The 57,671-nt window shown below is 69.7% G+C and carries 46 protein-coding genes and 1 pseudogene (2 of these 47 only partly in view); 10 read left to right on the forward strand and 37 right to left on the reverse strand.

Features of this window, described 5'->3' with window-relative positions:
- The 5 genes in view from AQI70_RS10265 to AQI70_RS10285 are tightly spaced (at most 45 nt apart) and all read right to left on the reverse strand, a layout consistent with a single transcriptional unit that may run on beyond the window.
- Positions 1–183 carry the start of an SDR family NAD(P)-dependent oxidoreductase gene (locus AQI70_RS10265; RefSeq protein WP_062146768.1) on the reverse strand. It extends 573 nt beyond the left edge of the window, so only the first 183 of its 756 coding nucleotides appear in the window; its start codon is at positions 181–183; the stop codon falls past the left edge of the window.
- A complete protein-coding gene (locus tag AQI70_RS10270) occupies positions 180–1,529 on the reverse strand; it encodes an L-fuconate dehydratase (protein ID WP_062146770.1) in 1,350 nt (449 codons plus the stop codon). Before AQI70_RS10270 ends, AQI70_RS10265 begins: the two co-directional genes overlap by 4 nt.
- A 45-nt stretch (positions 1,530–1,574) precedes the next feature.
- Positions 1,575–2,600 (reverse strand): ABC transporter permease, encoded by a 1,026-nt coding sequence (locus tag AQI70_RS10275; RefSeq protein ID WP_062146772.1) that lies wholly within the window; start codon positions 2,598–2,600, stop codon positions 1,575–1,577.
- Positions 2,593–4,095 carry a sugar ABC transporter ATP-binding protein gene (locus AQI70_RS10280; protein WP_062146774.1) on the reverse strand — a complete coding sequence of 501 codons (1,503 nt, stop codon included), beginning with the start codon at positions 4,093–4,095 and terminating at the stop codon, positions 2,593–2,595. Before AQI70_RS10280 ends, AQI70_RS10275 begins: the two co-directional genes overlap by 8 nt.
- Complete coding sequence (locus tag AQI70_RS10285; protein ID WP_062146776.1) at positions 4,092–5,165, reverse strand: sugar ABC transporter substrate-binding protein; 1,074 nt, start codon at positions 5,163–5,165, stop codon at positions 4,092–4,094. The genes AQI70_RS10280 and AQI70_RS10285 overlap by 4 nt, the downstream gene beginning before the upstream one ends.
- Positions 5,166–5,334: 169 nt before the next feature.
- Between AQI70_RS10285 and AQI70_RS10290 the strand changes: the two genes are divergently transcribed.
- On the forward strand, positions 5,335–6,036 hold the full coding sequence (locus AQI70_RS10290; RefSeq protein ID WP_062148232.1) for a FadR/GntR family transcriptional regulator: 702 nt from the start codon (positions 5,335–5,337) through the stop codon (positions 6,034–6,036).
- An 80-nt stretch (positions 6,037–6,116) separates the two neighbouring features.
- Here AQI70_RS10290 and AQI70_RS10295 read toward each other — a convergent pair whose 3' ends face one another.
- From AQI70_RS10295 to AQI70_RS10325, 7 genes are all read right to left on the reverse strand, one after another.
- On the reverse strand, positions 6,117–6,941 hold the full coding sequence (locus tag AQI70_RS10295) for an N-acetylmuramoyl-L-alanine amidase (RefSeq protein WP_062146778.1): 825 nt from the start codon (positions 6,939–6,941) through the stop codon (positions 6,117–6,119).
- Positions 6,942–7,050: 109 nt separating this feature from the next.
- Positions 7,051–10,077: an alpha-mannosidase gene (locus AQI70_RS10300; protein WP_062146779.1), complete on the reverse strand. Its 3,027-nt coding sequence runs from the start codon at positions 10,075–10,077 to the stop codon at positions 7,051–7,053.
- Between the two features lie 90 nt (positions 10,078–10,167).
- Positions 10,168–12,177, reverse strand: coding sequence for an endo-beta-N-acetylglucosaminidase (locus AQI70_RS10305; RefSeq protein WP_062146781.1), 2,010 nt, complete (start codon positions 12,175–12,177; stop codon positions 10,168–10,170).
- Complete coding sequence (locus tag AQI70_RS10310; RefSeq protein WP_107116954.1) at positions 12,174–13,442, reverse strand: glycoside hydrolase 5 family protein; 1,269 nt, start codon at positions 13,440–13,442, stop codon at positions 12,174–12,176. Before AQI70_RS10310 ends, AQI70_RS10305 begins: the two co-directional genes overlap by 4 nt.
- 38 nt (positions 13,443–13,480) lie before the next feature.
- Complete coding sequence (locus AQI70_RS10315) at positions 13,481–14,392, reverse strand: carbohydrate ABC transporter permease (protein ID WP_062146785.1); 912 nt, start codon at positions 14,390–14,392, stop codon at positions 13,481–13,483.
- Positions 14,389–15,282 (reverse strand): carbohydrate ABC transporter permease, encoded by an 894-nt coding sequence (locus tag AQI70_RS10320; RefSeq protein WP_062146787.1) that lies wholly within the window; start codon positions 15,280–15,282, stop codon positions 14,389–14,391. The genes AQI70_RS10315 and AQI70_RS10320 overlap by 4 nt, the downstream gene beginning before the upstream one ends.
- A gap of 6 nt (positions 15,283–15,288) precedes the next feature.
- On the reverse strand, positions 15,289–16,581 hold the full coding sequence (locus tag AQI70_RS10325) for an ABC transporter substrate-binding protein (RefSeq protein ID WP_062146789.1): 1,293 nt from the start codon (positions 16,579–16,581) through the stop codon (positions 15,289–15,291).
- Positions 16,582–16,766: 185 nt separating this feature from the next.
- Between AQI70_RS10325 and AQI70_RS10330 the strand changes: the two genes are divergently transcribed.
- The gene (locus tag AQI70_RS10330) at positions 16,767–17,813 is read left to right on the forward strand and encodes a LacI family DNA-binding transcriptional regulator (protein WP_062148235.1); all 1,047 of its coding nucleotides are present in this window, start codon (positions 16,767–16,769) and stop codon (positions 17,811–17,813) included.
- Positions 17,814–17,998: 185 nt separating this feature from the next.
- Here AQI70_RS10330 and AQI70_RS10335 read toward each other — a convergent pair whose 3' ends face one another.
- Complete coding sequence (locus tag AQI70_RS10335) at positions 17,999–19,561, reverse strand: alpha-L-fucosidase (RefSeq protein WP_062146790.1); 1,563 nt, start codon at positions 19,559–19,561, stop codon at positions 17,999–18,001.
- Positions 19,562–19,584: 23 nt separating this feature from the next.
- Complete coding sequence (locus tag AQI70_RS10340; protein WP_244181563.1) at positions 19,585–21,417, reverse strand: family 20 glycosylhydrolase; 1,833 nt, start codon at positions 21,415–21,417, stop codon at positions 19,585–19,587.
- A 250-nt stretch (positions 21,418–21,667) separates the two neighbouring features.
- Between AQI70_RS10340 and AQI70_RS10345 the strand changes: the two genes are divergently transcribed.
- Complete coding sequence (locus tag AQI70_RS10345; RefSeq protein ID WP_062146794.1) at positions 21,668–23,011, forward strand: amidase; 1,344 nt, start codon at positions 21,668–21,670, stop codon at positions 23,009–23,011.
- Between the two features lie 8 nt (positions 23,012–23,019).
- On the opposite strand, the gene AQI70_RS10350 is transcribed toward AQI70_RS10345, so the two are convergent.
- The 3 genes from AQI70_RS10350 to AQI70_RS38430 form a co-directional block, all read right to left on the reverse strand.
- Positions 23,020–24,201 carry a GDSL-type esterase/lipase family protein gene (locus AQI70_RS10350; protein WP_062146796.1) on the reverse strand — a complete coding sequence of 394 codons (1,182 nt, stop codon included), beginning with the start codon at positions 24,199–24,201 and terminating at the stop codon, positions 23,020–23,022.
- 16 nt (positions 24,202–24,217) lie between these two features.
- Positions 24,218–24,799 (reverse strand): TetR/AcrR family transcriptional regulator, encoded by a 582-nt coding sequence (locus tag AQI70_RS10355; RefSeq protein WP_062146798.1) that lies wholly within the window; start codon positions 24,797–24,799, stop codon positions 24,218–24,220.
- Between the two features lie 249 nt (positions 24,800–25,048).
- Entirely contained in the window at positions 25,049–25,222 is a 174-nt protein-coding gene (locus tag AQI70_RS38430; RefSeq protein WP_107116955.1) for a hypothetical protein, read from the reverse strand.
- 473 nt (positions 25,223–25,695) lie between these two features.
- On the opposite strand from AQI70_RS38430, the gene AQI70_RS10360 reads away from it, so the two are divergent.
- Both AQI70_RS10360 and AQI70_RS10365 read left to right on the forward strand, forming a co-directional pair.
- Positions 25,696–26,145 (forward strand): hypothetical protein, encoded by a 450-nt coding sequence (locus AQI70_RS10360; protein WP_062146799.1) that lies wholly within the window; start codon positions 25,696–25,698, stop codon positions 26,143–26,145.
- Between the two features lie 25 nt (positions 26,146–26,170).
- Positions 26,171–26,977, forward strand: a complete 807-nt coding sequence (locus AQI70_RS10365) for an SDR family oxidoreductase (protein ID WP_062146801.1) — start codon at positions 26,171–26,173, stop codon at positions 26,975–26,977.
- A 49-nt stretch (positions 26,978–27,026) separates the two neighbouring features.
- On the opposite strand, the gene AQI70_RS10370 is transcribed toward AQI70_RS10365, so the two are convergent.
- The 6 genes from AQI70_RS10370 to AQI70_RS10395 all read right to left on the reverse strand — a co-directional run bounded on the left by AQI70_RS10370 (position 27,027) and on the right by AQI70_RS10395 (position 34,051).
- Positions 27,027–28,547 carry an SDR family NAD(P)-dependent oxidoreductase gene (locus AQI70_RS10370; protein WP_062146803.1) on the reverse strand — a complete coding sequence of 507 codons (1,521 nt, stop codon included), beginning with the start codon at positions 28,545–28,547 and terminating at the stop codon, positions 27,027–27,029.
- A gap of 103 nt (positions 28,548–28,650) precedes the next feature.
- Positions 28,651–29,988 (reverse strand): wax ester/triacylglycerol synthase family O-acyltransferase, encoded by a 1,338-nt coding sequence (locus AQI70_RS10375; protein WP_062146805.1) that lies wholly within the window; start codon positions 29,986–29,988, stop codon positions 28,651–28,653.
- 313 nt (positions 29,989–30,301) lie between these two features.
- Positions 30,302–30,739: a hypothetical protein gene (locus AQI70_RS10380; protein WP_062148238.1), complete on the reverse strand. Its 438-nt coding sequence runs from the start codon at positions 30,737–30,739 to the stop codon at positions 30,302–30,304.
- Between the two features lie 82 nt (positions 30,740–30,821).
- Positions 30,822–32,042, reverse strand: a complete 1,221-nt coding sequence (glgC, locus tag AQI70_RS10385; RefSeq protein WP_062146807.1) for a glucose-1-phosphate adenylyltransferase — start codon at positions 32,040–32,042, stop codon at positions 30,822–30,824.
- 51 nt (positions 32,043–32,093) lie between these two features.
- Entirely contained in the window at positions 32,094–33,254 is a 1,161-nt protein-coding gene (gene glgA / locus AQI70_RS10390) for a glycogen synthase (RefSeq protein WP_062146809.1), read from the reverse strand.
- Positions 33,255–33,295: 41 nt separating this feature from the next.
- Positions 33,296–34,051 carry a (2Fe-2S)-binding protein gene (locus AQI70_RS10395; protein WP_062146810.1) on the reverse strand — a complete coding sequence of 252 codons (756 nt, stop codon included), beginning with the start codon at positions 34,049–34,051 and terminating at the stop codon, positions 33,296–33,298.
- A gap of 210 nt (positions 34,052–34,261) precedes the next feature.
- Here AQI70_RS10395 and AQI70_RS10400 point away from each other — a divergent pair, with 210 nt between their 5' ends.
- Complete coding sequence (locus tag AQI70_RS10400) at positions 34,262–35,407, forward strand: DMT family transporter (protein WP_062146812.1); 1,146 nt, start codon at positions 34,262–34,264, stop codon at positions 35,405–35,407.
- Here the strand turns inward: AQI70_RS10400 and AQI70_RS10405 are convergent.
- Entirely contained in the window at positions 35,397–36,620 is a 1,224-nt protein-coding gene (locus tag AQI70_RS10405) for a transglycosylase family protein (RefSeq protein ID WP_062148242.1), read from the reverse strand. The genes AQI70_RS10400 and AQI70_RS10405 overlap by 11 nt on opposite strands.
- Positions 36,621–36,925: 305 nt before the next feature.
- Between AQI70_RS10405 and gndA the strand changes: the two genes are divergently transcribed.
- Positions 36,926–38,365, forward strand: coding sequence for an NADP-dependent phosphogluconate dehydrogenase (gene gndA, locus AQI70_RS10410; RefSeq protein ID WP_062146813.1), 1,440 nt, complete (start codon positions 36,926–36,928; stop codon positions 38,363–38,365).
- Between the two features lie 466 nt (positions 38,366–38,831).
- Here the strand turns inward: gndA and AQI70_RS10415 are convergent, their stop codons facing one another.
- The 3 genes from AQI70_RS10415 to panD all read right to left on the reverse strand — a co-directional run bounded on the left by AQI70_RS10415 (position 38,832) and on the right by panD (position 40,423).
- Positions 38,832–39,506, reverse strand: coding sequence for an aspartate/glutamate racemase family protein (locus AQI70_RS10415; protein WP_062146815.1), 675 nt, complete (start codon positions 39,504–39,506; stop codon positions 38,832–38,834).
- A 96-nt stretch (positions 39,507–39,602) separates the two neighbouring features.
- Complete coding sequence (locus tag AQI70_RS10420) at positions 39,603–39,947, reverse strand: GNAT family N-acetyltransferase (protein ID WP_062146816.1); 345 nt, start codon at positions 39,945–39,947, stop codon at positions 39,603–39,605.
- Positions 39,948–40,000: 53 nt separating this feature from the next.
- Positions 40,001–40,423, reverse strand: a complete 423-nt coding sequence (gene panD, locus AQI70_RS10425) for an aspartate 1-decarboxylase (protein ID WP_062146818.1) — start codon at positions 40,421–40,423, stop codon at positions 40,001–40,003.
- A gap of 409 nt (positions 40,424–40,832) precedes the next feature.
- On the opposite strand from panD, the pseudogene AQI70_RS38435 reads away from it, so the two are divergent.
- Positions 40,833–41,651 (forward strand): annotated as a pseudogene (locus AQI70_RS38435) (IS5 family transposase); the annotation flags it as partial.
- Between the two features lie 92 nt (positions 41,652–41,743).
- Entirely contained in the window at positions 41,744–42,625 is an 882-nt protein-coding gene (locus AQI70_RS39590; RefSeq protein WP_167358895.1) for a hypothetical protein, read from the forward strand.
- Positions 42,626–43,549: 924 nt separating this feature from the next.
- On the opposite strand, the gene AQI70_RS10445 is transcribed toward AQI70_RS39590, so the two are convergent.
- From AQI70_RS10445 to dndB, 9 genes are all read right to left on the reverse strand, one after another.
- A complete protein-coding gene (locus AQI70_RS10445) occupies positions 43,550–44,014 on the reverse strand; it encodes a DNA phosphorothioation-associated protein 4 (RefSeq protein WP_062146826.1) in 465 nt (154 codons plus the stop codon).
- Positions 44,014–46,071, reverse strand: a complete 2,058-nt coding sequence (locus AQI70_RS10450; RefSeq protein WP_062146828.1) for an AAA family ATPase — start codon at positions 46,069–46,071, stop codon at positions 44,014–44,016. The genes AQI70_RS10445 and AQI70_RS10450 overlap by 1 nt, the downstream gene beginning before the upstream one ends.
- A complete protein-coding gene (locus tag AQI70_RS10455) occupies positions 46,068–46,253 on the reverse strand; it encodes a hypothetical protein (protein WP_062146829.1) in 186 nt (61 codons plus the stop codon). Before AQI70_RS10455 ends, AQI70_RS10450 begins: the two co-directional genes overlap by 4 nt.
- A gap of 47 nt (positions 46,254–46,300) precedes the next feature.
- Positions 46,301–48,451, reverse strand: coding sequence for a DEAD/DEAH box helicase family protein (locus AQI70_RS10460; RefSeq protein WP_062146831.1), 2,151 nt, complete (start codon positions 48,449–48,451; stop codon positions 46,301–46,303).
- Positions 48,451–50,286, reverse strand: coding sequence for a hypothetical protein (locus AQI70_RS10465; RefSeq protein WP_062146833.1), 1,836 nt, complete (start codon positions 50,284–50,286; stop codon positions 48,451–48,453). The genes AQI70_RS10460 and AQI70_RS10465 overlap by 1 nt, the downstream gene beginning before the upstream one ends.
- A gap of 595 nt (positions 50,287–50,881) precedes the next feature.
- On the reverse strand, positions 50,882–51,262 hold the full coding sequence (gene dndE, locus AQI70_RS10470; protein WP_062146835.1) for a DNA sulfur modification protein DndE: 381 nt from the start codon (positions 51,260–51,262) through the stop codon (positions 50,882–50,884).
- A complete protein-coding gene (gene dndD / locus AQI70_RS10475; protein ID WP_062146836.1) occupies positions 51,252–53,279 on the reverse strand; it encodes a DNA sulfur modification protein DndD in 2,028 nt (675 codons plus the stop codon). Before dndD ends, dndE begins: the two co-directional genes overlap by 11 nt.
- Positions 53,266–54,846, reverse strand: coding sequence for a DNA phosphorothioation system sulfurtransferase DndC (dndC, locus tag AQI70_RS10480; protein ID WP_062146837.1), 1,581 nt, complete (start codon positions 54,844–54,846; stop codon positions 53,266–53,268). Before dndC ends, dndD begins: the two co-directional genes overlap by 14 nt.
- Positions 54,843–55,982, reverse strand: coding sequence for a DNA sulfur modification protein DndB (dndB, locus tag AQI70_RS10485; RefSeq protein WP_062146838.1), 1,140 nt, complete (start codon positions 55,980–55,982; stop codon positions 54,843–54,845). Before dndB ends, dndC begins: the two co-directional genes overlap by 4 nt.
- Positions 55,983–56,269: 287 nt before the next feature.
- Between dndB and dndA the strand changes: the two genes are divergently transcribed.
- Complete coding sequence (gene dndA, locus AQI70_RS10490) at positions 56,270–57,415, forward strand: cysteine desulfurase DndA (protein WP_062146839.1); 1,146 nt, start codon at positions 56,270–56,272, stop codon at positions 57,413–57,415.
- On the opposite strand, the gene AQI70_RS10495 is transcribed toward dndA, so the two are convergent.
- A protein-coding gene (locus tag AQI70_RS10495) for a DNA phosphorothioation-associated putative methyltransferase (RefSeq protein ID WP_062148246.1) crosses the window boundary here: on the reverse strand, positions 57,416–57,671 show its 3' portion. 1,187 nt of this gene lie beyond the right edge of the window; the window shows 256 of its 1,443 coding nt (coding positions 1,188–1,443); its start codon lies off the right edge, out of view; it ends in the stop codon at positions 57,416–57,418.

Below are 57,671 nucleotides of genomic sequence, written 5' to 3' on the forward strand. Positions count from 1 at the left end.
GCGTACGGAGGCGTCGTCGCTGACGTCGGCGCGGAAGGCGAGCAGCGGCTTCTCGACGGACGACGGGTCCAGGTCCAGGACGGCGACCTGGGCACCGCGCGCGGCGAGGAGTTCGGCGGTGGCCCGGCCGATGCCGGAGGCGCCTCCCGTCACCAGCGCCCTGAGACCCTCGAAGTCGCTCATGCCGCGTGCTCCTTCCGCTGATCGAGATCGGCGGCCCAGAAGGCGCCGTCCGGGAACGTGTACCGCGCGATCGACTCGGGCCGCATGGCGGCCGAGAAGCCCGGCGCGGTGGGTGCCGTGTAGTGACCTTCCCTGATCACCACCGGGTTCAGGAAGTGGTCGTGCAGATGGTCGACGTACTCGATGACCCGGTCCTCGGTGGTGCCGGTGACCGCCACGTAGTCGTACATGGACAGGTGCTGGACGAGTTCGCACAGCCCGACGCCGCCCGCGTGCGGGCACACCGGCACGCCGAACTTGGCGGCGAGCAGCAGGATGGCCAGGTTCTCGTTGACGCCGCCGACGCGGGCCGCGTCGATCTGGACGACGTCCAGGGCGCCGGCCTGGAGCAGCTGCTTGAAGACGACCCTGTTCTGGACGTGTTCGCCGGTGGCCACCTTCACCGGGGCGACGGCCCTGCGGACGGCCGCGTGGCCGAGGACGTCGTCGGGGCTGGTGGGCTCCTCGATCCAGTACGGGTCGAACTCGGCGAGGGCCTTGGTCCAGCGGATCGCCTCGTCGACGTCCCAGCGCTGGTTGGCGTCGATCGCCACGCGGATGTCCGGCCCGACCACCGAGCGGGCGACGCGGCAGCGCCGTACGTCGTCCTCCAGGTCGGCGCCGACCTTCAGCTTGATCTGCCGGAAGCCGTCGGCGACGGCCTCGGCGGCGAGGCGGGTGAGCTTGTCGTCGTCGTAGCCGAGCCAGCCCGCGGAGGTGGTGTAGGCGGGGTAGCCGCGCTCCAGGAGCCGGGCGGTGCGCTCCCCCGTCCCCTCACGGCCGCGGCGCAGGATGGTCAGCGCCTCCTCGGGCGTGAGCGCGTCGGTGAGGTAGCGGAAGTCGATCTGACGCACGATCCACTCCGGGTCGGCGTCGGCGAGCAGGCGCCACAGCGGCTTGGCGGCGCGCTTGGCGGCCAGGTCCCACACGGCGTTCATGACCGCGCCGATCGCCATGTGCATCACGCCCTTCTCGGGGCCGAGCCAGCGCAGCTGGCTGTCGCCGATCAGGTCGCGGTTCAGGGTTCCCGGGTCGGCGCACAGCTCCTCGACGGACCGGCCGACGACATGCCCGCGCAGTGCCTCGATCGCGGCGACCTGGACCTCGTTGCCCCGCCCGATGGTGAAGGTGAACCCGTGCCCCTCCGGCCCGTCGGCCGCGTCGGTACGCAGCACGACGTAGGCGGCCGAGTAGTCCGGGTCCGGGTTCATCGCGTCGGAGCCGTCGAGCTCGCGCGAGGTGGGGAAGCGGATGTCGTAGGTGTCGACCGCCGTGATGCGGGCGGGGGTGCCGGGGGTCGGGGACACAGAGGGCCTTTCGGTCGGTGACGTCGATGGTGGGGAGGGCGCGCGTCAGTCCTGGGCCCGGCCCGTCGTCACGCGGGCGATCATGAGGGCGACCAGGATGATCCCGCCGTAGATGGCCTGGATCCAGAACGACGGCACCTGGGCGAGGGTGAGCAGGTTCTGCACGACGCCGAGGAGGAGTACGCCGGTCAGGGCGCCGAACATGGTGCCCTTTCCGCCGTCCAGGCTGATGCCGCCGATCACCGCGGCCGCGAACACGGTGAAGATCATGTTGTTGCCCTGGTTGGCGCTGATCGCGCCGACATAGCCGGTCTGGATGATCCCGCCGACGGCCGCGAGGGTGCCCGCGACGACGAACACGCCGAGCATCACCCGCTCGACCCGGATGCCGGCCGCGCGGGCGGCGTCCGGGTTGCCGCCGATGGCGTACAGGGCGCGTCCGATGCGGTGGTACTTGAGCACGAACCCGGCGATCGCGAAGGCCGCCGCCGCGAGCCACACCGACATCGGGACGGTGAGGAAGGTGGTGGTGGCGAGGGAGTAGAAGCTGTCGGGCATCCCGAACAGCGTCTTGCCCTTCGTCGCGCCGACCAGCAGTCCGCGCAGGACGATCAGCATCGCGAGCGTCACGATGAACGCGTTGAGCTTGAACTTCACGACCAGGATGCCGTTGAAGGCACCGACGGCGGCCCCGACCACGAGGATCGCCAACAGGGCGAGGGCGGCGGGCAGTTCGGTGCCCCAGCCGGACTGGGCGGCGGGCAGCACGAGGAGCGCTCCCACGGCGGGCGCGATGCCGACGACCGATTCGAGGGACAGGTCGAACTTGCCGGTGATCAGGACGAGCGACTCGGCCAGCACGACCATCGCCAGGGCGGCGGAGGCGCCGAGGATGGAGATCAGGTTGCGCTCGGTGAGGAACGAGTCGTTGACCACGGCGCCGAGCACCAGCAGGAGCAACAGGGCGGGGACCAGGGCCAGTTCACGGGCGCGGCGGAGCAGGACCGTCCTGGCGGCACGGGCGTCCGGCACCTTCACGGGCAGGGCCGGTGGGGCCTTGGTGTCAGCCATGGTTGTCCACTCCTTCGATGGAGGCGATCAGCTCGTGGTCGCGCCAGCCCGCCGGGTGCTCGGCGACGACACGGCCGTGGAAGAGGACGAGGACGCGGTCGCAGCGGCGCAGGTCGTCGAGTTCGTCGGAGACGACGAGTACGGCGATGCCGTCCTCGCGGGCGCTGTCGACGCGGGCGAGCAGGGACTCCTTGGACTTCACGTCGACGCCGGCGGTCGGGTTGATCAGCACGAGCAGGCGGGGGTCGGAGGCGAGGGCGCGGGCCATGACGACCTTCTGCGCGTTGCCGCCGGACAGGTCGGAGACGGGCTGGTCGGGGCCCTCGGTGTGGATGTCGAGGCGTTCGATGAGGGCGGTGGCGACGTCACGCTTGCGTTCGGTGCCGACGAAGCCGAAGCGGCCGAGCCGGTCCAGGACGCTCATGGTGGCGTTGTCGCCGATGGTCATGCCGGCGACGAGGCCCTGGTCGTGCCGGTCCCGGGGCACGCAGGCGACGCCCGCTTCGAGGGCCGCCCGCACATCGCCGAACGGGAGCCGCGCACCGTCCAGTCGAGCGGTCCCGCTCGTCGGGGTGTGCAGCCCCGCGAGGGACTCGGCGAGCTGCACCTTGCCGCTGCCGCTGATCCCGGCGAGCCCGACGACCTCGCCGCGGCGGACGGTGAGGTCGACGTTCTCGTACGCCGGTGAGGTCAGCCCGCGCGCTTCGAGGAGGACGGGGGCGTCATGGTCGACGTCCCCGGGGTCCACCGCCTGTTCGGCGATGACCTCGATGGACTCCCCGGCCATGGCCTCCACCAGGGCGCGGCGCGGAAGTTCGGCGACCGGGGCGGTGGTGATCCAGCGGGCGTCACGCAGGACCGTGACGGTCTGGCAGACCTCGTACACCTCCTGGAGGTGGTGCGAGATGAACAGGAAGGTCACGCCGGAAGCCTGCAGCGCCCGCATCCGGGTGAACAGCCGCTCGATCTCGCGCTTGTCCAGCTGGGCGGTGGGCTCGTCGAGGATGATGAAGCGGGCGCCGAAGCTGAGCGCCCGGGCGATCTCCACCATTTGGCGGTCCTCGACCTTGAGGTCGGCGGTGCGGGCCTCGGGGTCGACGTGCACGTCCCAGGTGGCGAGGAGGTCGGCGGCCCGCGACCGCAGCCTGCGCCAGCTGATGAACCCGCGGTTGAGCGGCTGCCGGTTGATGAACAGGTTCTCGGCGACCGTCAGCTCCGGGACCACCGTGGGCTTCTGGTAGACGCAGGCCACCTTGCGGCGCCAGGCGTCACGGTCGGCGAGCGGGGGCGCGGGCTCGCCGTCGAAGCGGACCTCGCCCTGGTCGGCGGCCTGGAGTCCGGTGAGGATGGTCACCAGGGTCGACTTGCCGGCGCCGTTGCGGCCGACGAGGGCGTGGGACTCGCCGGGCAGGACGGTGAGCCGGCCGTCGGCGAGGGCGGTGGTGGGGCCGTAGCGCTTGACGATGCCCCGCGCATCGACGAGTGGCGTCGTCATTTGACCGTGTTGCCCCAGAGCTTGGGGTCGTCGACGTTGTCCTTGGTGACCAGCGGGGCGGGCAGCTGGTCCTCCAGGATGCCGCTGGGCAGCTTGACGATGGTGGAGTCGTGGTCGGTGGGGCCGGGCTTGAAGGTCTTCCCCTCCATCGCGGCCTTGATGTAGTACATGCCGTACTTGGCGTACAGGTCGGCGGGCTGGGAGACGGTCGCGTCGATCTCGCCCTTGCGGATGGCGTCGTACTCCTGCGGGATGCCGTCGTTGGAGACGATCGTGATGTGCCCTGGCTGCCCGGCCTTCTTCAGCATGCCCTTCGACTTCAGGGTCTGGAGGGTCGGCGCGAGGTAGACGCCGCCCGCCTGCAGGTAGATGCCCTTGATGTCGGGGTTGGCGTTGAGGAGGGTGTCCAGTTTGGAGGCCGCGGTGTCGGACTCCCACTTGGCAGGTATCTCCAGGACCTTCAGCTTGGGGAAGTTCTTCTTCACGCAGGCACGGAACGCCTCGGAGCGGTCGCGGCCGTTGACGGAGGCGAGGTCGCCCATGATCTGCACGACCTTGCCGGAGGGGATCTGCTCGCCCAGGTACTGGCAGGCCTTCTCGCCGTAGGCCACGTTGTTGGCGCGCACCACCATGGCGACCTTGCCCTTGTCCGGGGCCACGTCGACCGCGACCACCGGCACACCCTTGCGCTCGGCCTGGTCCAGGCCGGCCTCGATGGCGGCGCTGTCCAGGGGGGCCACGACGAGGCCCTTCACGCCCTGGTTGAGCTGGTTGTTGATGTCGGTGATCTGCTGCGAGGGGTCGCTGTTGGAGTTGACCGTCTTGAGCGTGTCGACGCCTTCGGACTCGGCCATCTTCGGCACGTAGTCGTTGTACGACTGCCAGAACGGCGAGGTCAGCAGGGGCAGGATCACCCCGACTTTCCCGCTGCCGCCACCGCCTTCGGCACTGGTGGCGCCGGTGTCCTTGGTGCTGCCGCACGCGGCGAGCACGAGCGAGGCGCCGACGGCCAGGGCCATCGCGCCGACGTTCCGTGACCTGTTCTGCTTCCGCGCTGTTCTGCCGGGCATCTGGCGGCTCCTCGTTGAGCGTGTTCGAGCAGATGCCCGCATATTTATCAGACCACTTCCGTGGAACAACACCCTCCAGCGGCAGGTTTTCCCGCATCGCGACTGTATTGGTCGGACCACCTCGCTGGTTAGACTGCGCCGCACCGGTGACAGGAGGAATGGCGTGAACGTGGACGAGACAGCCCCGCAGAAGGGCACCGTGACGCAGCGCGCCATCGAGCGGATCAAGGCGATGATCGCCGAGGGGCGGCTGGAGCCGGGGCAGCGGCTGCCGACCGAGCGCGATCTGGCGGCCCAGCTCGGCATCTCCCGCAGCTCGATGCGCGAGGCGATCCGGGCGCTGACGGTGCTGGGGGTGCTGGAGGCCCGGCACGGTTCGGGCATCTACGTCACACAGCTGGAGGCCGGCGATCTGCTGGAGACGTTCGGCGTGGTCGCCGACCTCTCCCGGGGCCCGCGACTGGTGGAGCTGCTGGAGGTGCGGCGCATCCTGGAGTCGACGGCGACGGCCATGGCGGCGGCGCGCATCACACCGGACCAGCTGGCGGAGGTCGAGAAGCACCTGACGGCGATGAACGCCACGGACGACCCCGAGGAGATCCTCGCCCACGACCTGGCCTTCCACCGCGAGATCGTGGCCGCCGCCGGCAACGAGACCATGGCGGCGATCCTGGAGGGCCTGTCCTCCCGCACGTTCCGCGCGCGCGTCTGGCGCGGCTACCAGGAGGAGGGCGCCTTCACCCGCACCCGCCGCGAACACGCCGCGATCCACCGCGCCCTGGTCGCCCGCGATCCGGAGGCGGCCCGGGCCGCGGCGGCCGCGCATGTGGGCGAGGTGGAGGAGTGGCTGCGGACCCAGCTCGGCGGCTGACCCGCGCCTTTGGCGTCGGAGGGGGCCGGTCCCCTCTCCTCCCGTACGAGGGGAACGGCCCCGCCCGACGCGCAGGGGTCCTACGGCTTCACGTCGAAGCCGTGACGCCGGCCGAGCCGGTCCAGGGACGCCTGGCCGGGGATGCCGTTGGCGTCCGCGCCGGAGAAGCCGCACCGGTGCTGCCAGGCGGCGTACGCCTTGACGGTCGCCCCACCGAAGTGGCCGTCCACGTACTTCGCTTCGAGCAGGCCCTCCGCGACGAGCGCCTTCTCCACGGTCTTCACTCCCGCGTACGACACCGGCGTGCCCGGCTTGGCCGGGTCGTGCAGGGCCGCGGCGACCACCTTCGACAGATCGACCACCGGACGTGCGGGGCCGGGACCGGTGCCGCCCGAGCCGCCGCCGGGCCGCGGAGCTCCGTCCTGCACCCACGCGTACAGGTGCTTTCCGGGGCATGCGGTGGCGAAGCCGTCCTTGTGCCCCTTGATCTCATTTCCGGCCCCGTGGCGGCGCAGCAGCTCGATGCCGTCGCGGATCGCGCCCAGCATCGCGTCCGTGGGCTTGGTGAGCCCCTCCGAGCCGACCAGCCCGACGATCGCGTAGTGGGCGCGGTTGAGGTCCTGGTTGCCGTTGGCCCCGGTGCGCTTGCGCAGGCCGCGCCCCTCCAGGAGATGACCGTGCGGGCAGGCGCCGTAGTTGTAGGCGATGTCCGAGTAGTTCTCCTTCGGATTGGCCAGATGGGCTGCGCGGATCGACTTCCACCTGGCGATGCAGAGGTCGTGGTCGTCGAGGAGTTTCGTGCTGACGGGCGCGCCTTCGTAGTGGACCTTCACACCCTTGGCCGAGGTCTGGGCCGGTGCGGCGGATGCGGGCCAGCCGAGCTGGGCCCGTGTGACGAGCTTCATGAGTGCCTCCAGGGCGCCGAAGTTCCGGACATCACGGATGTCACACCAACTGCCCTGAGTGTGACGTCAGTTGGCGCCCTGTATCACGACGGCACGCCGTCGTTCGGTTTCACTGCGCCCGGACCCGGCGCAGCCGCAGCGTCACCAGCTCGAAGGGCCGCAGGCGCAGCGCGACGCGCCGGCCGTCGTACGGCGGCGTCTCGGGCAGCGGGCGCTCCAGCAGGTCCGTCGCCGTCACGTCCGCGAACTCGAAGTCTGCCGTCAGGGTGGCCCGTACCCGGCCGCCGTGGGCCTCGTGCAGGCGCACCACCACGTCTCCGCTGCCGTCGTCGGCCAGCTTGAGGGCCGTCACGACCACCGCGTCCCGGTCGACGGCGACCAGGGGAGCGACCTCGGCGACGCCGCCGGTCACCCGCCGGGCGGGCAGGTTGACGCGCCAGCCCTCGCGCACCGCGTCACCGATGTCCGCGCCCGGCACCAGGGCGTGCCGGAAACGGTGGACGCCCTGGTCGGTCTCGGGGTCGGGAAAGCGCGGGGCGCGCAGCAGGGACACCCGGACCGTGGTGGTCGTGCCGCGGTCGCCGTCGGTGCGGACCGTGCGGGTCACGTCATGGCCGTACGTCGAGTCGTTGACGACGGCGACACCCCAGCCGGGCTCCTCCACATGCACGAAACGGTGGTTGCAGGCCTCGAACTTGGCCGCCTCCCAGCTGGTGTTGGTGTGGGTGGGGCGGTGGAAGTGCCCGAACTGGGTCTCCGACGCGTACCGTTCGGCGTGCACGTCGAGCGGGAAGGCCAGCTTCAGGAACTTCTCCCTCTCGTGCCAGTCGACCTCCGTGTCGATCAGCAGCCGCCGCTCCCCCGGTGCGAGCGACAGCCGCTGGGTGACGCGCGAGGCGCCGAAGGACCGGACGATCCGCACCGACGCCCCGTCGTCGGCGGGCGCGATCTCGTCCGCCTCGGTCAGGTCGGTGACCGTGTGACGGTAGAACTCGTCGACGTCCCAGGCATCCCACATGTTCGGGAAGTCGGGGTGGAGCTGGAGGAGGTTCGCGGCCCGGCCCGGGGCGATCGTCTCGCGGTCGGCCCCGATGTCGTACGCGGACACGACCAGGCCCTGCGGGTCGATCTCGATGCGCAGCAGGCCGTTGTCGAGGACGAAGCCGCCGCCCGGGCGCGCCGTGAGAGCGGTGCGGCCCTCGCTCACCCGGGGGCGCGCACCGCCCGCCGGTACGCCCTCGCGGCTGTGCGGGGCGGCGTTGAAGACGAGCTCGGTCTCTCCCTCGCCCGCCAGGGCGCGCTGGGCCGACTCGATGATCGCGGTCAGCTCACCCGCGAGACGCTCGTACGTCGCGCGTGCCTCACGGTGCACCCACGCGATGGACGAGCCGGGCAGGATGTCGTGGAACTGATGCAGCAGCACCGTCTTCCAGATGCGGTCCAGCTCCTCGTACGGGTAGGGGAATCCGGTGCGTACGGCGGCCGTCGCGGCCCACAGTTCGGCCTCCCTCAGGAGGTGTTCGCTGCGGCGGTTGCCCTGTTTGGTCCTGGCCTGGCTGGTGAGTGTGGCGCGGTGCAGTTCGAGGTAGAGCTCGCCGACCCAGACGGGCGGGTCGGGGTGTTCGGCCTCGGCCTTCCGGAAGAAGGCCTCCGGCGTCTCCCACACGACGGTCGCCGAGCCCTCCAGGTCCCGCAGCCGCGCCGCCTTCGCGACCATCTCGCGGGTCGTGCCGCCGCCTCCGTCGCCCCAGCCGGTGGGCGCGAGGGAGTGCCGGGCCACTCCCTTGTCCTTGAAGTTGCGGGCCGCGTGGGCGATCTCGCTGCCCTTCATCGAGCAGTTGTAGGTGTCGACGGGCGGGAAGTGGGTGAAGATCCGGGTGCCGTCGATGCCCTCCCACCAGAAGGTGTGGTGCGGGAACTTGTTCGTCCGGGACCAGGAGATCTTCTGGGTCAGCAGCCACTTGGAGCCCGCCGCCCTGATGATCTGGGGCAGTCCGGCGGCGAAGCCGAAGGTGTCGGGCAGCCATGCCTCGTCGTTCTCGATGCCGAACTCGTCGAGGAAGAACCGCTTGCCGTGCACGAACTGCCGGGCCATCGCCTCCGAGCCCGGCATGTTGGTGTCCGACTCCACCCACATCCCGCCGGCCGGCACGAACCGCCCCTCCGCCACCGCCTTCTTCACCCGCGCCCACACCTCGGGCCGGTGCTCCTTCACCCAAGCCCACTGCTGGGCCTGCGACATGGCGAAGACGAAGTCGGGCTCGTCCTCGATGAGCGCGGTCATGTTGGCGGTCGTACGGGCCACCTTGCGCACGGTCTCGCGCAGCGGCCACAGCCACGCCGAGTCGATGTGCGCGTGCCCGACGGCGCTGATGCGGTGGGCGGACGGCACGGCGGGGGCGGCGAGCACGTCGGTGAGCCGTGAGCGGGCGCGGCTCGCCGTGCCGTTGACGTCCTGCAGGTCGATCGCGTCGAGCGCCTTGTCCACCGCTCGCAGAATCTCCCAGCGCCGCGCCGACTCCACCGGCAGCTCGGCCATCAGCTCGCCGAGCACCTCCAGGTCGATGACCAGCTGCCAGACGTTCTCGTCGAAGACGGCGAGGTCCATGCGGGTGAGCGTGTACTGCGGCTCGCTGCCGGCGGTCTCCTTGTCGCCGAGCTGCGTGGGCAGGAAGGGGTGGTAGTCGAGGATGACGGGGTTGGAGGCGGCCTCGATGTGCAGCCGCACCCGCTCGCCGCCCTCGACGGGCGCGCCGATACGCACCCACTGGTTGCGCGGGTTGAGGCCTTTCACGGGGGTGCCGTCGGGCCGGTGGACCAGGCCCTCGCACTGGAAGCCGGGCATGTTCTCGTCGAACCCCAGGTCGAGGAGGGCCTCGACGGTCCGGCCGGCCCACGCCTCGGGCACGGTCCCGGTGACCCGGAACCAGCTGGTGCCCCAAGGGGCACCCCAGCGTGCGCCCACCTGGATCGGCTCGGGCTCGGCGGCGAGTCCCTCGGCGACGGGCACCGGCTCGCCGGGCGCATGCCACACCGCCACCTCCAGCGGCACTGACTCCGGGTACACGGCGGGGCGGACGCGTTCGTCGAGGACGCGCTTGAGACGGGCTTCGACCAGGCTGCGGTCGTCATGCATGCGGGGTGCTCCGTGGGTCGTCCGAGGGAGAGTGATGGTGGTGAGCGGTGGTGGTGAGCGGTGTGCTGAGTGGTCGTGTGGGGCGGGTGGTCACCAGCGGTGGGTGACGGTCGCGGGGGCCGATGTGGTGTAGAGCTCCCCTACGGCGCGCAGTTCGAACCGTGCCGCGCGCTCGCCCTGTTCGGGCTCCTGGCCGGCGACGAAGTAGGCCCGTTGGCAGGTGCCGCCGAGGAAGCGGCGGGTGCCGTCGGGCAGGAGGCGGTGCAGGGTGTAGTGGCGAACGTCGCCGGGGGCCGGGTTCCAGGCGAAGCGCAGGTCGCCTCCGGAGGCGGCCGTGACGCGCAGCCCTGACGGGGCGGCCGGGGTCCGGGACGCGGTGCGGACGGCGAGGCCGCCGAGGCGCCAGCGCACGGGACCGCCGTCGGGCGGCGCGGTGAGCCGGACGCCGATCGCGTGCACGGTGCCGGTCAGGCCTGTGAGCCGTACGGTCGAGGTCTGCCAGCTGTTGACCGAGTTCACAGGCAGATACGTGTACGGCGGTGTCGCACCCGGCCCTCTCGGTTCAGCCGTGGCCACCGCCAGCTCGGCGTTCACACGGCCGGCGTCGGTCCGGCAGGTCAGCTCGACAACCGTGTCAACACCCACCGGCAGCCGTGTCGCATACACATCCACGATCACCGGCTCGTCCAGTTCACCCTCGACGAGGACACTGCTCCCGCCACGCCAGGCGTCCGCGAAGTCGAAGTTCACACAGGGGCGCTGCCCGTCGGTGTGCACGGCCCAGCGCCGCGACGGCAGCCGGTCCTGCAGACCCAGATGGTTCCACGGTGCGTCCGACGTCACCTCCCCGTCCTCGTACCACCGCAGCCCGTGCCCGGTGTTGAACACGCTCGCGAACGGCACCGACGTGACCGTCGACCGGTCGGCGACCGACACGGCCGGCGCCCGCCAGCCGTCGGTGCCGTCCGGCCGCGACGGATCCAGTGACCGCCCGGTCCAGAACCGGTCGTCGGCGGCATGGAAGTCCTCCGGGGCCCGCTCGTCCGCGGGCAGGTGATTGCGGGTCCACTCGGGCCGGTAGAAGCCGACCGACACGACGTGCGGCCGGTCGCGCGGCACGATCGCGTCCCAGTTCACGGCGGAGTTCCAACCGTTCGCCTCGACGTCGACGCCCGCCCACAGCGCGTATCGGCTGCGGCCTAGCTGCTCGGCCCGCTGCCCGGACGCGGACAGGCTGCCCGCCGTCCACCGGAAGTCGACGAACATGTCGTCGGCGGCCTGGAAGAACGCCTCGTTCTGGGCGTTGAGCGCCCCCTGCCAGCTCACGGTTCCCTGCACGGTCATCGAGTCGTACCAGGTCACCCGTTGCCCCCTGCCCCGGGCGAGCGCCCTGAGCTCCCGCATGAAGCCCAGCATGTCCGCGCCCAGCGAGGCGTCCCCGCCACCGGTCTCGGCGTTGACGAACCACCCGTCGAAGCCGTATGCCTCCGCCACCGCGACCAGCCGCGCGGCGAGCGGGTGACGCCCGTGCGCGTCCTTCTGCACCAGGTCACGCGTCCACCGCAGCTGCCCGCCGTAGGCGACGGGCGGCAGGAAGATGTTGCCGAGGACCGGCACACCGTGCCGGTGGGCGGCGTCCACGACGGGCGCGTTCGGCGCGAGGATCAGCCCCTCCCCCGACGAGCCGCCCCAGAACACCAGCTCGTCGATGTACGCCCAGTGGGTGAGGGCGTAGTAGTCGGCGGTGGCCGAGCCCTGGGAGGGGTTGCCGGACGTGGGCCCGAAGGACACCAGGGACTGGACCCGGGCCTGATGTGTGCGAGCGGTCGTGTTGGCCGGAGTCGGGGTGAAGCGCGGTGCCAGCGGTACGGTCGCCGCGTTGAAGGCGAGGTCCGGGTCGTCGGCCGGACGCCAGGACTTCAGGCTGCGCCAGGTGACGCCGGTGTCCGGGGTGCCGGAGGGCAGGGAGTCCGGATACCAGTAGGCGGCGTACGGCTGGAGGGTGGCGGTCTCGGGCTTCGGTGCGGCCGCCGCGGGCAGCGAGGGCGACAGGGCGGCCGCGGCGCCGGCGAGCAGGACCGTGCGTCTGGTGGGGTTCACGAGCGGGTGCCTCCTGGGTGTCCTGGTGGGGCGGGGAGTACCTGATCGGGAGTGACGACCTCGGTGATGCCCCGCGCGGCCAGGTGTCCCTGGTCGTCCGTCCGGGTGTCGAGGACGGTGGTGGGGCGGGCGCCGTCGGCGGTGAGCCGGAAGTAGGCGTCGAAGACGGGGCCGCCCGGGGCGCAGGCCGAGCGCATGGCCGGGTCGGCGGGGACGACCAGCGCAGTGGTCCGGGTCGCGGGCTTGTACGCGTGCCGTTCCCGTGCCGCCCGCGCCAGCACACCGGCCGTGTCCTTGGGCCTGCGGTCGTTGGTCAGCAGGCCCAGGCCGTACTCGAGTCCGGGGAAGTCGGCCAGCGCACGGGACACGTCGTGCGAGCACCACCAGGTGATGCCCCACAGGCCGGGGCAGTCCACAGCGTTCGCGACGGTCGCCTCGGTGAAGGCGGCGGCATGCTCGGGCGGGATGAGCGGTGCGGGCGCGCCGACCTCCTGGAGCCAGACGGGCCGGTGCGGGTCGTCGGCCCAGGCCTTGCTCAGTTCGACGAGATACGCGGCGTGGTGCTCGGCCGGGACGGAAGTACGGCCGTGGCGCTGGGCGGTGCCGTTGAAGACCCAGGAGTGCACGGCCGTGACGGCGCCGTGCCGGGCGGCCTGGGCCGGGGTGAACGGCTGGTCGTCCTGGTACCAGGTGGCGTCGTACTCGGCGTGCAGGTGCAGCCTGCCGGGGGCGCCCTCCTCGCAGGCGGCCAGCATGCGCGCCAGCCAGCGGTCGATCTCGTCCTCGGTCGCCCGGTCGGGGTCGGGATGCGGGCCGGCCGAGAACTGGTTGACCTCGTTGCCGAGTGTCATGCCGAGGAAGCCCGGGCGGTCGGCGAGCGCGGCGGCGAGGGTGCGCAGGTAGGCGGCCTGGCCGTCGAGCACGTCCGGGTCGGTGAAGAGGTTGCGCCGGTGCCAGGTCCGCGTCCAGGCCGGGAGGAAGTCGAAGCTGCTCAGGTGGCCCTGCAGGCCGTCCACGTTGACGTCGAGGCCGCGTTCGGCGGCGGCGTCGACGAGCTGTACCAGCTGCTCGACGGCGCGATGGCGGATCAGGGTGCGGTTCGGCTGGAAGTACGGCCACAGCGCGAAGACCCGGATGTGGTCCAGGCCCAGCGCCGCGATGGAGTCGAGGTCGGCGCGTACGGAGTCGAGGTCGAAGTCGAGCCAGTGGTGGAACCACCCTTCGCTCGGGGTGTAGTTGACGCCGAAGCGCACGGCAGCAGGCATGCGTGTCCTTGTGAGGGGGGTACGGGAGGTCAGGGAGGTCAGCCCTTGACGGCGCCCTCGCCCACGCCGCGGAAGAAGTACCGCTGGAGACAGGCGAAGAGGGCGATCAGCGGCGCCACGGCGATGATCGTGCCCGCGGCGACGAGGCGTTCGTCGCCCGCGAAGGTGCCGTGCAGATAGTTGAGGCCGATGGTCAGCGTGAACCTGGAGGGGTCGCTCAGCACGATGAGGGGCCACAGGAAGTCGTCCCAGGCGCCCATGAAGGCGAAGATCGCGACGACGGCGATCGTTCCCTTCACGGACGGCAGGGCGATGCGCAGGAACCGCTGCCAGACGTTGGCGCCGTCGACGTAGGCCGCCTCCTCGATCTCGTACGGCAGGTTGAGGAAGGCGTTGCGCATCAGCAGCACGTTCAGGGCGCTGATGCAGCCCGGCAGGACGACACCGACGAGGGTGTTGTTGAGGCCGAGCTCCCGCATGGTCGTGAACTGGGCGATGATGATGCCCTCCACCGGCACGAGCATCGCGAGGATGAAGACGAGGGTGGCCACGCGTCGGCCCCGGTAGCGCAGCCGGGCGAGGGCGTAGCCGGCGAGTGCCGAGCCGACGCAGTTGGTGACGACGTTGGCGGTGGCGACCTTCAGCGAGTTGAGGGCGTAGTCCCAGACGGGGATGGTGTCGGCGACCCGCTCGTAGTTGTGCAGGGTGGGGTCGCCGGGCAGGAACTTCGGCGGGGAGCTGAAGATGTCCTCGGTGGGGCCCTTGAGCGAGGTCGACAGCTGCCAGAGGAACGGGCCGACGGTGAGGGCGAGTACGGCGAGCAGCAGCAGGTAGCGCAGGACGAGCTCCCACACTCGTATGCGGCGGCCGTGCTCGTCGGTGACGCGGGGGGCACGGGCGAGGGCCGGCGGCCTCGCAGCGGCGGGCCGTACCTTCTCCAGCGCGCTCATGACTCGTCCCTCCGGTCGGCGCGCAGCACGAGCAGCATCAGGGCGACGGTGACGACGAAGACGACGACCGAGATGGCCGAGGCATAGCCGACGCGGCCGGTCAGGCCGGTGCCGGTGCGCTGGACGAGCATGACGAGGGTGGTGTCCTCGCCCGCCGGTCCGCCGCTCGGGCCGGCCATCAGGTACACCTCGGAGAAGACCTTGAAGGCGGCGACCGAGGAGAGCGCTCCGACCAGGACCATGGTGGAACGCACGGCGGGCACGGTGACCGTGAGGAAGCGGCGGACCGCGCCGGCTCCGTCCACGGCCGCCGCCTCGTGCAGTTCGCGGGGGACGTTGGCGAGCGCGGCCAGATAAATGATCATGTAGTAGCCGAGCCCCTTCCAGACCATGACGGTCATCGCGCTCAGCAGGAGCAGCCACTGGTCGCTGAGAAAGCCGACCCGGCCGACCCCGACCGTCTCCAGCAGGGAGTTCACCAGGCCGCGTTCGTCGAGCAGCCACACCCAGATCAGCCCGACCACGACGATCGAGGCGACGACCGGGGTGTAGAAGGCGGACCGGAAGAAGGTGATGCCGGGGATGTTCTTCTGCACGAGCAGCGCGAGCAGCAGGGGCAGTACGACGAGGGCGGGGACGACTCCGACGACGTACAGCGTGCTGTTGCGCAGGCCGATCCAGAACATCTCGTCGTTCAGCAGCTCGCGGAAGTTAGCGAGGCCGACGAACCGCCCCGGGACCAGGGTGCGCCGGTCCGTGAAAGCGTTGACCAGGGTGGAGACGAACGGGTAGAGGATGAAGGCGCCGGTGATCAGCAGCCCCGGCGCGGCGAACAGCCACGGGCTGACGGGCAGTTGGCGCCGCACCCGGGAGACGGTCGACATGGCCATCGCGCGCTACCCCTGCTGCTGAAGCAGCGTGTTGCAGGCCTTGACAGCGTTGTCGAGGGCTTCCTCGGGGCTCTCCTTGCCCTGCAACGCCTTCGCGACCTCGTTGCGCAGCGCGGTCTTCATCTGCTCGCTGAACAGCACCGGCGTGTAATTGACGGCGTTCTTCAGCGACTTGGCGGCGGCGACGCGCACCCGCGTCTCGTCCGTCCCGTCCTGCTTGGTGAAGTACGGGTCGTCGAGGGAACCGGCGGTGCTCGGGAAGATGGCCACCTTCTTCGCGAACGACATCTGGTGCTCGGCGTCGGTGACGTAGTGGGCGAAGGCGACCGCGGCGGGCGTGCGCTTGGTCTGCGCGTTCACCATCACCCCCATCACATACATGTTGACGTGCCCGGTGCTGGTGATCTGGTCGGTGATGCCGATGTTCTTGTAGAGGTTCGGCGCCTGCTTCTTGAAGTTGCCGAGGTCCAGGGCGCTGCCGGGGTTCATGGCGACGGCCCCGGTGAGGAACTTCTTGCCGGACGACTCGGGGGTGGCGGTCAGCGCCTGCGGGTCGAGCGCCCTGGCGTCGTACAGCTCCTTGTACCTGGTGAGGAGTTCGACTCCCTTGGCGTCGTTGAAGGAGAAGGCGGTGCCTTCCTTGTTCATGAGCTGGACGCCGTAGCGGCCGAAGTCCTCGATGGTGGGCACGTTGGCGAGCGTGGCGACCTTTCCGTCGGTCTTCTTCGCCATCTGCAGGGCCGCGGCGAAGACCTCGTCGTACGTCTTCGGGGGCCGGTCGGGGTCGAGTCCGGCCTCCTCGAAGAGGGACTTGTTGTAGAAGAGCGGGCCGGTGTTGAGGTACCAGGGGAAGGCGTACGTCCCCTTCATGCCCGGTATCCGATGGCTGGCCCAGGCTCCTTTCAGATACTCCTTCTCGTACCGCCCGGCCGCCTTGTCGAGGTCGAGCGCGAGGCCGGCCTTGGCCAGCGGGGCCACCAGGTCCGGTGAGACGTTGACGACGTCGGGCAGGGTGCCGCCCGCCGCATCCGCGCTGATCTTGTCGGCGTAGCCCTCGGCGGGCTGGTCGATCCACTTCACCCGGGTGCCGGGGTACTTCTTCTCGAAGTCGGCGATCAGGCCCTCGAAGTAGTCCTTGAAGTTGGCGCGCAGGTTCCAGGTCTGGAAGGTGATGTCGCCCTCGATCTTGCCGGAGGCGTCGGCCGTGCCGCCGTCGCCGCCCGACGAGCCGCAGGCGCTGAGCGGCAGGACGACACAGACGGCGAATGCGGCAGCGAGGGCTCTACGGGAAATGGGCACAGTGAACCGGCCTCCTTTGCGGGCGAGTTGGCCAATGAGGCAGACCCTGCACGCCGCTCCACGGGCCCGTCAATGGCTCTCACGGAGCTAATTTCATTAGTGACTAATACGCATTAGGGCAACTGAGCTGAACCGCATTAGTGCATACTGCTCCGGGAATGCGTCGCCGGAATGGGGGAATGGCCATGTCGGGCAAGCGGTCACCGGCCCGTCGGCCGACGATGAAGGACATAGCGCGGCACGCCGGGGTCTCCCAGAGCGCGGTCTCCTTCGCCCTGAACGGCCGGCCCGGGGTGTCGGAGGAGACCCGTGACCGGGTGCGGCGGGTCGCCGAGGAACTGGGGTGGCGGCCCAGCACGGCGGCACGCGCACTGTCCGGGGAGGGCGCGGCGACGGTCGGCTTCGTGCTGGCGCGTCCGGCCGACACACTCGGAGTGGACTCCTTCTTCCTGCAACTCGTCTCGGGCATCCAGGAGGTGCTGGCGGAGCGTCATCTCGGCCTGCTGTTCCAGGTGGTCGAGGACATCGGCGACGAGTGCGCGGTGTACCGGCGCTGGTGGGCCGAGCACCGCGTGGACGGCGTCCTTGTGGTCGACCCGCGCACCGACGATCCCCGCCCCGACCTGCTCGACGAACTCGGTCTGCCCGCCGTGGTGATCGGCGGCGCGCCCGACGAACGCCACCCCGGCCTCTCGACCGTCTGGGCCGACGACGCGGGCGCGATGGCGTCGGTCGTGGACGGCCTGTACGCCCTCGGCCACCGGCGGATCGTGCACATCGCCGGGCTGCCGGGGCTCGCCCACACCGAACGCCGAGTCCGCACACTGCGCGCCGAGGCCGGGCGGCGCGGTCTGTCCGAGGTGGAGTCGGTCAGCACCGACTACTCCGACGCCGAGGGCGCGGCTGTCACCTGCCGGGTGCTGAAGAGGCCCGCTCCCCCGACGGCCCTGATCTACGACAACGACGTGATGGCCGTCGCCGGGGCCGCCACCGCCGCCGAACTGGGCTTCTCGGTACCGGCGGACGTCTCGGTGGTGTCCTGGGAGGACTCGGCGCTGTGCCGCATGGTCAAGCCCTGGCTGTCCGCGCTGTCCCGGGACAGCGTGGCGTTCGGACGCACGGCGGCCCGTGAACTGACGGCTCTCCTCGACGGAGGCTCGGCACGGGCGGTGCGGGTGCCGGTGCCGCGGTTGGTCGAGCGGGGCAGTACGGGGGTGGCCCGGGACGCGTGACGGCCTCGCGCCCTCTCCATCGGGACGCCCGCATCGCGTCACCACCCCCGGGCGGGCAGCACGGCGCCGCCGTCATCCGGCAGACAGCATCGCGGCCAGGGCGTTCGGCACGGCGGTGAACAGGTCGTCGTAGGAGCCCTGAATCTCGCCCATGCGCCCTGTCCAGCCCGCGCCGCCCGCCTCGGTCATCCGATGGGGACCGCCTGCGACCGGTACAGGCGGAACTCCGCGAGCCGCGCCGCGGCGCGCGAACCGGTCACCCGTACCCGCCACCGCCGGGCCCGCACCGGCGCCGCCAGCAACAGGATCCGGCTCGCGCCGATCGTCCCGGCCCGGGTCACCTCCGTCCAGGCACCCTCGCGGTGCGCCTCGACGACGAAGCTCTCCACCTGCTGCCCGTACCCGATGTCCTCCGCCAGCCGGATCCGGTCCACCTCCCGCTCCCTGCCCAGGTCGACGGTGACACGGCCCGGCGAGACGGTGGTCCGGGCGCCGCGCGCCAGGTCCTCCGGGAGTTCCCGGTCCACGCGTTCGCGGAACTCCCGCAACCGCGCCACGTCGGCGGCGGGCAGCAGGCCGTGCGTGTCCGGCGGGATGTTGAGCAGGAGCACCGAGTTGCGGCCCACCGACCGGAAGTAGATGTCCCTCAACTGGTCGACGCTCTTCGGGTGTTGGTCGGCGTGGTAGAACCAGCCGTCCCGGATGGACACGTCGCACTCGGCCGGCCACCACTGGAGGTGGTCGGCCACGGGCCGGGCCTTCACGAGGGCGTCCCTGCTGCCCATGTCCGGGGCGTCGTAGGACAGCGCGTAGTCCGTCCGGCCGTAGTCCTTCTCCCGCACCGGCACGACGCTCCACTCGTCCTCCCGGGCCAGCCCGCCCTCGTCGCCGACCCAGCGCACGTCGGGGCCGGACACGGCGATCACGGCACCGGGCGCGAGCGAGCGGACGAGGGTGTACCAGCTGTCCCAGTCGTACTTCTCCACCTTGTCCGGCGGGATGCGCCCCTGCGCGCCGTCGAACCACACCTCGTCGACCGGGCCGTACTCGGTGAGGACCTCGTAGAGCTGGTTGAGCATGTGGGCGCCGTAGTCGGTGGCCGGGAGGGTGTACGACCGTGCCGGCGTGCGGTCGTCCCCTTCGACCGGGGCGGGGATCGTGCGGTCGGCGCGGGCGCTGCCGTTGGCGTACACGCCGTGGAGGTACTGGTTCTCGTCGGCGGGCGAGATGTAGACGCCGACCTTGATGCCGTGCCGCCTCATGGAGTCGGCGAAGGAACGCAGGACATCGCCCCGGCCTTCGCGCCAACTGCTCGACGCCACCGAGTGGTTGGTGTAGCGGGACGGGTAGAGCACGAAGCCGTCGTGGTGCTTGACGGTGAGGATGGCGAGCCGGAAGCCGCCGTCGCGCAGGGCTCGGGCCCACTGGTCGGTGTCGAGGCCGACCGGCTGGAACACGTCCGGGTCCTCGTCGCCGGTGCCCCATTCCAGGCCGGTGAAGGTGTTCACGCCGAAGTGCAGGAAGGCGGTGCGTTCCAGGCGCTGCCAGGCGATCTGCCGTGCGGTGGGCCGGACTTGGGAGGCCTTGCGGACCAGGTCGGCCTCGGTGTCGTCGGGGCTGACGGGGATGCGGTAACGGGGGTCTTCCGTGGCGGCGGGTGCCCGGTGTGCCGCCAGGGCGGGTCCGGTGGCGCCGGTCGCGGCGAGGACGGCGGCTGTGGCGATGAAGACACGTCGGGAAACGGCCATGGGACGGCTCCTCGGGTCGGGGCTCAGCTCAGGTGCCATACGGCGGGCGTGCGCCGGTCCGGCGGGTACTGCACGAACCGGCCGTCGTCCGACACGCTCACCGCCATCCGGGTGATGGCGTTGACGAGGCGGTGGCCGCCGGCCGCGGGCTCCAACTGCCAGCGCTGGAGGGTGTTCGCGGGGTCGCACGTCCGCGGCGCAGCCTCGACGCCCGGCTGCAACGGCACGTTGAGCGTGAGCTTTCCGCCGCGCACTTCGAGGCAGCCGTCCGCCGTCCGCACGGTCACGTAACCGTCGGCCGTGCGCGCGACCTCGGCGGTGAAGGAGCGGCCGCCCGTCTGGAAGGTGTACGACCCGTCCGCCACCGGCACCCGGGTCAGGTCCCGCCACCCGGGCGCGTGCCCGACAGCGGTGCCCCGCGCCACGAAGGCGCCGTACGTGTCGTCGGGGTGCGGATCGCCCCAGGTCGCCTGCGCGATGTGCCGCAGCGCGGGCCACAGGGCGACGGCGACCTCGTTCTCGGTCTCGCCCCGGCCGTTGTCGGGCCACAGGCTGATCTTCGCGCCGGTGATGCCCTCGCGGGAGGCCAGCTTCTCGCCCTCGAAGCTGCGCGGGTCCCAGCGCTGGTCGTACAGGCCCTCGGTGTCGCTGTGGAAGCCGCCGCGGACCAGGTACAGGGCGTATGCGGCGTTCATCAACGGATGGCCCTGGGCGAGGAGCCGGCTCGGCTTCGTCGCCACGTTCAGCCAGTGCTCGACCGTCGTCCCCGCGGCCACCTGGACGGTGTTGGCGCCGGTGAGCCCGTCGTTCCAGATGCGCAGCCTCTTGCCCTTGCCCGCCGTGTAGGCGTGGACGCGGTTGACGAAGTCGATGAACGCGTCCTGGGGTGTGGCGTCGGGGCCATAGGTGTCCCGCGCGTACTTCAGGATCTGCGGGTACTTGGCGAAGTCGGAGCCGAGCATGTACTCGTCGGCTCCCATGTGCCAGGACGTGGCGGTGAAGACCTGCGCGTACTCGTCGATCAGGCTGGTGTAGTAGGTGAAGGACTCCGGCCGGGTGATGTCGAGGCGCGAGGGCTGCCTGTTGCCGTCGGAGTCGGTGAGTTGCAGGTCCGGGCGGTTCTCCAGCCATGGGTCCATGTGGCCCGGCGAGTTGATCTCGGGGATGATCTCGACGTGGTACCTCTCGCCGAGGGCGACCAGACGGCGTATCTCGTCCTTGGTGTAGTAGCCCCAGGTGTTGGCCTCGGGATGGGTGTCGCTCTTCACCTTCAGTTCGAGGAGCAGCTGGTTGAGCCTGTGGTACGCCATCTCGCGGACCAGGTTCTCCAGCCAGGGCATCGAGACGTGGATGTAGCAGGCGCAGACCCCGACACCTCGCTCCTTGTAGCGCGGTACGTCGACCGTGCGGCCGGCGGGGACACGGTCGCCCTGGGCGAGGAGCTGCAGAAGGGTGCGGGTGCCGTAGAAGGCGCCGGTGTCGGTCGCCGCGGTCACGGACAGGCGCTTGCCGGCGCGGAGTTCGTAGCCCTCGGCGCCGAGGGAGGTCCGGGAGGGCTGGACGTCGATAACGATGTCACCGGCTCGGGCACCGCCCGGGACGACCGGCACCCGGCCGTGCCCCGCCGCGCGAAGATCGTCGGCGAGGGTGCCGGCGACCCGGCGTTCGGTGGCGCCGTCGGCCACGAGCCGGGTCCGCGTGCCGTAGTGGTAACTGCCCGACGCGGGCGTCCAGTCGGCGAGGGCGGGCACCGTGACCGGCGCCGCCGGCTCCTCCGCCGCGACCGCCGGTGCCGGTGCCGCCAGGGACAGCGCCAGCACGGCCAGGGCACCGACCAGCCTTGAGTGTCTCCTCATGAGCGACCCCTCATTCATCGGATGTCTGATGATTGGACTGGCCCCATAGGCTGTCAATGGGGCCTGGAGGGAGCCCAGTTGGCTCATTGATCGGATGATGCGCAGGTCAGCAGGGCGGCGCCGAGGAGGGGAGGTGCGAAAAGTCCAAGAAGACCCTCCCGAATATCCAAGCCCGGCGCCCTCTCGACGCCGGGCCCGCCGCCCGGCAGAGTTCTCCTACATACTCGCGAGTAAGCACTGAGGAGCGCCCGTGACCAGCTGGATCGGCCGGACCGCCGCCGAGATCGCCGCCGCCGTACGCGAGAAGCGGGCCACCCCGCGTGAGGTGGTGGCCGAGCACCTGGCCCGCATCGAGCGGCTCGACGGCCACGTCGGCGCCTTCCGCGCGGTCCGGGCCGAGGCCGCGCTCGCCGAGGCCGACGAGGTCGGCTCACGTGCCGACCTGGCCGAACTGCCCCTGGCGGGTGTGCCGGTGGCCGTCAAGGACAACCTCGCGGTGCGCGGCGAGTCCAACCGCGTCGGCTCCGCGGCGACGCCGGACACCCCGGCCGACCACGACCACGTCACCGTGGCCCGGCTGCGGGCCGCCGGCGCGGTGGTCGTGGGGCTGACGAACGTACCGGAGCTGTGTGTCTTCGGCACCACGGAGGGCGTGCACGGCACCGCCCGCAACCCGTGGGACACCTCGCGCACGGCGGGCGGCTCGTCCGGCGGCAGCGCGGCCGCGGTCGCCGCGGGCATGGTGCCGATCGCCCTGGGCAACGACGGCATGGGCTCCCTGCGCATCCCGGCCGCCAACTGTGGCCTGGTCACCATCAAGCCCGGCACCGGGGTGGTCCCGGCCGGCGTCAGCGACGGCGACTGGTTCGGCATGTCGGAGAACGGCCCGCTGGCCACGACGGTCGAGGACACCCGCCTGATGCTGTCGGTCCTCGCGGGCACCGAGGTCGTAAACCCGAACGCGCCCGCCACGCACCGGATCGCGGTGTCCCTGCGCAGCCCGCTGGCCGGGATCGCCATCGGCAAGCCGTACGCGAGCGCCGCCCGCGAGGCCGCGGGGCTGCTCATCAAGGCCGGTCACCAGGTACGGCGCGCCGACCCGCCGTACCCGATGTCGCTGGGCGTCACCGCGCTGACCCACTGGACGGCGGGTACGGCCGTGGACGCCGAAGGCCTGGACCCGCGCCGCCTCACCCGCCGCACCCGGGTTCACGCCGCCGTCGGGAAGCGCTTCGTCGAGCGGGTGCGGGGCGGTGAGAGCCGGGCACGGCTGCGCCGCCGCCTCGAACCGTTCTTCGCCGAGTACGACGTGCTCCTCACCCCGGCTCTCGCCCGCCGCTCCCCCAGGTCGGCGCCCTGGCACGAGCGCGGCTGGCTGCGCAACATCATCGCCAACAGCGCCTACTCACCGCTGACCCCGCCGTGGAACCTCACCGGCTGGCCCGCGATGTCGATCCCGGTCGGCACACTGCCGTCCGGCGCCCCCTGCGCCGTCCAGCTGGTGGGCCGTCCCGGCGCGGAGGCGGAGCTGCTGGCGCTGGCGGAGCAGATCGAGAAACTGCGCCCGTGGCGACGGACGGCGCCGCTGGACTAGGACAGGCCCTAGGACGGGGGCGCGAAGGGCCCGTCGGCGGTGAACGCCAGGCGTGCGAAGCGTTCGCCGATGCGGCGGTGGGTGGCCGCGTCGGGGTGGAGCTGGTCGGGCAGCGGCAGTTCGTCGGCGTCGGCCTCGCCGTAGAGGTCACGGCCGTCGAGATAGTGCAGGTTCGGGTCGTCGGCCGCCCGCTGCTTGACGATGCGGGACAGCTCGTCCCGGATGACGCCCAACGTCAGCTTCCCGCTCGCGCGTTCCGCCGGGTCGCCCATGGCCACGAACCGCAGGCGGCCGCCGCTGAGGCCGCTGAAGTCCGGGGCGCAGGGGCCGGGCGTGTCCTCGTGCATCGGGCACAGGATGGGCGACACGACCAGCAGCGGTGTCGTCGGGTGACCTTCCCGGATGGTGTCGAGGAAGCCGTGGACCGCGGGGCCGAAGGCGCGCAGCCGCATCAGGTCCAGGTTGACGAGGTTGATGCCGATCTTGACGCTGATGAGGTCGGCGGGGGTGTCGCGCAGGGCACGCGCGGTGAACGGGTCGAGCAGGGCGCTCCCGGCCAGGCCCAGGTTGATCAGCTCCACGCCGCCGAGGGAGGCGGCGAGCACGGGCCAGATGCCGGTGGGGCTCGCGGCGTCGGAGCCGTGGCTGATCGAACTGCCGTGGTGCAGCCACACCCTGCGGCCCGGGTCCCGCGGGGGCTCGACGGGGGCGTCGGTGCGCAGGGCGATCAGTTCGGTGGTCTCGTTGTGCGGCAGCCAGATCTCGACGTCCTTGTCCCCGTCGGGCAGCCCGGTGAAGCGCACGGTGCCGGGGCGGCCCGGCCGGTGCTCGGCGGTCCCGGCGATCATGTCGACGACCACGACGTTGCCGTCGGTCACGCTGCCCTGACCCGCGAGGCGCCCGTCGACTATCAGGTCGTACACGCCGTGCGGGCGGGGCGGGGCGCCCACATAGGCGCGCTTGGTGGGCAGCGTGTCGAGTTCGACGGCGGTGGCCCGGGTGCGGAAGGCCAGCCGGACGCCGGAGGCCTGTGACTCGGCCATGGCCAGCTGTCCGTCGGTGTTCTGGGCGCGGGCCCGGGCGGGCAGCCGATGCGGCAGGACGCCGTGGTCGGTGTGCTCGACGTCGAGGGCGCCGCGCAGGAGGCCGGCTGTGACGGGCGTGGTGATCCAGTCGTACTCGGTGTCCATGTCCTCAGCCTGTCGGTCAGGGAGTGGTGGGCTCGGTCGGCCAGTTGCGCAGCAGGGCGTCGAGGGCGTCCAGGATCCGGACCCAGGTCTCCTCCGAGTCGGGGGCACTGTGGCTGAAGCCGCCCGCCGTCTCCAGGCCGGCGTAGCCGTGGAAGACGCTGCCCAGCAGCCGTACGGCGTGCGTGGCGTCCGGCTCCGTCAGGTCGTAGCCGCGCAGGATCGCCCGCGTCATCTGCGCGTGCCGGACGCCCGCACTCGCGGCCGCCGTCTCGGGGTCGAGCCTCAGCCGTGCGGCGGCGGCGCGGCCGGGGTGCTCACGGCCGTAGTCGCGGTAGACGTTGGCGAAGGCGACCAGGGCGTCCTTGCCGGCCCGCCCGGCCAGGGCGTCGGCGGCCCGGTCGGCCAGCTCCTCCAGGGCGAACAGGGCGATGCGGGTCTTCAGGTCCTGGGAGTTCCTCACATGCGAGTACAGGCTCGCGACCTTGACGTCGAACCGCCGGGCGAGCTCCGAGACCGTCACCTGGTCGAAGCCGACCTCGTCGGCCAGTTCGGCTCCCGCCCGGGTCAGCAGGTGCGGAGTGAGTCCTGCGCGTACCATGCCCTCTCCCTCCCTCGGCATGGTTGATTATGTATTTACCTAAAGTCTTTAGGCAAATACAAAAACCCCTCCCCGCACTGCCTGTACATGATGGGCCGCCAAGCCGATGCGCAGGTCTCATCGACGGCGACGATCCGGCCCCAGAAAGGCCGAATCCGCGGCCGGTGAATCGGCCGCGGCTTCTCTGATCAGCATGGGCGTGAGTCTCACACGCCCATGCGGTCGGCGATCGCGAAGGGCTCTGCCCGCTCAGTCGACGCTGGGCAGGATGTGGGGCTCAGCCAGGTCGTCCTCGTAGCCCGCCAGTCGAATGGGGGCGGACCTGGCCCACACATCGAGACTGCCGATCTCCTTCGGCCGGCGGCCCGAGCGCTCCGTGCGTTCCTTGGGGCGCTGTTCGCGATTCGTCTTCTCAGGTGTCACCGCGCACTCCTTCTGTGTCGGATCACCCTCGGGGCGGGGCCGGCCCAGTCTGCGGTCCGGTACCTGACGCCCGCTCGGGTCTTACTCAAAGTCGGTTCGGACGCGGTGGCGCCGGTAACTGGTGTGCAAGCAGGCCGTTGTGCACCGGCTTGTCCCGGGACGGACCATGGGTGTGGGTTGGGACCCTGTAGTGATGTCCGTCCGCTACAGATTAACCAAATGAGCGGGTACCCGCTCGATGGGGCTGCAAACAAGCTGTAACTTTCCGAAGTCGACCGGCATACAACCAGCCGCTATTCGCCGTTCTGTCCCGGAACGCCCCAGGAACAAGTCACCCGTTCGGGTCAGCCTGTTCCTTGCCGCCGGTGCGGGGGCCCAGCACGCCGCGCAGTTCAAGTCCCGTTGGCCGATTCGCAAGGCGGCCATGATCTGCTGGCGGACGGCAACGGCTTGCCCGGCGGGAGGACTGACGCATGGAGCTGCGCAGCGTCGAAGAGCTGATGGATCTGCTGTACGCCTGCCGGGGCGCCAGGGACGCCCCCGGCCCCGGCACCACCCGAGTCGATCTGCACCAACACGCGCTGCGGACGGCCGCGCTGCTGCGCCGCGCCCGCCCCGCCGACAAGGAACTCCAAGTCGCTGGGCTCGTTCAGGCCATCGGCCCGCTGCTGCGCCCGGGCGACGCGACCGCTCACGCCGCCTGCGCGGCGGACGCGGTGCGGCCCCTCCTCGGCGCGCGCGTCTCCCGCCTCGTCCGTGACCACCGCCGCGCCCGCGACGGCGCCGACGAGGACCTGCTGCGCCTGCGCCAGGCGGACGAGGAGGGCCGCGACACCGAGTTCGACGCCGGGGTCCTGGAGGACTGGCGCACGGTGCTGGAGCTGGTGGCGGCGCGGAACTCGCCGCTCCGGGCTGTTGACTGACGACCCGTCATGAGATCGTACGGCGATGACGTCCTCGTACGGACTCCAGGGCAGGGCCGCCCTCGTCACCGGCGCCACGCGCGGCATCGGGCTCGCCGTCGCCCGGCAGCTGGCCGCCGCCGGGGCGCTGGTGTGCGTGACCGCGCGGGACGCCGAGGACGTGCGGCGGACGGCTGCCGAACTGGGCGGCGTCGGGGCAGCCGGCAGCGTGGCCGACGCAGAGCATCTGCGGGCGCTCGTGGAGCTCACCGTGCGCGAGTTCGGCCGGCTCGACGTGGTCGTCAACAACGCCGCGACGAACCAGCCGTACGGGCCGCTCATGGACGTGGATCCGCAGGCCTGGCGCGAGGCCTTCACCATCAATGTGGAGGCGCCCCTGCGACTGGTGCAGTCGGCCTGGCGGGCCTGGATGCGGCAGCACGGCGGCGCGGTGGTCAACGTCTGCACCGAGGGCGCGGCGCATGTCGGGCCCCACGTCGGCGCGTACGGCACCAGCAAGGCTGCCCTTCTCCACCTCACCCGGCAACTCGCGGGCGAACTGGCGCCCAAGGTGCGGGTCAACTCCGTCTCCCCCGGGCTGGTCCGCACCGAGATGGCGCGGTTCGTCTGGGAGCCGGGCGAGGAACAGGTGGCCGCCGGGCTGCCGCTCGGGCGGATCGGGGAGCCGGAGGACGTGGCGCGGGCGGTGGTGTGGCTGGCGTCGGACGCGGCCGAGTGGGTGACCGGGGCCGATCTGCTGGTGGACGGGGGGACGCGGGTGCGGGCCGCGCACGACTCAGGGACGTACGCGATCCACGACCGCTTGCGCACCGGGTTCCTCCGACGCGGTTGAGAGGCAGTGCTCGATCACTCAGGGCGCGTACGCCGGCCAGGTCCGCCGGCTACCACTTGCCCGGCTCGTAGTCCTTCAGGAAGACGCCGTACACATCCTCGCCCGCCTCACCGCGGACGACCGGGTCGTAGACGCGGGCCGCGCCGTCGACCAGGTCGAGGGGGGCGTGGAAGCCGGCCTCGGCGAGGCGCAGCTTGTCGAAGTGGGGGCGCTCGTCGGTGATCCAGCCGGTGTCGACGGAGGTCATGAGGATGCCGTCGGTCTGGAACATCTCCTGGGCGCTGGTCCGCGTGACCATGTTCATCGCGGCCTTGGCGGCGTTGGTGTTCGGGTGGCCCGCACCCTTGTAGCCGCGGCCGAACACGCCTTCCATCGCCGAGACGTTCACGACGTACGCCCGTCCGCTCGTCGCCTTCCGCGCGGCGTCGGCCATGACCGGGCGGAGCTTGCTGATCAGGATGAACGGCGCCGTGTAGTTGCACAGCTGGGTCTCCAGCAGCTCCACCGGGGAGATCTGCTCGATGGTCTGCACCCAGGTGTTGGTGTCGACGACGTCGGGGACGAGGCCGCCCGCGTCGATGGCGGTGCCGTCGAGGTGCCGGGCGACGCTGGCGTTGCCCGCGACCAGGGCGAGGTCGGCGACCTTCTGCGCGTCGAGGCCGCTGGTGCCGACGGGCAGGGCCGCCAGACCGTCGACCGCGCCGGAGTTGAAGGCGCCGATGACATGGTGGGCGGGGAGCTCGCCGGCGGGCAGCGGGGCGCTCTCGCCCTCGACCAGGGCGGCGTACGCGGAGGGCAGGCGGCGTACGGTCTGCGTCGCGTTGTTGATCAGGATGTCGAGGGGGCCCGCCTCGGCGACCTGGTCGGCGAGGGCCACGGCCTGGGCCGGGTCGCGCAGGTCGATGCCGACGACCTCCAGGCGGTGCAGCCAGTCCGCCGAGTCGTCCATGGCCTTGAAGCGGCGGATGGCGTCCTTGGGGAAGCGCGTGGTGATCGTCGTGTGCGCGCCGTCGCGCAGCAGCCTGAGCGCGATGTACATGCCGATCTTGGCGCGGCCGCCGGTGAGCAGGGCGCGCTTGCCGGTGAGGTCGGCGCGGGCGTCGCGCTTGGCGCGGTTCAGGCGGGCGCAGTCGGGACAGAGCTGGTGGTAGAAGTAGTCGACTTCCACGTACCGGGTCTTGCAGGTGTAGCAGGAGCGCGGGCGCTGGAGTATCCCCGCGATCTTGCCCTCCGCCGTGGCCGACGAGGGCAGGAGGCCCTCGGTCTCGTCGTCGATGCGCTGGGCGGAGCCGGTCGCCGTGGCCTCCGTGACCGCCTTGTCGTGGGCGGTCTTGGCGGCCCGGCGCTCCTGGCGGCGGCGCTGCTTCACGGTGCGGTAGAGGCCCGCGGTGGCCCGGCGCACAGTGATGGCGTCCGGGTGGTCGATCTCCAGCTTGTCGAGCTCCTCGAGCACGCTGAGGCAGACGGCGAGCCGCTCGGGGTCGATGCCGGGGCCGTACACGACCTCGTCACCGGGCTTGTGCACGACCTCGTCCGTGGTCGTCGCCGAGCCGTCGTCTGTCACCGTCATCGCCGCTGCCGTTCCCTGATCACCCGCGGCGCTCCGACCGCGCCCCGCTTTCGAACGGGGAATTCTACGGAGCGCCGGGCCGGTCCGCCAAAATCCGCCGGGGTCAAGGACCGCAGGCCGTGATGAGGGTCTCCACCTCCTCGGACACGGCCTTGGCGAGCACATCGAGGTCCGGTACGGCCTTGGCGTCGGCGACGAGGCCGTAGTGGACGCGTCCGCGGTAGGTCGAGACGGCGATCGCGAGGGACTGGCCGCGGGCGAGCGGGGCGAAGGGGTAGACCTCGGTGACGGGGTGGCCGCCGAGCTTCAGGGCGATGCCGGGCAGCGGCACGCTGGTGACCAGGATGTCGAACCAGAGCCGGGCGGCCCCGCCGACCAGCGGCCCGCCGAGCCGGTGGCCGAGCGCGGGGACGTGGTCGGCGAGCAGGGCGACGGCGCCCGCGCCCCGGTTGGGGCCGGCGTCCTTGTTGCGGTCCATGGCGGTGCGGACCGTGGCGAGGCGGCGCAGCGGGTCGGGGTCGTCGACCGGAAGCCGTATCAAGTAGCCGGAGAGCCGGTTGCCCTGCGGGTGGGCGGTGCGCGGCCGGCGCTTGGAGACGGGGATCAGGGCGCGGGGCGCGACGCCCTCGCTGCCGTCGCCGCGTTCGTCGAGCCAGCGGCGCAGGGCGCCCGCGACGACCGCGATGAGGACGTCGTTGACGGTGCCGCCGACGGCCTTGCGGATCACGTGCACGTCGTCGATGTCGACGACGACCCCGGCGGTACGGCGGGTGCCGCTGGGCTCGGCGGACAGCGCGGCCGACGAGCGCGTTGCCAGGGTCGACACGGCGACGGAGGCGCCGATGTCCAGGGCCCGGCCCACCTCGGACAGGGTGCCGCGCAGCAGGTCCGGCAGCTTGCGCACATCCGGGAGGCGAGCGGCCCGGGGCTCCTCGGGGCGCGGCTTGCGGGCGGGCATGTCCATGGGGTCCAGGACGGCGGCGGCGAGGGTCAGCGCCCGCAGCCCGTCGGCGAGGGCGTGGTGGAACTTGAACAGCACCGCGAACGACACGCCGTCCTCGCCCGGCAGCACATGCGCCTCCCACGGCGGCCGGCCGCGCTCCAGCGGGCGCTCCATGAGCCGGCCCGCCACCGCCTGGAAGTCGGCGGTCGGGGCGTGCAGCCGCACATGGTCGAGGGGGTCGAAGTCGGGTGCGGGCTCGCGGGCGGCGCCGCCGAAGGAGAACGGCCGCAGCAGGCCCCGCGGCTGCCATGCGTCGCGGATGCGCATCCTCAGCCCCGGCACGGCGGCGGCGCGGGCGGCGAGCAGGTCGGCCGCGTGGGCGCCCGCGGTGGGCGAGTGCGCCGAGAAGACGCCCAGCGCTCCCAGGTGCATGGGGTGTTCGGCGGACTCGATGTTCCAGAACGCCAGGTCGAGAGGTGCGAGCAGGTCAGAAGTCAATGGCTTGCCTCGCGTCGACGACGGGTGGATCAGCAGTCAATCGCCCTTGAGTGATTACGGTCAAGTACGATCAAGCTACGCACAGTTAACAGCAGATTAAGTCGCGCCCCAAGCGAAAGGGGCGGGACTCATGGTGCATACGAGGTCACTTCAACACGGGTTGCGGCGCCGGGCATCCCGTCCGTGTCACCCGGGAGGCGTCACGAATCAGCGCCCTCGGCGCAGGCCACCGGCTCGCGGCCCCAGTGGCGGGTCTGCGCCACACAGGCGCCCTGCAGCTGCTGACTGCCCCGGGCCCGTACCACAGCGACCTCTACGCCATCCAGCAGTACAGGCGGTGATCCGGCCCGTCGGCGCCGCGCACCAGTTCGGCCAGATCGCTGAGGATGCCGGTCGCGATCCTGGGGTCGAACGACTCTCCGTCGGCCGCGCGCTGCCGAACCCACCGCCGGCTCACTTCGAGGAGCCGGGTCCGGTCGGCGGCGGCGAGCGCGGCCTGCAGGGCTCGGGAGGCGGCGAAGACCACGGGGCCTTCCCCGCCGTCGGGGCCGGCGACGGATTCGGGTTCATCGGCGGCGACGAGTTCGTCGAAGCCGCGGCCGGTGAAGAGGCCGTCCCACTCGAGCAGCGCTTCCTCGGCGTCGAAGTTGCCGCACGCCGACGACTCGAAGGCCCGGTCGGGACCGCCGTCCACGACCGCGGCCGCGGCTTCGTGGCTCGGCGCCACGAAGAACCTGATGATGATGCTCACCGAGGCATGGTGCCCGCCCGGCCGCCCCCGGTCCATCCGCCGTCGATCCGCGGACCGCGGACCGCGGACCGCGAGCTGCCGGCTAGGAGACCTGCTGGCCCTTGCCCAGCGCGATGACCCCGCCCTTGGAGACGGTGTACAGATCGGCGTCCCGCTCCGGGTTGACGCCGATCGTCGCGCCCGGGGGCACCTCGACGTTCTTGTCGAGCACGGCACCGCGCACCACCGCACCCCGCCCTATGCGCACGTTGTCGTGCAGCACCGCCCCCTGCACCACGGCGCCCGGGTCGACCACCACCCCGGGTGAGAGCACCGACCGCGTGACCTGCCCCCGGATCAGGCAGCCGGCGCTGATGATGGACTCGCCGGCCATACCGCCCGCGTTGAAGCGGGCCGGGGAGAGCTGGCCCGAGTGGGTGTAGATGGGCCAGCTGCGGTTGTAGAGGTTGAAGGCGGGGCGCTCGGCGATCAGGTCCATGTGGGCGTCGTAGTACGCGTCCAGGGTGCCGACGTCCCGCCAGTAGCCACGGTCGCGGTTGGTCTCGCCGGGGACATGGTTGGCGCTGAAGTCGTACAGCTGGGCCTCGCCCCGGTCGGTGAGCTGGGGCAGGATCGAACCGCCCATGTCGTGCACGGAGTTCTCGTCCTCGGCGTCCCGCTGGAGCGCCTCGATCAGGGCCTTGGTGGTGAAGATGTAGTTGCCCATCGAGGCGAAGACCATCTCCGGGTCGTCGGGCAGCCCGGGCGGGTCGGTGGGCTTCTCCAGGAAGCGCTCCACGGTCAGGCCGTCCGAGCCCGGACTGATGACACCGAAGGAGGAGGACTCGATGCGCGGGACGCGGATGCCCGCCACCGTGACGCCCGCGCCGCTCTCGATGTGCTGGGCGAGCATCTGGCGCGGGTCCATGCGGTACACGTGGTCGGCGCCGAACACCGCGACGTACTCGGGGCGGTCGTCGTAGATGAGGTTCAGGGACTGCAGGATCGCGTCCGCGCTGCCCAGGTACCAGCGCGGACCGAGGCGCTGCTGGGCCGGGACCGGGGTGACGTAGTTGCCGAGCAGGCTGGACATGCGCCAGGTGGTGGTGATGTGCCGGTCCAGCGAGTGCGACTTGTACTGCGTGAGGACGCAGATGCGCAGGATGTCGGCGTTGACGAGGTTGGAGAGGACGAAGTCGACCAGGCGATACGTTCCGCCGAAGGTGACCGCGGGTTTCGCGCGGTCCGCGGTGAGCGGCATCAGGCGTTTGCCTTCTCCGCCCGCCAGTACGATTCCGAGCACCGAAGGTCCGCCACGACGCATGGCCGCTCCCCTCACCCTGGTTGATCCCAGCCTGCCCCTGAGTAGCGCGCGCTAAGCCTGTTTGAGGATCTCCCCGTAGAGCCCGGCCGTCCGGCGCGCGACGGCGTCCCAGCCGAACTCCCCCACCGCGCGCTCCCGCCCGGCCTCACCCATCCGCCGTGCGGTCTCCGGGTCGCCGATGACCGAGTCCAGCGCCCGCGCGAGTCCCGCCTCGAAGGCCTCGACGTCGTCGTCCAGCGGCACGAGCAGGCCCGTCCTGCCGTCGTCGACGACCTCGGGGATGCCGCCGACCCGCGAGGCGACCACCGGAGTACCGCAGGCCATCGCCTCCAGGTTGACGATGCCGAGGGGTTCGTACACCGAAGGGCAGACGAACACGGCGGCGTGCGTGAGGAGTTGGATCACCTCCGGGCGCGGCAGCATCTGCGGGATCCAGTGCACGCCTTCGCGGACGCGGCTCAGCTGCTGGTAGAGGTCGCGGAACTCCTGATCGATCTCGGGGGTGTCGGGAGCGCCCGCGCACAGGACGACCTGCGCGGCCGGGTCGATGTCCCGCACGGCGCGCAGCAGATGGGGGACGCCCTTCTGCCGGGTGATGCGGCCGACGAACAGCACGTACGGGCGGTCGGGATCGAGGCCGAACCGGCGCAGGACGTCGGTGCCGTGGTCGGGCCGGTAGAGGGTGGTGTCGATGCCGTTGTGCACGACGTGGACGCGGTCCGGGTCGAGCGCCGGATAGCAGCCGAGGATGTCCTCGCGCATGGCCCCGGAGACGGCGATCACCGCGTCGGCGGCCTCGACCGCGGTGCGCTCCGCCCAGCTGGACAGGGCGTATCCGCCGCCGAGTTGCTCGGCCTTCCAGGGGCGCAGGGGCTCCAGGGAGTGGGCGGTCATCACATGCGGGATGCCGTACAGGAGCTTGCCGAGGTGGCCTGCGAGGTTGGCGTACCAGGTGTGGGAGTGGACGAGTTCGCGGCCTTGGAGGCCTGCCGCCATGGCGAGGTCCACGGAGAAGGTGCGCAGCGCGTCGTTGGCGGTGTCGAGCGCGGACCAGGAGCGGTGGCGCAGCACGCCCACCGCGCGGCCCTCGCCCCAGCAGTGCACCTCCAGGTCGACGAGCTCCCTCAACTCCCGGGCGAGGAACTCGACATGGACACCCGCGCCGCCGTACACGTCCGGCGGGTACTCCCGGGTCAGCAGTCCCACTCGCACCCGGAACCCCCTGTTCTCAGCGGCTGGTTGCCCTTTCATGGTCACCCAGATGTGGCGCGTGGGGAAGAGCGCGGGGGTCGTGTGAAGCAACAGTCACCGCACACGCCACCGCCGGGCACACGGTAGTAGAGGCAGCAGCTGCGGCGCCGGAACGCGGTTGCGGTGAGGGTGCCGGTGCCGGCGAGGAGGGGGTGGCTGAGAAGTCCGGCGGTCAGGGAGCGGGCGCGGGCCGCGAGGTCGGTACGGCCGTTCGCGCGCGCCCACCCGTCCAGTTGGCGGGCCGCGCCCGCGAGGGCGGAACCCGCGTTGCCCCACAGCAGGCCCGCCGCGACGTGGTAGCGGGCGCGCAGGGCGGCGGTCAGCGGTTCGAGGTGGGCACGCAGGACGACGTCCGCGACGGTCGCCGGGTCCGCGGGCAGGGGGCGCACCTCGGCGAGCCACAGGTCGTCGGGGGCGCTGCCGTCGGGGTCCCACTGCAGCAGCCGCGGGTCGAGGTCGGGGACGCGGCCGTACAGGGCGGCGCAGCCGAGCGTCACCGACCACAGCCGGGCCGCGAGCCCCTGCTGGGCCACCGAGGCGGCGATCCGCGCCTCGGGAGCGCGCAGAGCGTGCGCGACCTTCTGGACGCGGCGCGTCAGGGGGTCCCCGTAGGCGTCCGGCGAGGGTTGCCCGTACGTCCGCGCCAGGGTCGCAAGTGGCCGAGGTGCCGCCCCTGGTGTGCGCAGGACGAAGAAGCCTCCGAGGGGCCGGAGCGCGGCGAGGTCGGGGTCGAGGTCCACGAAGAGCAGTAGTACCAAGTCCCCTCGGGGTTCTCACCTGGGGGTCTCCACCCGGGGTCACCCGCCCTGGGGATGAGACCGCCGTCGTCGTACTCCATCGGCAGTACGACACAGTACGTGCTGTGGGACGACGACGGGAAGAGCCTTTCGCGGCATCGTGTTGATTATGAAAGCCGACCGCTCGCCGCACCGGGGCCACCGTCCCCGCCTCACGCAGAGGAGCAGCTCATGAGCGCCCTCGCGTTGTCCGTGCTCCTGTCGCTCATCTCCGCGGTCGCGTACGCGGGCGGGGCGATCATGCAGGAGCGTGTCGCGGTGTCCTCCCCCGGCCAGCAGTACGCTCCGCTGCGTCGGCCGGTCTGGTGGGCGGCGGTCGCGCTGAACGGCCTCGGCGGTCTGCTGCACGTGGTGGCGCTCGCCTTCGGCCCGCTGAGCCTGGTGCAGCCGCTGGGTGCCCTGACGATCGTGTTCGCGCTGCCGATGGCGGCGCTGTTCGTGGGCCGCAGGGCCGGGGCGACCGCCTGGCGGGGCGCGATCATGGCGACCGTGGGTCTCGCCGGGCTGCTGTCCCTCGTCGGCGCCTCCGAGTCCCAGTCGCTGGACACGGCCCAGCGGGTGGGTGTGGCCCTGGTGACGGGCGGCATCGTCGTGACGCTGATGATCGCGGGCCGGGCTGCGCACCGGCACCCGGCGGTGCGCAGCGTGCTGCTCGCGACCGCGTCCGGCATAGCCTTCGGCATGTCCTCGGTGTTCACGAAGATCGTCGCCGTCGACTGGAACGGCGGCGTGTCCGCGGCCGACCTGCCGGCCCTGGGGACGATAGGCGTCTTCGCCACGGCCGGTCTGCTGCTGTCCCAGGCCGCCTACCGGGGCGCGGGCCTCGCGGCACCGCTGGCCACGCTGACGGTCGTGAACCCGGTGGTGGCGGCCGCGGTCGGCATCACGATGTTCGGCGAGACCTTCCGGTACGGCACCACGGGCACCGCGCTCGCCCTGGGCTGCGGTGTGGTGGCGGCGGGTGGCCTGATCCTGCTGACGACGGAGCGGCTCGCCCAGACGGAGGCACGGGCCGAGGCGGCACTGCCCGAGCCGGTCGTGGGTCCGGTGCCCGCGCGGGAGCTGCTCGCCGGCCTTCCGGGGCAGGCGGGGGCGATGCCGCGCGAGGAGTTCGGCATACCGGACCGCGAGAAGCTCGTCGTACCGGACAGGATCGAGGACATCCTCGTACCGGCCCAGGTCGCGGAGGGCGCGTACGAGGCCGGGGAGCCGCCGCATCGCGAGGGCGAGCCCCCCAACCTCTACGGCCCCTTCTACGGCGGCCCCTACATCCCGACGCCAGTGCTCGACCGGCACCGCACACGCGTCAAATCCTGACACCGCCGGCCCGGAGATAGGCCACCGGGTCGATGTCGGAGCCGAATCCGGGCCCCGTCCGTACCTCGAAGTGCAGATGCGGGCCCGAGCTGTTGCCCGTGGACCCGGAGCGGCCGAGGCGCTGGCCGGCGCCCACCGACTGCCCGGCCTTCACGGAGATGGCCGAGAGGTGGGCGTACTGGGTGTAGCGGCCGTCGGCGTGCCGGATCACCACCTGGTATCCGAAGGAGCCACCCCACCCCGCGTCGACCACCTGACCGGCCCCGACGGCCTTCACGGACGTACCGGTCGGGACCGGGAAGTCGACGCCGGTGTGGTAGCCCTTCGACCAGGAGGATCCGGCCTTGCGGTACGGGGTGCCCGCGGGGGAGCTCACCGGGGCGACGAGGCTGCGGCTGGAGGCCGTGGCCTGCTCCTGCCGGTCCGCGGAGGTCTTCGAAGAGGTCTTCGCGGAGCTCTTCGGAGAGGTCTTGGGAGAGGTCTCGGGAGAGGTCTCGGGAGAATTCGGAGATTTCGGCGAGGTCTTCCCGGGCGAGGCCTTGGGGGCGGACGTCGTCGGGGGTGTCGTCGGGGCGGACTTGCCGCGCAGCGCCAGCCGCTGCCCCGGCAGGATCAGGTCGGGGTCCGCTCCGATGGCCTCGCGGTTGGCGGCGTACAGGCCCTGCCAACCGCCCCTGACCTTCTGCGCGTCGGCAATCCCAGAGAGGGTGTCGCCGCGGACGACCGTGTACATCTCGGCGGTACCCGCACGCGACTGGGGTGTGGTCTGCGGCTGGACGTCCTGGACGGCGGTCTTTTTGGCGGTGCCGACAGGGTGGACGTCGGGCGTGTCCCCGCCCCTGGTCAGCCCCGCCCGCACCGAGCACTGCGGCCAGGCGCCGGGCCCCTGCCCGTCCAGTACCTTCTCCGCGACGGCGATCTGCTGGTCCTTGGTGGCCAGATCCGCCCGTGCCGCGTACCGCGGCCCGCCGTACGCCTCCCAGGTCGACTGGGCGAACTGCAGCCCGCCGTAGTAGCCGTTGCCCGTGTTGACGTGCCACCGGTTGCTCGACTCGCACGCGGCGACCTTGTTCCAGGTGGCCACGTCGGCCGCCTGCGCGGCGCCGGTGCCGATGAAGGGGAGCGCCATCCCGGCGCCGCCCGCGGTGACGGTGAGTGAGGCGCGGTTGATCCTGTTCGGCTGGTACCGGCGGTGCCGGCCGCGTACGGCCATGACGGAGCCCCCCATTGACATGCGTCAGGAGCGGCAAAAGTAAGCGCTGCGAACAGGCCATGACAAGACGGCAAATCAGCCGCTCGTTCCCGCCAAGTGGCGAGGAATCGACGCACGTTGCCCGAGGTCCGGACCAGCGTGCGCGACGGCTGAGTGCGGCGCGGCCTTCCGTGCGTATGTGCCTGCGACAACGCGGCCACCCCGGATGTGCGGCCGGAGAACCGGCACGTCAGGATGGACGATGGGGCAATACTGGCGGGCATGACCGGCACCGCTGATATCTCGAGGTCACTAGGAGCCAACGCATGAGCACTTCGGCGCAGATCGGCGTCACGGGTCTCGCGGTCATGGGCCGCAACCTCGCCCGCAATTTCGCCCGCAACGGCTACACGGTCGCGGTGCACAACCGGACGCCGGCGCGTACGCGCGCGCTGGTGGAGGAGTTCGGGAACGAGGGCGATTTCATCGCGGCCGAGACCGCCAAGGAGTTCGTGGCGGCGCTGGAGCGGCCGCGGCGGCTGGTCATCATGGTGAAGGCCGGTGAGCCGACCGACGCGGTGATCCAGGAGTTCGCGCCGCTGCTGGAGCCCGGCGACATGATCATCGACGGCGGAAACGCGCACTTCGCCGACACCCGGCGCCGGGAGCGGGAACTGCGCGAGCAGGGCATCCACTTCGTCGGCATGGGCGTCTCCGGCGGTGAGGAGGGCGCGCTGAACGGGCCCAGCATCATGCCGGGCGGCCCGAAGGAGTCGTACGACTCGCTGGGCCCGATGCTGGAGAAGGTCTCGGCGAAGGCGGCGGACGGTGCGCCCTGTGTGACGCACGTCGGTCCGGACGGTGCCGGGCATTTCGTGAAGATGGTGCACAACGGCATCGAGTACGCCGACATGCAGCTCATCGGCGAGGCCTACCAGCTGCTGCGCGATGTCGCCGGATACGAGCCGGCGCAGATCGCGGAGATCTTCCGGACCTGGAACACGGGCCGTCTCGACTCCTACCTGATCGAGATCACGGCCGAGGTGCTGTCGCACGTGGACGCGGCGACCGGCAGGCCGTTCGTGGACGTGGTGGTCGACCAGGCGGAGCAGAAGGGCACCGGCCGGTGGACCGTGCAGATCGCGCTGGACCTGGGCGTGCCGGTGTCCGGCATCGCGGAGGCGGTCTTCGCCCGCTCGCTGTCCGGGCACGCGGCGCTGCGGGACGCTTCGCGGGGGCTGGCGGGGCCGAAGGCGTCGCCGCTGAGCGAGTCGGAGGCCGCGGCGTTCGCCGACCGGGTCGAGCAGGCGTTGTACGCCTCGAAGATCGTGTCGTACACGCAGGGCTTCCACGAGATCGACGCGGCGCGCGCGGAGTACGACTGGGACATCGACCTGGGCGAGGTCGCCTCGATCTGGCGTGGCGGCTGCATCATCCGGGCGGCCTTCCTGGACCGCATCCGGGCCGCGTACGACGCGCGGGCCGATCTGCCGAGTCTGCTGGCGGACGAGACGTTCGTGCAGGAGATCGCCGAGGCGCAGGACGACTGGCGTGAGGTCCTGATCGCCGCGACCCGGCAGGGGGTGCCGACGCCCGGCTTCGCGGCGGCCCTCGCGTACTACGACGCGCTGCGCGCCGAGCGGTTGCCTGCGGCGCTCACGCAGGGGCAGCGGGACTTCTTCGGGGCGCACACGTATCGGCGGACCGACCGGGAGGGGTCGTTCCACACGCTGTGGGGTGGGGATCGGTCGGAGGTGTCCGCCTAGTAGCTCGGCGGGTTCGGTCACGTCGCGGGTGCGGGGACGGGTGCGCGGGAGCTTGTCGCGCGGTTCCCCGCGCCCCTGAGGGCGGTGCGGTGGGCGGCGATTTCATGCCGCCCACCGCTTTCCGTTCTCCGGCTCAGGTGAGGGGCGGGCCCGGCTCCGGGTTCGGTACCGGCTCCGGCCCCGGTGGGATCGGGGACGGGGAGGGCTCAGGAGGGCCCGGCGGGGCCGGGGGTGAGGGCGGGGACGGTGCGGGGGGTGGCGGCGGGCCCGGCGTGGGGGGCGGCTCGGGAGCCGGTGATGGCTCCGGAGGCGGGACCGGGTGCGGCTCCGGGTGCTGTGGGTCCGGGCCAGGTGTGGGTCCCAGAGGTACGGGGTCCGGGTACGGGTTCGTCATGGCGTCCTCCAGCCAATCGGTGCACGTCGGCTCTGGACTACTCCCACGCGTACCCGACCGGGGCGCCACCAGTCACTCACCCGCGTCAATACGGAGGCCCAGGTGGGCCTGTCGCGGGTGCACCGCGTCCGCTCCGGCCGCCAGACCCGGGCGCGGGCTGGACAGTACGGGCACCGGCGTCGTCGTCAGCTGCTGGGCCGGGGCGATGGAGACCTGGGCGAGCACGACCGCGTCGGCGTCCCTGACCCCGTCCGCGGCGGACGCCACCAGCCGGGCGCACCCCTCGATGTCCCCCGCGTCGAAGCGCTCCCACGCGCCCTCCACGAGGCGGGTCCGCACCTCGACGGGGCGCCCCGCGCGGCGGGCCTCCTCCTCGATCAAGGCCACCGTCGGCCCGAACGTGCTCTCCACGGTGGCGAGGACGACGACACGGGAACCCTCGGCCACCGCCGCGGCTGCCATCGGCCGGTCGACGCGCAGCACCGGCACCCCCGCCTCGGCGCCGGCCCCCTCCGCCACGCCGCCGATCGTCGAGCAGGTGCACAACACCGCCCGCGCGCCTTCGCCGACGGCCTTGCGCAGCGCGGCCCGGACGTCGTCCGCCACTGCTTCGGGGCTCTCCCGGCGGGCCCGGGCCAGCAGTTCCTCGTCGACGAAGTGCCGTAGCTCCAGGCCTTGGTGGTCCTCGTCGCGCAGGGCGTCGAAGACCGGCACGTGCAGGGGCGAGGTGTGCAGGAGGGCGAGCATGGGCGGCGGACGCCTTTCTTCAGCAGTGCTCGGATCTTCAGCATTGCCCGGATCTTCAGCCGTGCCGGATCTTCAGCAGTGCCCGGACCGTACCGCTCAGAAGCGTCCGGGGTGCGCCCGCAGCCAGTCCGTCGCGGCCTCCAGCAGCTCCGGGGCGGGCGCCGGGGCCTCGTCGGGGTGACGCTCGGCCCACTTCGCGACGTACGGGCACAGCGGCGCCACGACGACTCCCTCGCGTGCCGCGATGCCGTACAGCTCACGGGCCAGCGAACCCGCGATGCCCTTGCCCTCGTGAGCCGGCTCCACGATGGTGTGGACGGGGACCAGGGCGCGCGCCGGGGACTCCAGGACGAAGTACTCGATGCGGCCGACGACTTCGTCGCCCTGGAGGGCCTCCAGGCGGCCGGGCGCCCGGTCGTCGCGGATCTCGATGTCGCTCATGGCACGCTCCTGGTCCGTCTTCGGTCTGCTGTTGTGCACCGGGCCGCCGGCGCTCAGGCCACCGGCACGGCCTGCGGGCCGCGCTCCTGGTCGGAGCCCGGCACCGGCTCGGACGGGTCGGCGCCCAGGGCCACGATCCGGTTGGCGCCGTCCACGTGCACGACTCTCGGCTCGAACGCCCGTGCCTCGGCGTCGGTCAGCTGAGCGTAGCTGATGATGATCACCAGGTCGCCGGGGTGGACGAGATGGGCGGCGGCGCCGTTGATCCCGATCACCCCCGAGCCGCGCTCGCCCTCGATGACGTAGGTCTCCAGGCGGGCGCCGTTGGTGATGTCGACGATGTGGACGAGCTCGCCGGGCAGCAGGTCGGCGGCGTCGAGCAGGTCCGCGTCGATGGTCACCGATCCCACGTAGTGCAGGTCGGCCTGGGTGACGGTGGCGCGGTGGATCTTGGACTTGAATAGAGTACGCAGCACTTTGGACTCCTGGAAGACGGCTCCCTGCCTGCTTTGTACAGGTCAAGGGCGTTCTTCACTGTACACCGGCGTGCATCGTACTCGAAGGTTGTGAGGAACATCGTTCTCTCTAGCGAGAAGGCTTCCTTCCTGCGCTTTCGTGCGAAACCTGGCTGTCGTGACGCCACTGAGCTGGCGTCTGCGTGAACAGTACTTTCGAAACCTCGGGGACTGATGCTGATCAGATGCTGACCCGCTTGACGACGCGTCAGGTAAGTGAGGTGGCCGGACGACTTGCTTCCCCCAGAACACTTTAAAGCGGTAGTTTTCACCTTTAATGCTCTATAACGGACGGCTTCTTGCCCCGTGTGCTTCCGTCGTCGTTGCTGTGCGCTTGGGCGCACTCGATGTAGAGCGGTACGCCGGAAGCATGCCGATGCGACGCCCGTATCCGAGCGATCTGTCCCAGGCACGCCGGGAGTTGATCGAGCCGGTCCTTGCCGCTTGGCGCCTCGAGCGCCGACGTAGGGCCCTGCGCTTTGGACGCCCGCCCGAGCACGACCTGCGCGACATCATGGATGCGATCTTGTACGCGGACCGCACCGGCATCCAGTGGCGCTGCCTCCCACACGACTTCCCGCCCTGGAACACGGTCTACGGCTAATTCGCCAAGTGGACGGACGAGGGCGTGTTCGTCCAGCCCACCGGCTTGCTCAGGCAACTACTGAGGCAGGAGGAAGGACGGGACGGCGAGCCGTCGGCCCGCGTGATCGACGCGCAGAGCGTCAAGACCTCCACCAGCGTCCCCTCCTTCAGTTCAGAGCATCGACGCCGGAAAGAAGATCGTCGGACGCAAACGCAGCATCGCCACCGACACGCTCGGCCTGCTGCTCGCCGTGCTGGTCACTGCGGCGAGCAGCAGCACTCCGTCGCCGGCACCCTGCTCCTAGACCAGGTCGCCGCCGACCATCCCGGCATCCCCAAGGTGTGAGTCGACGGCGGTTACCGCCAGCAACTCGTCAAACATGCCGCCGCGCTTGGTGTCGATATGGAGATCACCGCCCACACCCCTGGGACCAAGGGCTTCACCCCCATCCCGAAACAGTGGACGGTGGGACGGACCTATGGGTGGATCATGCTTCATCGCCGCCTCGCCGGTGACTACGAAACTCTTCCTGCTCGCTCCGAAGCCATGATTCACGTCGCCATGGTCAGCCTCATCACCGGCGAGAGCACCATCTCCTGGCGCGACCCGACGCCCCAGACCAAACAGTTGCTCCCGGATAAAACACTGGGAGAAAACGACCTCTTAGGCCCGTCGCGCATCCGCGCTACGGGCCGGTGCTGGCCGAGGAAGACGTCATCGGCACCAAGGTGCACTCCGGCACGATGCCAAGTCACACTCAGGAAATGGCGGTCGAAGCCTGTTGCCGGGTGCCGTCACCGAACGCCAGCGGCGACGACGACACTGACAACTGCGATGACCAGCGCCATAGCGGCCAGGGCGATTGTCACCGGTTGGGTGAGCACTGGCATGCGGTGAACGGCGTAAGCCAGAGCACCGACGACCAGCAGGCTGACCAAAACCAGCAGCAGGACGACCAGTATGACAAGCGTGAGCATCAGGGTCTTCCTTCTTACGAAAGGACGGGTGTTGAGACGGAGATTGAAAGGCTGGGTGTGGGCTCGCCCGGGAATGCAGTGACCGGCAAGCGGATTAGTGGGGCTGCCGGCCACGAAACCGATTACCCTGCCTGCAACCCAGGCGACGTTGAAGCCCGTGCATCTGCGATCGGGGGGATCGGCTCATCCACGCTTGCGGTGCGCACAGCCGAAGGCTGTGACGACGCGCCTTCCCACAGACACGAAAGCCACGAGCTGCAGGGGCTTGCCCATTTCGTCACCTCTCGCGTGTCGAAAAGACGGCGTTCGCTCACGTATCGATCAACACGGTGCGTCAGATGGGGCGGCGCACGGAGCTTAGAACTCAAGAGAAGTCACTCCTCACATTCCATGTGCGAAAGCAACACAAATCAGGCTGCTTGCGCCGCACGCATGCTTTGGCGGGCTACAGCCACGCGCACCACGGTAGCGGCACCCCGACACTGGAACAGCCGTTTTCGGCGCTCTCGAGAACGCATTCCGGAATTGACAGACGATCTTCCGCTTAGAAAATTGGAAGCGCACATCAGCCGGATCTCGCTCACGTTTTCAAATTCCTGAATCGGGCGAATGTTACCAATTCGAGCGAAGCGGTCGTGACTGCAGGATCAAGACAGGTGACTCCACGCCTCGGATTTGCTTCGCCAGCGCGAGAGGCGGCATCATCGTCGCGTGCTCGCGCGCGCGTTACACGCGAGCGAGGGCTGCGTTTTCACACTCCGGGCTCATGTTTCACGCTTTGCATGCCAAGGTGTCCCGCGGCATGGCGTGTGGCGTTGTCCAGACGTGCATGGCATCCCCTTTCGGATGCACAGCGTTGGGCTGCGCGTACGTCAAACGCGTCGCCCTGCCGGGCGCTCAAGAGCCGGCGCTTAGGGCGATCCGAACACGGAACGCGAGATGGCGTGTCTCATGCAGGGAGGCGGGGCGCATATAGTCCATTACCTCGAGCCTGCCCATCAGGCAGTGCCTGAAGCAGGCGCTCGTTCCGGGGCTTGCGGAGCTGATCGCTACGGGAGAGCGCCCTGCCGAACGCCACACGGTCCGTGCACTGCCGTAGGGGTGCAGCAACCTGCACAGCACCCCACCGCTGTGCGAGGGTCTATCTTTGCGGTGAGACTCTTCCCCGTGTTAGCGCGTTAGCACTGCACCCCCAAAGGCACTGTGACGGCGGTTGCCATCTCGTGTGTTCGCAGGGTTCAAGCGCAGCGCACGGCAGGTGAGTGCGGGTACGCCAGATACAAACCGAGCACCGGGTGCAGGTCTGCTGCCGTTTCCCGTAGCGTCACACCAGGAAACGGCACAGTCCGAATTGCCAGAACAGTTTGCGGCGCCCATTACGGAATTCTAAGCATTCCTTCTCATGACGCTTACTGAACGGCAGCGCAGGAAGGGAGCTACCAGGCTCGCGAAGGAATTGCGAGTCCTCTTTTCGGTGCGCCTGTCCGTGAAAGTTCCATCACCTGTTCTCTGTTTACCTTCACCTTACCAGTCGAGGTCGGCGGATGATATGATTGCCCCTACCTCGTCATCTTCTTCGGGCGAGGCGAGGGCTTCCATAACGAGATTGCCGATGAGAACATCCAGGTCACGTGTAGCAGCGGTGTTGAGTTCGCCGCGGATGTAACTGAGTCCACCGTTGGCGTATTCCTCGAAGATGCGCACTCGTTCATCGAGTCGATCATCGGCAAGAATTTTTGGGTCTTCCTGGACTTCCACGGCTGCGATCATATCAATCAGGACATCACCGTATAGGCGGCCCTCCATGAGGGCGAGCCTAATGGGTTCGCCTGGCTTGTCGAACTTCTCCCGCCGGCTTTTACGCTGGCCGAGGGCGGCGGCGAACATGAGGGCTTCGACCAGGGTGCGGAAAGGGCCGTCCTTGCTCGTCAGGTCGTTGAGCAGGTCCTCGTGCTGCGCTGGTCTGCGGAAGCGGTCGACGGTAGGCATCAGACGGTCACCTTCTCCAGAATGGTGTGCTCGAAGTCTCCGTGGGAGACGTAGGCAACGGCACGGTTGTTGATTGTGATGGTCTCTTCCTGGGCCTGCCGGTTGGGGGTGATGGAACGCAGGACGTACATGCTGCTCGCGGATGCCTGGAGGTTGTCCATGACCTTGCCGCGGGCTTGCGACTGGGACAGGAGGGTGACTATCTGGGAGGTGAGCTCGGGCAGGGCGCGGGAGATCTGTTCCTGGTAGGTGAGGTCGAGGCTGCCGAAGGGGGCGTCCATGACAACGGGGTAGATGCTGCCGCCGGCGGCGAGCGTGTCGTCGGTGCCGGTTCGGCGGTCGCGGAGGTTCTTGGCGACTTCGGAGACGGCTCCGACAAAGGAGAGGCCGAGGATTTGGTTTTCGCCGGTGGAGCGGATGGCTACACCAGCGGGTGACTTGAGGTGCAGTTCGAAGGAGTCGTCGATCTCCGGTATGTAGGACTTGATGAAGATGCGGGAGAACACCTCTTTGATCTTGCGGTCTAGTTCCTCGCGGACCTCTTCGGTCTTCAGGACCAGGATTTCGGTGAACGCTTTTGCCACCTCCTCGACCAGGTTGACCTGCCGCTGGACGCGGCGGGACTTCTCGTTTGCGCCCTCGGCATGCTTGAAGAGGCGCTTGGCGGCATCGATCTGCTTGTCGAGCTCGGCGAACTCGTCCTTACGCTGCTGGTGTTCGATGAGGGCCCGGGTCTTCTTCTCCAGGTATTCCTTGCGTCGCTGCTCCAGGCGCTGGACGTCTTGGACGTCGACGCCCTCCAGCTGCCGGTCGACGTCGCTGCGTTCGGCGTTGAGCCGGTTGATGGCCTCGTTGACGGCCAGGATGTCCTGAGCGTTCTGCTTCAGGTCCTCCAGGAGTGCTTGGCGTTCGTCTGCCAGATTACGCATCTGCCCGTCGACGTAGACCCAGCGGGCTTCGACATCGGCCAAGCCGGCGTTGTAACGACGTCGTTCGAGTTCCTCATAGGGCGAGGTGTGGGGTTCGAGCGGGCGCCCGCACATGCACTGGCGGTCTTCGAGGAGGCCGTCGATGAAGCTGCGCTGGATGCCTGCGGGCAGTTCCCGGCGCTGGCGCATGCCTTCGGCCAGCTTCATGACCGTCTCGTCGTTGCCTTGGGTGAAGGCGAGGAAGCCGCTTTTGGAGAGCCGTTCCCGCTTGCGGGCTTTGAGTTCCGCCAACTTGTCCTGCTCGGCTGTGATCTGGCGGGTCAGACGGGCGCGCTGTACCTGAAGGGGGGCAGCCTGACTGTTGGCGCGCAGCTGTCGCTCGGCTTCGTCCACCTCGTTCTGGTAGCTGCTGGCGTCCTTGGACAGCTTCAGAGCTGCCGCGTCGACGGCGGCATGCTGCTGTTGGAGGCGTTCGATGGTGTCGCTGAGTTCGCTGAGTCTGCTGTCGCTCTTCTTGTCGATCTCCCGGGCCAGTTTCTTAGATGCTTCAGGAAGATGCTTGTTGATGGCGCGCTCGATCGACTCCAAGTTGAGGAGGGTTTTGATGGCGCGCTTTACCTCGTCGTTATTCTCCTCGCCGGTGAACATTTTTTCCATGCGCTCACCGTTGAAGAAAAAGAAGCGGCGCAGTCCCTCGGGGAGGATTTTCTCGATGCGGTCCTGCCCGTTGGGGACGGCTCTGGTCTCGCCGTCCGGCAGGGTTTCGAACACGGTGAGCCGCGGGGTGACGGGAGCCTGGTCGTCCGCGTTCTTTGTGACGGTGACGTCGCGGGTGACCGTGAAGCGAGTGCCTTCGTGTTCGAAGTCGAGTTTCACCGAGCTGCTGATCGTCTCTCCGAAGGCAGTGTCGGACCAGGCTTGGTCGTGGATGACACGGTGCTGTTGTTCGACGTCTTCGGAGAAGGTGCCGTACAGAGCCCAGGTGAAGGCGTTGAGCAGGGTGGTTTTGCCGGCGCCGTTGTTGCCGAAGATCAGCACGGCGGGTTTGCCGTCCTGGGTGGTCAGATCCAAGATCTGTTCGCCATAGAAGGCGCGGAAGTTGTTGAGGGTGAGTTGGCGCAGTTTCATTTGACCAGTCCCTTGACCGCCTCGACGATGCCGGGCACGACCTGCGTCGGGTTGTTGATGTGCAGGTATTCGTTCTCCAACTGCGTCACGATCTGAGCCAGCTGGCGTGCCTCGGGTGACAGTTCGCTCAGCACGTCGCGGGCGGTGCGGCGCAGGGCGGGCGGTGCGGGCTCTGTGGTCAATTCGGCTCCAGCAGCTGATGGGCGGGGTCGGGGCGGGGGGCGGCTGATCATGTGTCGAACAGACCGTAGCGCTTGCGTAGCGGGCGCAGGAGGTCGAGGGTGTCGGCTTCGTTGTCGGCGAGGCGGGCGAATTCCTCGACGCGGGCGAGTTCTCCGCGCAGCATGCGGCGTTCCGTCTCGTGCTGCAGGGCGCTGGCGCCGCCGGGGGGAACGACGATGAAGTCGATGATGTCGGCGGTGTCTTTGCCGTCTGCTTTGCGTAGGACGCGGCCGCGTCGCTGGATGAACTGGCGTGGGTTGGAGGAGCTGGCCAGCAGATAGGCGGTGCGGGCGGCGGGCACGTCGACGCCTTCGTCCAGGCAACGCATGGAGACCACTGCCTGCAGGTCCGTTCCGGTGCTGAAGCGGCGCAGGACGGCTTGCCGCTCCGCACGGTTGGTGTCGGAGATGTAGCGGGCTGCGGGCATGTGCAGGTCGGTGCCGACCATGGTCATGACCTGGTCGAGTTGGGTTGGCTCGTCGAGGTTGTGCTCGTGGGCGAGGGGGTGGCGGCCTTCGGCGCAGTAGATCAGCTGGTGGGGCTGGGTGCGTCTGGCCTGGAGTTCCTTGTGCAGCGCGGCAAGTTTGGCGCGGGCGTGGCCGAGGATGTTGGCGCGTTTGCGTAGTAGTGCGCCCAGCGGGCTGTCGTCGTCCAGGGGGGCGGTGCCCTGGTGGGCTGCTATCAGCCTGGCGATCTTGGCGGTGACGGTGACGTACAGCTCGGCTTCTTCGTCGTCGAGTTCGACCAGGACGGGGTGGTAGGAGTAGCGACACAGGGCGCCGCGCTGGATGGCTTCTCCCATGCCCAGCTCGAAGACGATGTCGCCGAAGTAGTCGGTGAGGGCTTCGGTGCCGGCGTCGTCGAACCAGCGCTCGGGGGTGGCGGACAAACCCAGGCGGTAGTGGGCGTTGGGCGGGAGTTTGGTGCGCAGCCGGGCGGCTCCGAGGTTGTGGGCTTCGTCGGCGATCAGCAGGAGCGGGCCGGTGTAGTCGGCGAGCAGGCGCTGGAAGGGGGCGTCGCCGAAGGTTTTGTTGGTGGTGACGATGACGCCTGCGCGGGCGACGCCGAGTGTGAGGGCGTGGCCGAGGTCGGAGGCGCGTGCGTACCAGTTGCTGGTGGCTTCGTAGGCACGGATGGGTGTCATTCCGAAGCGGGCGATGTCCCCGGCCCACTGGTCGACCAGGTGCTGGTAGGGGACGACAATCACCGTGAGGAGCGGTTTGTTCTGCCTTGCCAGCATAGTGGTCAGCTGCGCGGCGGCGGCCAGGGCAGTGAGGGTCTTCCCGGTGCCGGTCGCCATGCGGAACAGGCCGCGGCCGCGGTGGGTGAACCAGTTGTGGACGGCCTCTTTCTGGTAATCGCGGACGATCAGGTCGCGGGGTATGGCGAGCGTGCCCGGGGTGTCGTTGCGCGGTTCCTCGACAGCCACGGGTGCCCCGTGGGGCGGGAGGTGGTCGAGGTCGGCGCGGGCGGCGGTGCGGTGGGCGGCTTGTTCGATGACCTGCCTGGCGGCGTGAGTGAAGGGCAGGACGCGCAGTAGGGGGGTGCGGTCGTGCCACAGGTCGTCGAAGTCCTCGCTGATGCGCAGGGCACGGTCGGCGTCGCGGGGGTCCCAACTGCGGAAGACTTCGATGGATTCGAAGTTGCCGACCAGACCGGAGCGGGTTTCGTTGGCGCTGCCCTTGAAGGCAACGAGATCACGGCCGTCGCGGAAGATGCCGATCTTCTCGTGGTACATGCCTACCCGGTTGTTGCTGGCGACGTAGGCGAGTTTGAACTCCACCCGGCTCTCGGCGACCAGGCGGCCGAGTTTGCCGAGGCCGCGTGCGGCGTGCGGCTCTTCGACGGCTTGGGTCAGATCGCGCAGGGCCGCTCGTTCCAGCACCACACGCAGGGCGTAGCCGGCTTCGATGTCGGCGATGTCCTGCTGTTCGAGGTAGGGGGAGGCGATGATGCGTATCGTGCCGCCACGGTCGGTGAAGTCGTTGAGTCCCTGGCCGAGAAGGGCGAGGCTGGAGGAGGTGAAGTAGCCGACTGCGCGGTCGTAATGGGATGCCGCGCGCAGGGCCGGCAGATAGAAGTCCTCGATGATGTTCCCGCGGTCGCTGCGGTATTCCGGGGCCGGGTCGGTGTCGCGCAGCATGGTGGTGGGTTGCATCAGATTAGTCCCATGCTCTTGATCAGGTCGTCCGCGGTGGGGACGTCCTCGTCAGTGACTTCGGTGGGGCAGGTGTGGGAGCTGGGAGCGGGGGGGTCTTCGACCTCGGCCAGGCGGCGTACCACTCCCCCACGGGCGGTGAACGGCGGGGAGGACATGACTTGCCGCAGGCTGGCTTCTTTGATGCCGAAGTCATTTCGCAGCTGGTGGATGACCGCTTCGGCGTCGACGGAACCGCCGTGGCGGTCGACCAGGTCGCCGACGAGTTCCTTCATGGGTTTGTAGACGGGCAGGTCCCATTCGGTGAGCGCCCACTGGTCCTTCGCGCTGCGCTGGAAGCGGGGGTCGGCGTCTAGCTTCTGTTTGAGGTAGGCGTTTTGAATGGTCAGGCGGGCGCGTTGTTTCAGCTCGGCAGTGGACAGCGAGTGCCCGGCGGTGGCCAGTGCCTGAGCTGCGCTGTCGAGGTGAGGGTTGGCGCGGGGCGACGGCTGCGGGGCGGGGGCGTCCGGCGAGAGCAGGGCGGCGCTGAAGGTGTCGTGTGCCACCACCAGGATGTGCGGGTCGTCGGCCAGGATCTTCCGCAGAGTGCGCAGGTGAACCTTGCGGTTGAGGCGGGCGGCGATCTGTGCCGACGTCAGGGGGGTGGGGTGGCTCAGCAGGACGGTGCGCGCGTCGTCTTGCACGGTGCGCAGCCAGCGGGATCGGTCCGTGGTGTCCCCGGCGGCGGGGGGCTCGCTGGCGGTGGGGCGGTGGGTGAGGTGCGCCTGCAGCTGGTGCAGGTTGGCAGCGAGGCGGTGTAGCCATGCCGCGCGGGTGTGGCCGTCGCCGGCGGCAGGGTGGCGGACGGCGGTGGTGTTGGCGGCGGGTGCGCCCAGCTGGGCAGGGAGGGGCGCTGTGGGTGGCAGGCTGCTGCGGCGCGCGTCGCCGGTGCCCGCCGTCCATGTGCCGGGCGCGGCTGCTATGGCGTCCCGCACGGCGCGGGCGAGCTGCCCGAGTTCGCCCTCCAGGTGATCCGCCCGCGTAAGAAGGTCCCCGAGGCTGATTCCGGACGAGGTGGCGGGATGGGCGGGTTGGGCGTGCAAGAGCACCGAGAGGCGCGAAAGGCAATGTGAGAGCAACAGCGTGGGTGGTGGTGTCTCGTTTTCTATCTGCGTCGCACCACCGCATCCGTTACCTTGTGTGATTGAGGGGTGGAGTGCGGCAGGACGGCAGACCATGGTGGCACTGCCGTCGGGGGCGGGCTGGCAGTGCAGTCCGCAGTAAGCGAGCCAGCATTGCAGGCGTGCTGGTTCAGGCGGGACGGGCACGCCCGCCTGGGCAAGGCGGCGCCGGACCGTCTCCAGGCTCATGCACTCCAGAGGCTGCAGTGCGAGCGCGGCGAGGGTGGCTACTTTACAGTCCTCGATGTTGTCGTCGAACAGCCACGTCTCCTGCAGCGCGTCGGGCCAGCGCAGCCCGAGCAGGAGCTGGAGTGCGGTGAGGTGATGCCGGTCGCTGACCGCTGCTGCCAGCCACGGGTGGCGGGTGACCATCTGCCGCCAGTCGGTGGGCACGCGTAGTTCCTGGCCGACTGCGTCCACCGCGGCGTGTGCCGCCGCGTCCTGGTTAAGCGCCTGGTCGAGTGCACCCGGGAGCTGGTTGCGGGTCTGCCGCATGACGTGCCAGGGCACACCGTGCTCGGCTGCCAGACGGGTGAGAGTGAGTGGGTCCTGGGTGCAGACGTGGCGCAGCAGGAGGTCTTGTTGGCTCGTGGTGAGGTGGGTGAACCAGCTGTACAGCAGGGCAACCGCAGGGTGGTGGGCGGGTGTCGCGGCATCGTGCCAGTAGATCTTCATGCGCGCCGCACCGGTGCGGCGCAGCCGCCGGCCAACGCGCCGCGGCTCGATCGCGTCCGTGTCCCGGCCTGCGGATGCGGTGACGCTGCGGCCCGGGCGCGGGCTGCATGCGGATCGGGGCGAAGGTTGGGCATTGGTGCTGGTTCCGGTCCCTGCTGTCGAGCGGCTGCGTACACCCCGCTGCGAGGCGGAGTGGAAGGTATTCGGTGCCACTCGAGCTGCCCCGTGGGGCAGGTGCCGCCACGGGGCGCTGCCGTGCGGTCGAACGTCCCCCTGCCCTATAAGACACCCGACTCCCGCCGAAGTTGTACAGCAGGACAGGCTTTTTTCAGCCAGGCCTGTGGCCGCGACGCGGCGTCCCGTAGGCAGTGCCGCTACCGTCCGGTCACCGGGTGCGGCGGTGGGCCGCCGCACCGCGGGGTATCCGTCCGCAGCTACCGGCAGGCCAGGTATGCCCGCAAGCGGGCGTCGTCGGGTTTCTTCCCCCTCCGACGCCAGCCTCCACCGGGATGGGCAGGCCCCCGGCCTAGCCTGGCGGCATGGCTGGGGCGCCGTGTTTCACCGTTGAAAGTCTGCGCCGGCCAGCACCCGCCGGTCAGGCGGGGATGACGGTGCGGACCATTCCTTCGGCCGTGGCCATCTCCTTGTCCGCTCCCAAGTAGCCGATGCCGCGGTGAAGGTGCACCGTCAGCATGCGGGCGACGTTCTCGTCCGAAGGGTCCTCTCCGATCGCCACGCAGCGCTGCTTGAGCAGGGCCAGGTAGATGTCGCCGTGCTGACCGGCGAAGGTCTTCCAGGTCATCTCCACGTTGGAGTCGGTGACGATGTCCTTGACCAACGGGGTAGACGGGTCTTTGAGGGAGAGCATCAGCGCCCAGCGGCACAGCACGTTCCACTGGGTGATGCCGGTGGTGCGCTTGAGGTAAGTCAGGCGGTCCTTGGCCGGCTGCGAGAGGCGGACGGTGTCAACGGACATGCGGGGCTCCCTCACTCCACCAGTAACCCTCGACGACACTGGTGGTGAACTCGGTGTCGTCGTGGACCAGAGTGTAGGTATGGGCGACGGACTTCTTCAGGCGGCCCAGCAGGTGTTCGTCGATCTCTTCGTCGGTCGACAGCAGCAGGACCTGGTCACTGGCGTGGGGGAAGTAGCGGTCGACGAGGTGCTCGCGGTGGCGGGAGTCGAGCCGCCCCAGGGGGGTGTCGATGACACTGGGCAGCCGGTTTCCGGCGACCCGCATCAGTCCCCAGAGCAAGGATACGGCCAGCAGTTGGCGTTCGCCGGCGCTCAGGCGGGCGGGGTCGATCCGCTCGCCGTCAGTGTCGGTGAGGGTAAGGGTGAACTTGTCCGTATCGATACGCAGATCCTGGACGAGCCCCTGCTTGCGCATGAGCATCTTGAAACTCTGCAGTACGGCCACTTCGAGCCGGCTGATGTGCCGCTTGAGGAGGGCAGAGCCGAAACGCTCGAGGGTGTCGCGGGCTTTCTCCGAGTACTTGATGATGCGTTCGACTTCTTCTGCCTTGACCTTGGTTCGCACGAACTCGTCATGAGCCCGCTTCAGCAGGGTGGTGACGTGTTCGCGGCGCCGTTTAAGCTCCTCCAGGCGGATGGCGGCGCGTTCGTGGTCGGCCCGGCGCTGGGCCACAACGACCAGTTGTTCTTCACGGGCATGCTGGAGGGCTTCGACCTTGTGCTGGGCGGGCACGCCGGCCAGCTGGCGGTCGAGCTGATCCAGCTGCTCAGTGAGTTCGGCAGCTGCGCTCAGCAGGTGGTGACTGCGGCGGGTGTCGCGCTCGAGAAGTTCCTCAAGGATGGTGAGCTGGGTCAGCGCATCGTGCGGCAGCTGCAGATCGACCTCGAGCTGCGCGGCGGTCGCGCGGCTGGCGCGGTCTGCTTCCAGCTGCGCGAGCAGTCTTTCCCGCTCGGTTTCGGACAGCAGCTCAAGCAGCCAGGTGTCGCGCTCCTGCAGCACCTGAAGAACCTGCGCCGACTGCTGGGCCTGCTGTTCCCTGGCGGCTTGGGCGCGAAGGTCCGCAAGCAGGGGGGTGACCATGAGCAGCGGCAGCGGGCCGGCGGCGAGCTGGACCAGGTCGGCACGTACCTGGTCCAGCTCGCCGGCGACCTGCTTGCGTTTGTTTTCCAGCTCTACCCGCCGGGTGAACAGGTGGCCGCCTTCTTTGGCGAAGGCTTCTTCCAGGCTCTCCAGCTTGCGCTGTGCCTTGCCCAGGTCGGTGTTGGCCTGGGCGAGTTCCTGGTGAGCGACGTCGTAGGCGTTTTTGACCTCCTCACGCTCGCGCTCCTGGGCGCGGATGTTGTCCAGGAGGTGCTGTTCCTCCTCCGACAGCTTCTGCCGCCGCTGCAGCGCCAGCAGGTCGGTGCGCAGCTGCTGGACGGTGCTGACGCCGAGCAGGGAGTGCACGGCGGATTCGATCACGGATGCGGCGCGCTCGGGGTCAGCGAGGGATTCGATTTTCTCGCCGTCGAAGAAGGCGAGTGAGGCGATCTCCAGCGGCAGCAGGGACTCAACGTGGTCGGCCCAGCCCTCGCTCAGCAGTCGGTTGAACCTGGCCTCGGGCTTCGGGGTACGGCCTTGGGGGGCGCGTTCGCCGTAGTTTTCGTCGACGTAGACGTTGAGGAACTCTTTGAGGGTTTTTCCGCTGGTGTGCCAGCTGCGGACGACGCGGTAGTAGTGTTCCTGGCCGCCGGAAAGGACGGTGAACTCCAGCGTGACGGCGGAGCCGCGGGCGGGGTCTGCCTGGCGGTTGATACTTTCACGCAGATAGGTCTCATACGTCTTGGTGCCACGACCGCTACAGCGGGCGCGGTTGCCGTAGAGCGCCAGCTGGATGGCGTCGAGCAGGGTCGTCTTGCCGCACCCGTTAAGCCCGCCGATCAGGATAACCGGCTTGTTCTTCTTCGGGGTGAGGTTCAGCGACTGCTTTCCGCGGTAGGCCCCGAATTCTTCGAGGGTGATCTTACGCAGGAGCATCGAGTTCGTTTTCGTCGTCGAAGGTCAGGTTCTCGGCGATGTCGTCCCGCCACTGCTTCTTGCGGGCAGCGAATTCCACCGCGTCCTCATGGCTGTCGTAGTAACCCTTTTGCACGGCCTTCTCCAGTGCCTGGAAAAGTCCGGAGCGGCGGGCCATGGTGCGGTACTTGCGCTCGACGGCCAGGAGTTCGCGCACCATGTAATAGTGCAGGTCGTCGCCGTCGCAGACCTCTTTGAGCACGTCCATCTCGTCAGAGCCCATGACGAGTTGCTCGTCGAGCGGTCCGCCGGGGAATGCCTCCCCCGTGGCCTGCTGGTAGATCCGCGGAACGCTGTCTTCGACCTCGTGCTTGTCGAACACCCAGATGCGGCGGATCTCGTGGAGTTCGTCGAGGGTGATCAGTTCGATGTTCTGGACGTGTTCGGGAGCGTGCGCACGGATCCAGGTCTGGGCCTCCAGCAGGTCCTGCAGCCACTGCTCGCGGTAGGACTGAAGGTAGGGGCCGTGGATGGCGTCGTCCTTGAACAGCATCACGGAGCCGTTCATCCGGCGGAAGTCCCGGGCGGGCTTGTCTGGGCGAGGGTCGCCCGGCTTGCGGTTCGGCGGGATGTCCTCATCGCCCTCCTTGTAGTGGCCGAAGGGGGCATCCAGCTTGTTGCGCAGGTCCAGCAGCGGGAGCATCCACTCCTTCTCCTCATCGTTCTGGATCATCGCGGACATGGATTTGTCCTCTTCGACGAGGGTGCAGGTCCAGCAGCCGAAGCGGCTGGAACCGCAGGAGGGGGTGGTGGAGTCCACCACCAGCGGGCACTCGCCGTCGCCGGAGGCACCCTGGTACATGGTGAGCAGGTCGTGGTTGTTGTAGCCCCAGGGGTTTTGGACCTGCATCAAAAATTCCCACACGTCGTCGTTGGTCCAGTCCTCGACGGGACTGTAGACGAGGGAGTTGGGCAGGTTGGCGTTGGGCGAGAGACGGTCGCGCACGCGGCGTTTCTCGTGCTTTTCCATGGCCCGGGCCCGGGCCTGGCTTTCCGCCTTACGGATCCCCAACACCATGATCGCTTCGCCGTGTGCGGCGACCACGCTGCGGATGAAGGAGTTCGACGGCTTGATCTTCAGCCGTTCGGTGCACCAGCGGAACTTCGGCCGCGGGGCGGGGTAGCCGCGGCCGATCAGGTTGACCCAGAAGGAGTCCTTGATCTGCGGGGTGAGCCGGTGCGGCTCGATCGGCAGCTCCTGTGCGCGGGCGGCGTCCGCCATGGTCTTGAGCGAGGTGGACACCCAGGCGGCCACGACGGGGTTTTCCACCAGGGTGTCGGTGCTGATGACGTGCACGGTCTTGGTGCGCTGCTGCGGCGGCAGGCTTGCCAGCGCCAACCACACCAGCTGCAGGACGGCGGTGGAGTCCTTGCCGCCACTGTATCCGATGACCCAGGGCACCTGGTCGGCGGTGTACAGCTCGCGGATCTCGTCCGTCAGCTGCTCGGTCACCTCGTCCAGCGAGCGGCCGTTGAAGGGCTTGCGCCGCACGGGGGTGAGTCCGAGGTTGAGGGGGATGGTGCTCATGCATCGCCTCGCAGGTATGCGTCTTCGACACGCTGCTCCTCGGGGCTGAGGGGCAGCCCGAGATGCTGACGCAGGTAATTTACGGTGAGTGTCACGTTTTGATGGCTTTTGGAGACGCGGCCTCCGACGATGGCCCGTCCCTCCCAGTCCGCGTTCGCCCGGGACCAGTTCACGTCCTTCAGGGGCGCGATGCGCTTGTTCCACTTCGCAGCGCTGGTGGTCTCACGCAGGATCGTGTTGGCGACCCGACCCAGGGCGTGTAGGGCGATGCCGTGGCTGTGGATGAAGTCCCGGCGCATTTCCTGCGCGGACAGCTGCCGTGAGCGCACCTGCTCCCACTCGGGCAGCAGGCGGTCGGCGGCCTCCCAGAACGCGCGCGCCAGGCTGGTGGCCTCGTCCTGGTTCAGCTCCAGCCCCTGCAGCAGCGCCTGGTTGCCGTAGTACAGGGCGCTGAGGGTGAACATCTTGCGCGAGCGGGCGGAAAGGGTGCTCTTCTCCATCTCCACGAAGCCCTTGAAGACAGCCGAATGCTCGGTGAGCGCACGGGCGATCTGGGCGTTGGGGTCGCGGTGGTCGTACAGGACACCGATGGAGCGGGCCGGGCGGACCGCATGCCGGTTGAGATCGGCGAACATCTGCTGGGAGCGGGCGAGTCCGGCGTCACAGAAGAAGACGACGGCGATCGTCTCGTCGCCCAGGTCCGGGTTTTCCTTCAGGGCGAGCTCGATGGCGGCGCGGCGGTGCTGCCCGTCATTGATCAAAAAGCGTGCGTCCATCGGGATGCGCAGCTGCCCGGTGCGGTGGGCCACACCCTCGCCGCCCTGGCTTTCGAAGATCATGTCCCCGTCCACCGAGGCGGTCAGGGCGCTGAAGACGTAGTCGTCGGGGTTATCCAGGATGTAGCGGGCGAGCGCCGGCAGGCGCCCCTTGTTCAGCACACGCTGGGCCCGCAGCTCCGCCGAAAGATCATCTTCGTCGAAGAGGAAGATCTTCGGGATGAGCCGGAGCGGGCACATCGACGCGTAGAACTCCCGCCCAGCCTGCACCCCCCGGATCGCCGGGAAGGTGTATTCGAATCCTGTTGAGGCACGCGGGACCACCCGCCCCGCGGCTCTGCTCGCCGCCTCCGTCTTCACCCGTGAACTGTAGCGCAACGTACGTCTCCCATAAAACGTACGTCACCTCTTCACCGACGTACTCAACCCGCCAGGTAACGTACGGACCGGTGCAGCACCGTACTCCTGCGACGGAGCCCAACGCGGGGGCAGAGGAGGGAAGATGAGACGTGTGCGCGCCGCTCAGCATGCCTGAGGGGCATACCTGGGCGTTGCCGGAGGGGTGCGTCGCACTCCGTCTCGTCGGCGTGTACGTTAAGCACTTGACGTGCTGGGTGGACGGACGGCTCTGAGGCGGGTGAGCGCTCATGGTGGCGTATCTGGATGCGGCGGCGACGACCCGGGTGGACCCGCGGGTCGCCGACGTCGTGCTGCACTGGATGACCGAGGAGTTCGGCAACGCCGGCAGCCGCACCCACGAATACGGTGCCCGCGCCAAGAAGGCGGTGCAGCAGGCGCGTGCCTTCATCGCCCGCACGGTCAGCGCCAAGACGGAAGAAGTGATCTTCACCAGCGGGGCGACGGAGTCCAACAACATCGCTCTGCTCGGGCTGGCGCCGCACGGCGAGCGCACGGGACGCAAGCACATCATCACCTCCGCCATCGAGCACAAGGCGGTGCTCGAGCCACTGACCCATCTGCGCGATGCCCGCGGTTTCGATGTCGACTTCATCTCCCCCGGCCCCAGCGGCCGCATCACGACCGACGCGGTGCTGGAGCGGCTGCGCCCGGACACCCTGGCGGTGTCACTGATGCACGTCAACAACGAGACCGGCGTCATCCAGCCGGTCGCTGAGCTCGCCGAGAAGCTCCGGGCCACGCCCACCTACCTACACGTCGACGCCGCCCAGGGCTACGGCAAGGTTCCTGCCGACCTGACGGCCCCCATCGACCTGATCAGCATCTCCGGCCACAAGATCGGCGGGCCGAAGGGCGTCGGCGCGCTCGTCACCCGCCGACGGGGATGGGACAAGGCGCCGCTGGAGCCGATCATGTTCGGCGGCGGGCAGGAGCGCAAGCTGCGCCCCGGCACCCTCGCGGTGCCTTTGATCATGGGCCTGTACGAGGCCGCAAAACTCTTCGCCGAGAGCCGGAAGACATGGGAGCGCCAGGCGAGGGCAATGCGCGAGCGGATCCTTGCCGCGCTCGGCACGACCCGTTTCCACCTCAACGGAGACCCCGAGCACAGCGTCCCCCACATCCTCAACATCAGCTTCGACGACCTCAATGCCGAAGCGCTCATCGTCCGGCTCAAGGATCAGGTCGCCGTCGCCACCGGCTCCGCCTGCACCAGCGCCTCCTACACTCCCAGCCACGTCCTTCAGGCCATGGGCCTGGACGACGCCGTGGCCGCCAACGGTCTGCGCCTTTCCTGGTTCCCACCGCAGACGGCCGACTTCGACCCCTTCCCGCTCGCCGAGACCATCGCCCGCATGCAGCCGGCAGCGAGGTGATCACTCCGGGCCACCGGGGCGGCGCACCAGACGGTGCCCGCGCAGCTGCCGGCCGCACCGGGCCAGTTCTGCCTCCCAGCCCACCTCCGTGCCGATCAGATGCGGGTGCTCATACAGACCTGCCCGCACCTCCGCCTCGGTCAGCCGCCGGTAGCGGGCTGCATCCGCATCATCCGCGGCCAGGAACTCGTGCTTGCGGTGCAGCAGCGGCCGGTTGGAAGAGCCCGCATACGACAGGTGCGACGCCTCCAGGGTG

It is taken from the genome of Streptomyces curacoi (assembly GCF_001513975.1).
Taxonomy (GTDB): Bacteria; Actinomycetota; Actinomycetes; order Streptomycetales; family Streptomycetaceae; genus Streptomyces; species Streptomyces curacoi.

Coding starts and splice junctions, on each gene's coding strand:
- AQI70_RS10275 (WP_062146772.1), bottom strand. CDS start 2,600: ATGGCTGACACCAAGGCCCCACCGGCCCTGCCCGTGAAGGTGCCGGAC.
- AQI70_RS10280 (WP_062146774.1), bottom strand. CDS start 4,095: ATGACGACGCCACTCGTCGATGCGCGGGGCATCGTCAAGCGCTACGGC.
- AQI70_RS10285 (WP_062146776.1), bottom strand. CDS start 5,165: ATGCCCGGCAGAACAGCGCGGAAGCAGAACAGGTCACGGAACGTCGGC.
- AQI70_RS10295 (WP_062146778.1), bottom strand. CDS start 6,941: ATGAAGCTCGTCACACGGGCCCAGCTCGGCTGGCCCGCATCCGCCGCA.
- AQI70_RS10300 (WP_062146779.1), bottom strand. CDS start 10,077: ATGCATGACGACCGCAGCCTGGTCGAAGCCCGTCTCAAGCGCGTCCTC.
- AQI70_RS10310 (WP_107116954.1), bottom strand. CDS start 13,442: ATGCCTGCTGCCGTGCGCTTCGGCGTCAACTACACCCCGAGCGAAGGG.
- AQI70_RS10315 (WP_062146785.1), bottom strand. CDS start 14,392: ATGAGCGCGCTGGAGAAGGTACGGCCCGCCGCTGCGAGGCCGCCGGCC.
- AQI70_RS10320 (WP_062146787.1), bottom strand. CDS start 15,282: ATGGCCATGTCGACCGTCTCCCGGGTGCGGCGCCAACTGCCCGTCAGC.
- AQI70_RS10330 (WP_062148235.1), top strand. CDS start 16,767: ATGTCGGGCAAGCGGTCACCGGCCCGTCGGCCGACGATGAAGGACATA.
- AQI70_RS10335 (WP_062146790.1), bottom strand. CDS start 19,561: ATGGCCGTTTCCCGACGTGTCTTCATCGCCACAGCCGCCGTCCTCGCC.
- AQI70_RS10340 (WP_244181563.1), bottom strand. CDS start 21,417: ATGAGGAGACACTCAAGGCTGGTCGGTGCCCTGGCCGTGCTGGCGCTG.
- AQI70_RS10350 (WP_062146796.1), bottom strand. CDS start 24,201: ATGGACACCGAGTACGACTGGATCACCACGCCCGTCACAGCCGGCCTC.
- AQI70_RS10355 (WP_062146798.1), bottom strand. CDS start 24,799: ATGGTACGCGCAGGACTCACTCCGCACCTGCTGACCCGGGCGGGAGCC.
- AQI70_RS10360 (WP_062146799.1), top strand. CDS start 25,696: ATGGAGCTGCGCAGCGTCGAAGAGCTGATGGATCTGCTGTACGCCTGC.
- AQI70_RS10365 (WP_062146801.1), top strand. CDS start 26,171: ATGACGTCCTCGTACGGACTCCAGGGCAGGGCCGCCCTCGTCACCGGC.
- AQI70_RS10370 (WP_062146803.1), bottom strand. CDS start 28,547: ATGACGGTGACAGACGACGGCTCGGCGACGACCACGGACGAGGTCGTG.
- glgC (WP_062146807.1), bottom strand. CDS start 32,042: ATGCGTCGTGGCGGACCTTCGGTGCTCGGAATCGTACTGGCGGGCGGA.
- AQI70_RS10400 (WP_062146812.1), top strand. CDS start 34,262: ATGAGCGCCCTCGCGTTGTCCGTGCTCCTGTCGCTCATCTCCGCGGTC.
- AQI70_RS10405 (WP_062148242.1), bottom strand. CDS start 36,620: ATGGCCGTACGCGGCCGGCACCGCCGGTACCAGCCGAACAGGATCAAC.
- gndA (WP_062146813.1), top strand. CDS start 36,926: ATGAGCACTTCGGCGCAGATCGGCGTCACGGGTCTCGCGGTCATGGGC.
- AQI70_RS10415 (WP_062146815.1), bottom strand. CDS start 39,506: ATGCTCGCCCTCCTGCACACCTCGCCCCTGCACGTGCCGGTCTTCGAC.
- AQI70_RS10420 (WP_062146816.1), bottom strand. CDS start 39,947: ATGAGCGACATCGAGATCCGCGACGACCGGGCGCCCGGCCGCCTGGAG.
- AQI70_RS10445 (WP_062146826.1), bottom strand. CDS start 44,014: ATGCCTACCGTCGACCGCTTCCGCAGACCAGCGCAGCACGAGGACCTG.
- AQI70_RS10450 (WP_062146828.1), bottom strand. CDS start 46,071: ATGAAACTGCGCCAACTCACCCTCAACAACTTCCGCGCCTTCTATGGC.
- AQI70_RS10460 (WP_062146831.1), bottom strand. CDS start 48,451: ATGCAACCCACCACCATGCTGCGCGACACCGACCCGGCCCCGGAATAC.
- AQI70_RS10465 (WP_062146833.1), bottom strand. CDS start 50,286: ATGAAGATCTACTGGCACGATGCCGCGACACCCGCCCACCACCCTGCG.
- dndE (WP_062146835.1), bottom strand. CDS start 51,262: ATGTCCGTTGACACCGTCCGCCTCTCGCAGCCGGCCAAGGACCGCCTG.
- dndD (WP_062146836.1), bottom strand. CDS start 53,279: ATGCTCCTGCGTAAGATCACCCTCGAAGAATTCGGGGCCTACCGCGGA.
- dndC (WP_062146837.1), bottom strand. CDS start 54,846: ATGAGCACCATCCCCCTCAACCTCGGACTCACCCCCGTGCGGCGCAAG.
- dndA (WP_062146839.1), top strand. CDS start 56,270: ATGGTGGCGTATCTGGATGCGGCGGCGACGACCCGGGTGGACCCGCGG.